The sequence below is a fragment of the Chryseobacterium koreense CCUG 49689 genome (assembly GCF_001045435.1).
Taxonomy (GTDB): Bacteria; Bacteroidota; Bacteroidia; order Flavobacteriales; family Weeksellaceae; genus Kaistella; species Kaistella koreensis.
This window is the reverse complement of sequence record NZ_LFNG01000002.1, coordinates 1-57,671: the sequence shown is the minus strand read 5'-3', so window position 1 is coordinate 57,671 and position 57,671 is coordinate 1. Positions and strand designations below refer to the sequence as shown.

Annotated in this window: 54 protein-coding genes and 2 pseudogenes (1 of these 56 running past the window's edge); 25 read left to right on the top strand and 31 right to left on the bottom strand. The window is 41.4% G+C overall.

Features of this window, described 5'->3' with window-relative positions; translation table 11 throughout:
• The 8 genes from ACM44_RS01490 to ACM44_RS01455 all read left to right on the top strand — a co-directional run.
• A protein-coding gene (locus ACM44_RS01490) for a DUF58 domain-containing protein (protein ID WP_048498350.1) crosses the window boundary here: on the top strand, positions 1 to 223 show its final stretch. The gene continues 641 nt to the left of window position 1, outside the view; the window shows 223 of its 864 coding nt (coding positions 642-864); its start codon lies beyond the left edge, outside the window; it ends in the stop codon at positions 221 to 223.
• Positions 224 to 1,123, top strand: a complete 900-nt coding sequence (locus ACM44_RS01485; RefSeq protein WP_048498349.1) for a BatD family protein — start codon at positions 224 to 226, stop codon at positions 1,121 to 1,123.
• A 3-nt stretch (positions 1,124 to 1,126) separates the two neighbouring features.
• Positions 1,127 to 2,131, top strand: a complete 1,005-nt coding sequence (locus ACM44_RS01480; RefSeq protein WP_152669279.1) for a vWA domain-containing protein — start codon at positions 1,127 to 1,129, stop codon at positions 2,129 to 2,131.
• 95 nt (positions 2,132 to 2,226) lie between these two features.
• On the top strand, positions 2,227 to 3,234 hold the full coding sequence (locus tag ACM44_RS01475; RefSeq protein ID WP_048498347.1) for a vWA domain-containing protein: 1,008 nt from the start codon (positions 2,227 to 2,229) through the stop codon (positions 3,232 to 3,234).
• Positions 3,235 to 3,324: 90 nt separating this feature from the next.
• The gene (locus ACM44_RS01470; RefSeq protein ID WP_048498346.1) at positions 3,325 to 4,068 is read left to right on the top strand and encodes a tetratricopeptide repeat protein; all 744 of its coding nucleotides are present in this window, start codon (positions 3,325 to 3,327) and stop codon (positions 4,066 to 4,068) included.
• Positions 4,068 to 5,810, top strand: a complete 1,743-nt coding sequence (locus tag ACM44_RS01465; protein WP_048498345.1) for a BatD family protein — start codon at positions 4,068 to 4,070, stop codon at positions 5,808 to 5,810. The genes ACM44_RS01470 and ACM44_RS01465 overlap by 1 nt, the downstream gene beginning before the upstream one ends.
• 43 nt (positions 5,811 to 5,853) lie before the next feature.
• Positions 5,854 to 6,450 (top strand): MarC family protein, encoded by a 597-nt coding sequence (locus ACM44_RS01460; protein ID WP_048498344.1) that lies wholly within the window; start codon positions 5,854 to 5,856, stop codon positions 6,448 to 6,450.
• Between the two features lie 12 nt (positions 6,451 to 6,462).
• Entirely contained in the window at positions 6,463 to 6,654 is a 192-nt protein-coding gene (locus tag ACM44_RS01455) for a hypothetical protein (protein WP_048498343.1), read from the top strand.
• Between the two features lie 262 nt (positions 6,655 to 6,916).
• Here the strand turns inward: ACM44_RS01455 and ACM44_RS01445 are convergent, their stop codons facing one another.
• The 8 genes from ACM44_RS01445 to ACM44_RS01410 form a co-directional block, all read right to left on the bottom strand.
• A complete protein-coding gene (locus ACM44_RS01445; RefSeq protein ID WP_048498341.1) occupies positions 6,917 to 7,972 on the bottom strand; it encodes a diphosphomevalonate/mevalonate 3,5-bisphosphate decarboxylase family protein in 1,056 nt (351 codons plus the stop codon).
• 120 nt (positions 7,973 to 8,092) lie between these two features.
• On the bottom strand, positions 8,093 to 9,853 hold the full coding sequence (locus ACM44_RS01440) for an AMP-dependent synthetase/ligase (protein WP_048498340.1): 1,761 nt from the start codon (positions 9,851 to 9,853) through the stop codon (positions 8,093 to 8,095).
• Positions 9,854 to 9,900: 47 nt separating this feature from the next.
• Entirely contained in the window at positions 9,901 to 10,908 is a 1,008-nt protein-coding gene (locus ACM44_RS01435; protein WP_048498339.1) for an NAD-dependent epimerase/dehydratase family protein, read from the bottom strand.
• A 55-nt stretch (positions 10,909 to 10,963) separates the two neighbouring features.
• Entirely contained in the window at positions 10,964 to 11,752 is a 789-nt protein-coding gene (locus tag ACM44_RS01430; protein WP_048498338.1) for an alpha/beta fold hydrolase, read from the bottom strand.
• 33 nt (positions 11,753 to 11,785) lie between these two features.
• Complete coding sequence (locus ACM44_RS01425; RefSeq protein WP_048498337.1) at positions 11,786 to 11,995, bottom strand: nucleotidyl transferase AbiEii/AbiGii toxin family protein; 210 nt, start codon at positions 11,993 to 11,995, stop codon at positions 11,786 to 11,788.
• A gap of 8 nt (positions 11,996 to 12,003) precedes the next feature.
• On the bottom strand, positions 12,004 to 12,309 hold the full coding sequence (locus ACM44_RS01420) for a DUF6922 domain-containing protein (protein ID WP_048498336.1): 306 nt from the start codon (positions 12,307 to 12,309) through the stop codon (positions 12,004 to 12,006).
• A 20-nt stretch (positions 12,310 to 12,329) separates the two neighbouring features.
• Complete coding sequence (locus tag ACM44_RS01415) at positions 12,330 to 13,049, bottom strand: pyridoxine 5'-phosphate synthase (protein WP_048498335.1); 720 nt, start codon at positions 13,047 to 13,049, stop codon at positions 12,330 to 12,332.
• 117 nt (positions 13,050 to 13,166) lie between these two features.
• A complete protein-coding gene (locus ACM44_RS01410; RefSeq protein ID WP_048498334.1) occupies positions 13,167 to 14,426 on the bottom strand; it encodes a mechanosensitive ion channel family protein in 1,260 nt (419 codons plus the stop codon).
• 66 nt (positions 14,427 to 14,492) lie between these two features.
• Here ACM44_RS01410 and ACM44_RS01405 point away from each other — a divergent pair, with 66 nt between their 5' ends.
• Positions 14,493 to 14,978: a DUF456 domain-containing protein gene (locus tag ACM44_RS01405; RefSeq protein ID WP_048498333.1), complete on the top strand. Its 486-nt coding sequence runs from the start codon at positions 14,493 to 14,495 to the stop codon at positions 14,976 to 14,978.
• Between the two features lie 8 nt (positions 14,979 to 14,986).
• Complete coding sequence (locus tag ACM44_RS14820; protein WP_053215422.1) at positions 14,987 to 15,679, top strand: hypothetical protein; 693 nt, start codon at positions 14,987 to 14,989, stop codon at positions 15,677 to 15,679.
• Here ACM44_RS14820 and ACM44_RS01395 read toward each other — a convergent pair.
• Complete coding sequence (locus ACM44_RS01395) at positions 15,666 to 16,307, bottom strand: uracil-DNA glycosylase (RefSeq protein ID WP_048498332.1); 642 nt, start codon at positions 16,305 to 16,307, stop codon at positions 15,666 to 15,668. The genes ACM44_RS14820 and ACM44_RS01395 overlap by 14 nt on opposite strands.
• Positions 16,308 to 16,501: 194 nt before the next feature.
• Between ACM44_RS01395 and ACM44_RS01390 the strand changes: the two genes are divergently transcribed.
• Positions 16,502 to 18,652 carry an endonuclease MutS2 gene (locus ACM44_RS01390; protein ID WP_048498331.1) on the top strand — a complete coding sequence of 717 codons (2,151 nt, stop codon included), beginning with the start codon at positions 16,502 to 16,504 and terminating at the stop codon, positions 18,650 to 18,652.
• 68 nt (positions 18,653 to 18,720) lie between these two features.
• Here ACM44_RS01390 and rny read toward each other — a convergent pair whose 3' ends face one another.
• The 6 genes from rny to ACM44_RS01360 form a co-directional block, all read right to left on the bottom strand.
• Complete coding sequence (gene rny / locus ACM44_RS01385; protein ID WP_048498330.1) at positions 18,721 to 20,292, bottom strand: ribonuclease Y; 1,572 nt, start codon at positions 20,290 to 20,292, stop codon at positions 18,721 to 18,723.
• Between the two features lie 224 nt (positions 20,293 to 20,516).
• A complete protein-coding gene (locus ACM44_RS01380; RefSeq protein ID WP_048498329.1) occupies positions 20,517 to 20,804 on the bottom strand; it encodes a cell division protein ZapA in 288 nt (95 codons plus the stop codon).
• Positions 20,804 to 21,106 carry a hypothetical protein gene (locus ACM44_RS01375; protein ID WP_048498328.1) on the bottom strand — a complete coding sequence of 101 codons (303 nt, stop codon included), beginning with the start codon at positions 21,104 to 21,106 and terminating at the stop codon, positions 20,804 to 20,806. The genes ACM44_RS01380 and ACM44_RS01375 overlap by 1 nt, the downstream gene beginning before the upstream one ends.
• Positions 21,107 to 21,242: 136 nt before the next feature.
• Entirely contained in the window at positions 21,243 to 22,028 is a 786-nt protein-coding gene (porT, locus tag ACM44_RS01370) for a type IX secretion/gliding motility protein PorT/SprT (RefSeq protein WP_048498327.1), read from the bottom strand.
• A 1-nt stretch (position 22,029) separates the two neighbouring features.
• Positions 22,030 to 22,749, bottom strand: a complete 720-nt coding sequence (gene ubiE, locus ACM44_RS01365) for a bifunctional demethylmenaquinone methyltransferase/2-methoxy-6-polyprenyl-1,4-benzoquinol methylase UbiE (protein WP_407637840.1) — start codon at positions 22,747 to 22,749, stop codon at positions 22,030 to 22,032.
• A gap of 10 nt (positions 22,750 to 22,759) precedes the next feature.
• Positions 22,760 to 23,329, bottom strand: coding sequence for a hypothetical protein (locus ACM44_RS01360; RefSeq protein ID WP_048498325.1), 570 nt, complete (start codon positions 23,327 to 23,329; stop codon positions 22,760 to 22,762).
• Positions 23,330 to 23,543: 214 nt separating this feature from the next.
• On the opposite strand from ACM44_RS01360, the gene ACM44_RS01355 reads away from it, so the two are divergent.
• The 4 genes from ACM44_RS01355 to ACM44_RS01340 all read left to right on the top strand — a co-directional run bounded on the left by ACM44_RS01355 (position 23,544) and on the right by ACM44_RS01340 (position 26,690).
• Positions 23,544 to 24,611, top strand: a complete 1,068-nt coding sequence (locus ACM44_RS01355) for a 3-oxoacyl-ACP synthase III family protein (protein WP_048498324.1) — start codon at positions 23,544 to 23,546, stop codon at positions 24,609 to 24,611.
• 43 nt (positions 24,612 to 24,654) lie between these two features.
• Complete coding sequence (locus tag ACM44_RS01350; protein ID WP_048498323.1) at positions 24,655 to 25,860, top strand: metallophosphoesterase; 1,206 nt, start codon at positions 24,655 to 24,657, stop codon at positions 25,858 to 25,860.
• Positions 25,861 to 25,874: 14 nt separating this feature from the next.
• A complete protein-coding gene (locus tag ACM44_RS01345; RefSeq protein WP_048498322.1) occupies positions 25,875 to 26,369 on the top strand; it encodes a GNAT family N-acetyltransferase in 495 nt (164 codons plus the stop codon).
• 81 nt (positions 26,370 to 26,450) lie between these two features.
• A complete protein-coding gene (locus ACM44_RS01340) occupies positions 26,451 to 26,690 on the top strand; it encodes a hypothetical protein (RefSeq protein WP_048498321.1) in 240 nt (79 codons plus the stop codon).
• Between the two features lie 158 nt (positions 26,691 to 26,848).
• Here the strand turns inward: ACM44_RS01340 and alaS are convergent, their stop codons facing one another.
• Both alaS and ACM44_RS01330 read right to left on the bottom strand, forming a co-directional pair.
• Positions 26,849 to 29,506 (bottom strand): alanine--tRNA ligase, encoded by a 2,658-nt coding sequence (alaS, locus tag ACM44_RS01335; protein ID WP_048498320.1) that lies wholly within the window; start codon positions 29,504 to 29,506, stop codon positions 26,849 to 26,851.
• 159 nt (positions 29,507 to 29,665) lie between these two features.
• A complete protein-coding gene (locus ACM44_RS01330) occupies positions 29,666 to 30,325 on the bottom strand; it encodes a YceI family protein (protein WP_048498319.1) in 660 nt (219 codons plus the stop codon).
• Between the two features lie 77 nt (positions 30,326 to 30,402).
• On the opposite strand from ACM44_RS01330, the gene ACM44_RS01325 reads away from it, so the two are divergent.
• From ACM44_RS01325 to ACM44_RS01310, 3 genes are all read left to right on the top strand, one after another.
• Entirely contained in the window at positions 30,403 to 31,335 is a 933-nt protein-coding gene (locus ACM44_RS01325) for a sulfate/molybdate ABC transporter ATP-binding protein (protein WP_048498318.1), read from the top strand.
• 491 nt (positions 31,336 to 31,826) lie between these two features.
• Positions 31,827 to 34,724: a proprotein convertase P-domain-containing protein gene (locus tag ACM44_RS01315; RefSeq protein WP_048498316.1), complete on the top strand. Its 2,898-nt coding sequence runs from the start codon at positions 31,827 to 31,829 to the stop codon at positions 34,722 to 34,724.
• A gap of 65 nt (positions 34,725 to 34,789) precedes the next feature.
• Complete coding sequence (locus ACM44_RS01310) at positions 34,790 to 35,089, top strand: hypothetical protein (RefSeq protein WP_152669277.1); 300 nt, start codon at positions 34,790 to 34,792, stop codon at positions 35,087 to 35,089.
• Between the two features lie 268 nt (positions 35,090 to 35,357).
• On the opposite strand, the gene upp is transcribed toward ACM44_RS01310, so the two are convergent.
• The 7 genes from upp to ACM44_RS01275 all read right to left on the bottom strand — a co-directional run bounded on the left by upp (position 35,358) and on the right by ACM44_RS01275 (position 41,238).
• A complete protein-coding gene (gene upp / locus ACM44_RS01305) occupies positions 35,358 to 36,008 on the bottom strand; it encodes a uracil phosphoribosyltransferase (protein ID WP_048498314.1) in 651 nt (216 codons plus the stop codon).
• A gap of 92 nt (positions 36,009 to 36,100) precedes the next feature.
• Complete coding sequence (locus ACM44_RS01300; protein WP_048498313.1) at positions 36,101 to 36,457, bottom strand: four helix bundle protein; 357 nt, start codon at positions 36,455 to 36,457, stop codon at positions 36,101 to 36,103.
• Between the two features lie 104 nt (positions 36,458 to 36,561).
• The gene (gene der / locus ACM44_RS01295; RefSeq protein WP_048498312.1) at positions 36,562 to 37,869 is read right to left on the bottom strand and encodes a ribosome biogenesis GTPase Der; all 1,308 of its coding nucleotides are present in this window, start codon (positions 37,867 to 37,869) and stop codon (positions 36,562 to 36,564) included.
• 218 nt (positions 37,870 to 38,087) lie between these two features.
• Positions 38,088 to 39,395 (bottom strand): UDP-N-acetylglucosamine 1-carboxyvinyltransferase, encoded by a 1,308-nt coding sequence (gene murA / locus ACM44_RS01290; protein ID WP_048498311.1) that lies wholly within the window; start codon positions 39,393 to 39,395, stop codon positions 38,088 to 38,090.
• Between the two features lie 2 nt (positions 39,396 to 39,397).
• Positions 39,398 to 40,036: a DUF4290 domain-containing protein gene (locus ACM44_RS01285; RefSeq protein ID WP_048498310.1), complete on the bottom strand. Its 639-nt coding sequence runs from the start codon at positions 40,034 to 40,036 to the stop codon at positions 39,398 to 39,400.
• Between the two features lie 198 nt (positions 40,037 to 40,234).
• On the bottom strand, positions 40,235 to 40,645 hold the full coding sequence (locus ACM44_RS01280; RefSeq protein WP_048498309.1) for a thiol-disulfide oxidoreductase DCC family protein: 411 nt from the start codon (positions 40,643 to 40,645) through the stop codon (positions 40,235 to 40,237).
• A gap of 110 nt (positions 40,646 to 40,755) precedes the next feature.
• Complete coding sequence (locus tag ACM44_RS01275; RefSeq protein ID WP_048498308.1) at positions 40,756 to 41,238, bottom strand: heme-binding domain-containing protein; 483 nt, start codon at positions 41,236 to 41,238, stop codon at positions 40,756 to 40,758.
• 255 nt (positions 41,239 to 41,493) lie between these two features.
• Here ACM44_RS01275 and ACM44_RS01270 point away from each other — a divergent pair, with 255 nt between their 5' ends.
• From ACM44_RS01270 to ACM44_RS01260, 3 genes are all read left to right on the top strand, one after another.
• Positions 41,494 to 42,132 carry a peroxiredoxin gene (locus ACM44_RS01270; protein WP_048498307.1) on the top strand — a complete coding sequence of 213 codons (639 nt, stop codon included), beginning with the start codon at positions 41,494 to 41,496 and terminating at the stop codon, positions 42,130 to 42,132.
• Between the two features lie 108 nt (positions 42,133 to 42,240).
• Positions 42,241 to 42,552, top strand: a complete 312-nt coding sequence (locus ACM44_RS01265) for a thioredoxin family protein (RefSeq protein ID WP_048498306.1) — start codon at positions 42,241 to 42,243, stop codon at positions 42,550 to 42,552.
• Positions 42,549 to 42,800 (top strand): DUF6952 family protein, encoded by a 252-nt coding sequence (locus tag ACM44_RS01260; protein ID WP_048498305.1) that lies wholly within the window; start codon positions 42,549 to 42,551, stop codon positions 42,798 to 42,800. Before ACM44_RS01265 ends, ACM44_RS01260 begins: the two co-directional genes overlap by 4 nt.
• Before the next feature lie 109 nt (positions 42,801 to 42,909).
• Here ACM44_RS01260 and ACM44_RS15910 read toward each other — a convergent pair.
• The 3 genes and pseudogenes from ACM44_RS15910 to ACM44_RS01245 all read right to left on the bottom strand — a co-directional run.
• Positions 42,910 to 43,101 (bottom strand): annotated as a pseudogene (locus ACM44_RS15910) (hypothetical protein); the annotation flags it as partial.
• Positions 43,102 to 43,718: 617 nt separating this feature from the next.
• Positions 43,719 to 44,216: a GNAT family N-acetyltransferase gene (locus ACM44_RS01250; RefSeq protein WP_048498303.1), complete on the bottom strand. Its 498-nt coding sequence runs from the start codon at positions 44,214 to 44,216 to the stop codon at positions 43,719 to 43,721.
• A gap of 128 nt (positions 44,217 to 44,344) precedes the next feature.
• Positions 44,345 to 44,860: a DUF421 domain-containing protein gene (locus tag ACM44_RS01245; RefSeq protein ID WP_048498302.1), complete on the bottom strand. Its 516-nt coding sequence runs from the start codon at positions 44,858 to 44,860 to the stop codon at positions 44,345 to 44,347.
• A gap of 146 nt (positions 44,861 to 45,006) precedes the next feature.
• Between ACM44_RS01245 and ACM44_RS01240 the strand changes: the two genes are divergently transcribed.
• Entirely contained in the window at positions 45,007 to 47,370 is a 2,364-nt protein-coding gene (locus tag ACM44_RS01240) for a patatin-like phospholipase family protein (protein WP_053215421.1), read from the top strand.
• Positions 47,371 to 47,432: 62 nt separating this feature from the next.
• On the opposite strand, the gene ACM44_RS01235 is transcribed toward ACM44_RS01240, so the two are convergent.
• On the bottom strand, positions 47,433 to 47,831 hold the full coding sequence (locus tag ACM44_RS01235; protein WP_048498301.1) for a hypothetical protein: 399 nt from the start codon (positions 47,829 to 47,831) through the stop codon (positions 47,433 to 47,435).
• Positions 47,832 to 48,181: 350 nt separating this feature from the next.
• Positions 48,182 to 51,055 (bottom strand): excinuclease ABC subunit UvrA, encoded by a 2,874-nt coding sequence (uvrA, locus tag ACM44_RS01230; protein ID WP_048498300.1) that lies wholly within the window; start codon positions 51,053 to 51,055, stop codon positions 48,182 to 48,184.
• A 457-nt stretch (positions 51,056 to 51,512) separates the two neighbouring features.
• Between uvrA and ACM44_RS01225 the strand changes: the two genes are divergently transcribed.
• The gene (locus tag ACM44_RS01225; protein ID WP_048498299.1) at positions 51,513 to 53,189 is read left to right on the top strand and encodes a formate--tetrahydrofolate ligase; all 1,677 of its coding nucleotides are present in this window, start codon (positions 51,513 to 51,515) and stop codon (positions 53,187 to 53,189) included.
• A gap of 152 nt (positions 53,190 to 53,341) precedes the next feature.
• Here the strand turns inward: ACM44_RS01225 and ACM44_RS01220 are convergent, their stop codons facing one another.
• The gene (locus ACM44_RS01220) at positions 53,342 to 55,987 is read right to left on the bottom strand and encodes a cation-translocating P-type ATPase (protein WP_048498298.1); all 2,646 of its coding nucleotides are present in this window, start codon (positions 55,985 to 55,987) and stop codon (positions 53,342 to 53,344) included.
• Between the two features lie 125 nt (positions 55,988 to 56,112).
• Between ACM44_RS01220 and ACM44_RS15650 the strand changes: the two genes are divergently transcribed.
• Both ACM44_RS15650 and ACM44_RS01210 read left to right on the top strand, forming a co-directional pair.
• On the top strand, positions 56,113 to 56,334 hold the full coding sequence (locus ACM44_RS15650; RefSeq protein WP_316932544.1) for a hydroxyisourate hydrolase: 222 nt from the start codon (positions 56,113 to 56,115) through the stop codon (positions 56,332 to 56,334).
• A gap of 386 nt (positions 56,335 to 56,720) precedes the next feature.
• Positions 56,721 to 57,233: a tetratricopeptide repeat protein gene (locus tag ACM44_RS01210; RefSeq protein WP_048498296.1), complete on the top strand. Its 513-nt coding sequence runs from the start codon at positions 56,721 to 56,723 to the stop codon at positions 57,231 to 57,233.
• Positions 57,234 to 57,458: 225 nt separating this feature from the next.
• On the opposite strand, the pseudogene ACM44_RS15905 reads toward ACM44_RS01210, so the two are convergent.
• Positions 57,459 to 57,671 (bottom strand): annotated as a pseudogene (locus tag ACM44_RS15905) (hypothetical protein); the annotation flags it as partial.

The following is a 57,671-nucleotide window of genomic DNA, read 5'->3' as shown; positions in this document are numbered from 1 at the left end:
GATTCCGGATATCGGCTATGCCCTGTTTCGGGATGCAGAAACCGGCAGACAAGTTTGGGCCAATACCTCCGCCGCAAGATGGCGTTATCATTTTGCGGAAAATCAAAAACAGAAAATTAAAAAAATTACCGAAGATTTCGAGAACTCCTCGGCGACCTTTATGAATGTGAAGACCGCGGATGATTACTCCAGATATCTTTACGAATATTTTAGAAAAAGATAGATGTTCAAAAAAACATTTTTAATCCTATTAACTGTTCTCAGCATTTTCGGGCAATCGCAAATACTGGGTTCCAGACTCGACAAAAAAACCTTGGCGTTGGGAGAAGTCGGCGTTTTTAAAATCAACATCTCCAATCTTCAGGGGAAAGATGTGGTTTCCGCACCGAAGAACGAATTGCTTCCGTTCCATTTCGAAGAGGTGAAAGACAGCATCAGCAAACAGCAGGATTTCTACGAAAGAATCATCGAATTTCAAGTTTTCGAGGAGGGAAAGTTCAGTATTCCCGCGCTGGATTTCAAAATCGGCGGACAAGTTTACCACACCATTCCTTATGAGGTGGAAGTCATCAACACTGCGCAAAAAGGCGACCAGATCAATGACATCATGAAAAACAAAGAGGTAAAACTCCAAGTGCAGGATTATTGGGAACTCTACAAATGGTACATTCTGGGAGTTTTAGCGCTTATTGCCTTGATTTTCATTATTTGGCAAATCTTGAAATTCGCGAAACGAAGAAAAAATTCGCCGGTCATCATGACCAATCAAACCTTGCGAGAATTGGAGGGTTTGAAAAAGAAAAAATATATAGAATCCGGAAATTACCGCTCGTTTTATGTGGAACTGATCGATATCTCCAGAAACTTTATCACCAAACAATACAGAATCCCGGCAGATGTTTTGCTCACCGACGACCTCATTGATGTTTTGAAAACGAACAATACCATTTCCAGAGAAAACGAGGAAATCGTGGAAGACGTCTTTCTGCGAAGCGACTTGGTGAAATTCGCAAAAACATTTCCGGATCAGGCCACCATGTCAAAAGATTTAGAAGATATCCGTGCTTTTGTAAAACGGTCCTCAAAAGATCTGGAAGCTGAACATTTAAGAACAGGAATATAAATGATGGAAACGATTTTTCCCAATTTCGAGTTTTACAGTCCATGGTTGCTGCTGCTGTTTTTGGCGTTTATTCCGCTTTTGATTTTAGACGTAAAGAAGAAGAAACGAACCGGAATCAAAGTACCTTCCACCAAAAACATGGAAGAAAACAAAGGGATCCTTTTTGTTTTATTTCTGCTAAAAATTTCGAAATACTTGATTCTATCGGCATTGATCATCGCGATTGCACGTCCGAGAACATTCACTATCTCCCAAAACAATGACGACTCAAAGGGAATCGACATCATGCTCTCTGTGGATGTTTCCCTCAGTATGTTGGCTAAAGATCTGGAACCGGACCGATTGACCGCATTAAAAAAAATCGCAAAAAATTTCGTGTTGCAAAGACCTGCAGACCGAATTGGACTGGTGACTTATTCCGGCGAGGCTTTTACAAAAGTTCCCGTAACTTCCGATCATGCCGTTATTTTAGATGAATTGGACAATCTGAACACTTTGGAACTGCAACCCGGAACCGCGATTGGCGAAGGACTTTCCGTAGCGGTAAGCCATTTGAAAAACTCCAAGGCAAAATCAAAAATCATCATTTTGATGACAGACGGCGTAAACACCATCGAAAATGCGATGCCGCCGCAAGTGGGCGCACAACTCGCCAAAGCCAACGGAATAAAGGTTTACTCCATCGGGATTGGCACCAACGGATATGCTTTAATGCCTACAAATATTGATATTTTCGGAGATTTGGTGTTCAATGAAGTGGAAGTTAAAATTGATGAACCCGTTCTGAGGGAAATTGCGCAAACTACCGGCGGAAAATACTTTAGAGCAACTTCAGTTCAAAGCCTGGAAGAAGTTTACAATGAGATCAACCAGCTAGAAAAATCAGAACTGAAAACTTCAAAACTGTATAATTATCAGGAATATTTTAGAACGTTTTTGTGGATTGCACTCGGTGTTTTGTTGCTGGATGCAATTTTGAGGTGGGTATTTTACAGGTTTCTGAGCTGAAAGATAGTGATCGGGTTTTTAAGTTTTAAGTCAAAAATGAAAATCAAATCTCTCCCAGCAACCTCAAACAAATTCAAACTTTAAACAAAATTTTTGTGAATTGGTATTTAGGAAATAATTGGTATCTATTGCTGCTGCTGCTTTTGCCGCTGCTGGGATTCATCATGTTCGCTTATTTAAAATGGAAAAGCAAGCGGAAAAACATTTTTGCCGAGTCCAGATTCCAGGAGCAACTTTTCGAGAAAAAATCCGGATTTTCCAAAGTTTTACCGGTGCTCTATTTAATCGCGACATTCTTTCTGATTCTCTCCATCGTAGATGTTCTGAGTGGATCCGAAGAAATACAGTCCAAACAAAAAATGAATAATGTGATTTTCCTGCTCGATGTTTCCAACTCCATGAATGCGCAAGACATCAATCCAAACCGATTGGACATGGCGAAAAACATCATGGTTCAAACAATGTCGAAGATGAAGAACGATAAAGTCGGAATTGTGGTTTTCGCGGGAGAAGCATCTTCAATCATGCCATTGACGACTGACTACTCAGCAGCAGAAACTTACATTGGCGGAATTGAAACCAACGTGATGAAAATTCAGGGAACCGATTTCTTAAACGGAATGAAAGTCGCGGCAGAGAAATTCAAAAACGTGGCAAAAGGTTCGAGAAAAGTCGTTTTATTGAGCGACGGCGAAGATAATGAAGGAAATGAAAAAGCGGCGATTCGTCTGGCGAAGAAAGAAGGAATTTCGGTGGTGAGCGTTGGAATTGGAACCGAGGAAGGCGCACCGATTCCGGAATATGTTTTCGGTCAGTTGATGGGCTACAAAACCGATCGGAACGAACAAACTGTGATTTCAAAAAGACAAATCAACGCATTGCAAAATATCGCCCAGGAAACCGGCGGAACTTATGTGGACGGAAATAATTTGGACAATGCAACCTCCGAAATCATTGACGGATTACATAAAACTTCCACTTCTTCTGAAAGTTTGGTGAAGTCTCAGAACGCAATTCATTATTACCAATATTTTCTGGCGGTTTCGCTATTTTTCTTTCTGTTCATTTTTCTGGTGAATCCGAAGAGGGAATTTAACCTTTAAGTGCAAATCAAAGTATTAAAGCCACATTTTAACCGAAATTTAACAATTCCTCATTACCTCGTTAACAATTAAAGGAATAATTTTGCAGTAATGTACACAAATGTTATTTTTTCGGCAATTCTTGCAATTACAGGTTTTATTTTTACTTCAGCTCAAGAAAATTACAACACCCTTATTTTTAAGGGAAACCAGCAGTTTGATCAGAAAAACTATGAATCTGCATCCTCTAAATTTATGGAAGCCGCAAAATTGAACGACAGGGATTTTGCCGCACATTATAACTTAGGAAATGCCCTGTACAAAAGCGGCAAATTTGAAGAAGCAAAAGCAGAGTTCGAAAAAGCCGAAAAACTTTCAACCACTATTCCGGACAAGAAAGCAGCCCTCTATAATTTGGGGAATGCCTATATGCAAAAAAACGACTCCAAAAAAGCAGCCGAACTATACAAACAGGCATTGAAGCAAGATCCATACAACGAAACCATCCGAAAAAATTACGAAATCGCTATGCTGAAAGAAAAAGAAAAACAGCAGCAAAAAGACCAGAAAAACAATTCCGGCGGAGGTGGCGGAAAGGACCAAAATAAAGACCAAAACCAAGGAAATGAAAAGGGAAACACCCCAAAACAGGAACAGGGAAATGGTCAGCAAAATAAAGGAAGCGGCACCGGAAAAGATCCTAACCAAAACCAGCCGAACAACAATAACCAAATGCCGAAAGACCTGGAAAACTCCATCATGAACCGGGTTGAAAACAAAGAAAGAGAAACCGCAAAACGGATCCTCAACAAAAACTCCTATTCTATGCCGCAAAGCAACGAAAAGGATTGGTGATGAAAAAGAAAATTCCATACATACTGTCTTTGTTCTCCGCGCTTTTTGCTTACGGACAAGTTACCTTGGCGGTTTCTGACGTGAAAGAAGCAAAACTAAACCAACGCTTCAAACTCACCGTTTTATTGGAAATCAGCGGTGAAAACATGATGCAGGAAACTCCGCTGAGAATGCCCGACTTGTCAAAATTTGACATTATCGGGACCGCTTCAGAGCAAAATACCATCGTTCTGGATGCGAAAAAAGGCGATGCGGTAAATCAAATGGTTTACCAACTCGTCCTAAGTCCGAAACAGGCAGGAAAGATAAAATTCGGTTCCGTTTTGGTGACGGTCAACGGAAAAATATACAAAACCGAACCTTTCGACATCAATGTGCGAGATCAGGAGAAAAAATCATCGGTCGCTGTAAACACAGATGAAGACAATATTTACCTAAATCTTGAAATTCAGGATCGCGAAGTTTACAAAAACGAATCCACGATTGCAGTGTTGCGAGCTTACAGCAAAGATTACGGAAGTTTCAGAAGGGTTGGAAACATCCAGATTCCTAAGCAACGAAACGCTAATTTCAGAACCGTTAGTTTTGCAAAATCAGAAATCGAAACCTCTGCGGGAATGAATTCGCAAGTGATCGCGGTGTTCATCGTTTTCCCATCGGAATCCGGAAATGTAGAAATCAATCCAATTGCAGCATCAATTTCGAATGCCGACAAAGTGGAGAAAATCAAATCCAATCCTGTGCGGCTGAATGTAAAAAAACTTCCGGATGGAATGCCTGCGAACTACAAAAATGCCGTCGGGAATTTTGAGATTTCGGTAATCCACAAGAATGCTTCAGAACATGCTGAAATTGAAAAACCCGTCACGGTTTCGGTCAAAGTTTCCGGCGTGGGCAATTTCGAATCTCTCCATTTGCCGAAAATCGTGGAATCCAGCGACTATATTTCTTACGCTCCCAAAATCACCAACAAAACCGTGGCCAGCCGAAATGGATTAAGCGGAGCGATCACGGCAGATTATATTGTGGTTCCCAAAAAAGCCGGTCCACTTTCGATTACTTTTGAAGACTTTTCTTTTTTTGATCCCAATGAAGGAAAATATGTCGATTTAGGGGCAAAATCGATCGCATTGAACGTGAAAACCCCGCAAGAAATAGCGAACGAGAAATCTACGTTGGAAAAAGTGAACGATTACACCAATATTGTTTTGGAAACGGTGAACACGCCGGTTCTCCAAACCAACAACCTGATCATCAAAGACACCGAAAAAAACCAAATCAACTGGAATATTGTTTTTGGAAATTTGGCGTTGCTTTTTGGTTTTGTATCCCTACTTTTCGTGGTGCTTAAAAAAAGAGGGAAACGAAAGCCGCAACTTCAAAAAGCCGACAAAAACTTTGTCTCCATTGCAGAAACTGAAGAGCTGATCAGACAAGATTTAGGGAACCGTTTCGAAGAAAATATCGAATATCTAAAAAAATTAAAAGAAAATAAAGAATTTCAAAAGTTCTTCGCTGCTTATGAAGACCTGAAGAATGAAACCAAAAAAGCGAATTCCCTCACTTCTGAATCAGAATTCAACCAGTTCATCGAACAATCGAAAGGACAATTATTGGCCGAAAAATACAGGGCACTTTCTGAGCAAATCCAGTTTGAAAAATACGCACCCGTTCCTTCTGAAGAAAGTCTGGATGACCTTCTAAATACCATTATTACGGTTTATTCAGAGATTAACAAATAATCAATTATTTTTTATATTTTTGCCAAATTATTAATTTGAAGGAATGTTTGAATTTTTCTCCATTAAAGAAACACTTACCACCGCAATGGTTTTGTTTGCGGTGATTGACATCGTGGGATCACTTCCGGTAATCGTCGGTTTAAAACAAAAATTTGGAAAAATCGAGTCTGAAAGAGCGGCGATCGTTGCGGGTGCATTGATGCTTGCATTTCTTTTCATCGGAAACAAAATCCTGAAATTCATCGGAGTCGATGTATACTCGTTTGCCATTGCAGGTGCTTTGGTCATCTTCATTATTGCATTGGAAATGATTTTAGGAATTGAAATCCACAAACACACCGAGGCGAAAGCAGCATCCATCGTTCCGATCGCATTTCCACTCGTTGCAGGTGCCGGGACTTTGACCACGTTACTTTCCCTTCGTGCAAACTATCACGACATCAATATTATTTCGGCTATTCTTTTAAATACGCTATTTGTCTATCTGGTTTTAAAATCGGCAAACTGGCTCGAAAGAATATTGGGTCCCACGACGCTTCAGATTTTGCAAAAAGTTTTCGGAATTGTGCTTTTGGCGATTGCCATTAAATTATTTACCGCTAACTTTGCACAGTTATTTTCAACATACGTGAAATTCTAAACCAGGCCAAAAATGCAGCGATTCTATAAAATATTCTTAGCACTTTTCATTATTTTTATCGGTTTCAATCTCTATGTGATCGAGTGGGATCTTGGATTTTGGCATGAAGAAAACGCCAAATTCATCCTTTCTCTCTCTGCCGGAATTTTGGGAGTTGTACTGGTCTTAGTGCTGCATTACATGAGCAGATTGGTGAGAAAGTAGGCTTAATTTTTTGAGATTTAAGCTCAATCTATCGTCAACTTTCAACACCCACAGAAAATCTTTTGTTCAGGAAACCTTCTCGCTTCCTTCGATTGTTCGATTTTTTAAATAAAAAATCGCAAGTATGGAAAAAAACGCAATGGGAAATAAATACTGACCATTTTCCCTAAACGTTTTTCTTAAGGGAATCTCATCACCAAATCCAAAATTTTGAAAGCGCCGTTTTGCAATTCTCAACTTTATTTCTTGATGAAATTTCATTTCAAAACCTCATCTCATCCTTCACCACTCCGCCATTTTGGGTATGTTGCAACAATTCCTTTACGACAAATTCCCTGATTTTGTCAGCCTCGGCATTTTCTGGAAAAAGCAAGTGGACATTCGCTCCTGCATCTAAAGTAAAGAACAAATGGAGTCCGGTCTCTTTTCGGAAATTCCAGATTTTGTGGATGACTTCCAAAGTACCGGTTTTCATTAAAATAAATGCCGGTTCGCTCATCATCATCATCGCGTGAAGCGTCAAAGCCTCATGTTCTACCAGTTGCATAAATCGCGAGATGTCGCCGGTTTTTAAAATTTCTTTTAACAATGAAAAATTCTCATGAGCTTCCTTGAATCTTCGTTCCGCATAGGGATTGGTTTTCATCAAACCATGTCCAACCGTGGAACTCACCGATTTTTCACCTTCATGAATCAATAAAACCCAATCATTGAAACTCTTGAAAACCGAATGAATTTCATCATTTGGATAGGGAACCGCGAAAAGATCCGAACTCGTGGGAACTTCTTTGGTTTCGCCCCAAACAACAAGTCCGTCATACAAACTTCTGCACGCACTTCCACTTCCCAATCGGGCGATGAAACTGGCTTTCCTGAGTTTAAAATCCGCATCCATTTTCCCGGAAAATTCTTCATCCAAATCCATCAGACATTTGGCAATGGCACCAAAACCCGAAGCGGAACTGGCAATTCCCGAACTGTGCGGAAAGGTATTTTCGGTTTTAATAATGTATTTCCCTTTTAAGATCCAAGGCAAAAATGGCTCAATGTCTTTAAAATATTTCTCGATTTTTTCGGCGAATTTTTTTTCTTCATTTCCGGCGAGAAAAGTCTTGACAGAAAATTTTTCATCTGCCAAAAATTCCATTGAGGTATTGGTTTTACAGTGATTTAAGGTATAACTGATACTTGGGTTTGCCGGAATCTGGTTTTCGTATTTCCCCCAATATTTGATGAGGGCGATGTTTGAAGGACAACTCGCTGAAACGGTTTGCGATGAAATATTGAAATTTGGATTTCCTAAAAATTCGTTTGTCATAATTATTATTTAACACAAAGAAAAAAGAGTTTCACAATGTTTAAGTGTTCAGTTCTAAAATTAATGGGAACAAACTGCGATTTGATTGACTTTGAAAATCGGACCATTTACGATTTGTCCTTAAGAATACATTTTGTCAATCAAATCAACATATTTCGCCAAAACCACATTTCGTTTCACTTTCAAAGTTGGGGTGATTTCACCGGTGGTGATTTCAAATTCCGCCGGCATCAAAACAAATTTTTTCACTTTTTCAAAACCGGAAAGCTGCTTTTGGATTTCGTCCAGTTTTTGATGGTAAAAATCCTTAATTTTATCTGTATTCACAATCTCTTCCCAGCTGGTGAATGGAATATTCAGTTTGGGCAACAGTTCTTTTAAGGCCTCAAAATTGGGAATAATCAAAGCGGTGACAAAAGGTTTTCCCTCTGCAATCACCATGGCTTGAGTGATGAAATTATTATTGGACAAAAGGTTTTCAATCGGTTGTGGCGCGACATATTTCCCATTCGAAGTCTTCATCAAATCCTTGATTCTATCGGTAATCACGAGATTTCCTTTTTCGTCGAATTTACCGGCATCACCGGTTTTGAACCAACCGTCATTGGTGAAAACCTCGGCAGTTTCAGCGGGCTTTTTGTAATAACCTTTCATGATTCCGCTTCCTTTGGCCTGAATCTCATCATTTTCGCCAATTCGGATTTTGGTGTCGCCCAAAGTAATTCCCGCGGTGCCGTACTCGTAATTTTGAAACGGAAAAGCGGTCAAAGTCGCGGTAGTTTCCGTCAATCCATAACCCACGGTAATGTGGATTCCCATGGCGTCGAAAAATTGGGTCACCTCCGCAGAAATGGAAGCTCCTCCACACGGCATGAACCAGAGATTTCCACCCATTTTGTGCTTTATCTTTTTGAAAACTAAAGTATTGGCGATATAATTTTTCAATTTTAATGAGAACGAAACGGATTTCCCGGTCCGCTTTAACTCAGCGACTTCTGCACCCACTTTCATTGCCCAATTAAAAATCTTCTTTTTCGATTCAGTACTTTCCGAAACCATTTCCTGGATTCCTGCATAGATTTTTTGGTAGAATCTGGGAACGGAGCACATCATGGTAGGCTTCACTTCCGTTAAAGTACTGGCAATAAGTTTGGTGTTTTCCAGAAAAGTTACTTTGGCACCGCCATAAAGACAAAGCAAAGTCCAGCTTCTTTCAAAAACGTGAGTCAGTGGTAAAAACGCAAGAGAATGTTCATTTTCAAAGTTTTTAAATTTAAAGAAATCAAAATGTGCATCGAAACATTTGTAAAAATTCCCGTGAGTGAGCATCACGCCTTTCGGAACGCCGGTGGTTCCGGAAGTGTAAATGATTGTGGCTAAATCTTCATCATCCTTTTCCACTATCTCAAAGTGTTCATCGCATTTTTTGATGAAATCTTCCAGATATTGTGATTTTTCCTTTTGGATCCAAACGGACTTTTTGGACACAATGATCTGCTGCAGCACTTGATTTTTATTCAGTATTTCAACAGCGGCGTCATATTGATCCTGATTTCCGACCAAAATGATCTTTGCTTCGGAATCAGCGAGAATATATTCCGCCTGTTCCAGATTATTGGTGGAATAGATTGGAACCGTGACCGCACCAAGCGAAAGTACTGCCAAATCGAAAATAATCCATTCTGCTGAATTGTCCGAATAAATCGCAACCCTATCATTTTCAACGATTCCGGCAGTTTTCAGCGCGTTCGCCGTCTTGAAAACCATCCTCCGGAAATTTGCCCAGCTCAGTTCCTTCCATTCCTCTTTTTTCTTATAACCGATGGCGGATTTTAATGGAAATTTTTGGGTGTTACTATTGAGAAAATGAGTGACATTCATAATAAGTTGGGAAGATGTAAGTGAAAAACCTAAAGAAAAATAGGGCGCTATTTCGTGCTTTGGTCATTTAAATAATTATTCAGATGGAACTCGAGGCTTTCTTCGACGGGGATGAATTCAAACCCGAGTTTTTTCTTTATTTTCTGATTTGATATTTGATGGAAGCTCGTCACCGCTTCGATATTTACCGTATTGGCCATTCTTAAAGGTGAAATCAGCCATCCTAAAAAAAGATTTAAAACCTGGCTGACTCGCAATACTGATTTTGAAATCACTTTCGGTTCGGATTTCCCCAGTTTCTTTCGGACGAAGGCGGTCATTTCGCGATATCTTTTGTTTTCGGAAATCAAGATAAATCTTTCGCCAAAAATATTTTTATCCATCAAATCGGCTGAAATTTTCGCCACATCGCGCACATCCACATAGGAAGTTCCGCCCGAAAAAGTGAGCGGTTTAGAAAAATTCTCGAAAATCAATCCGCTGCTTTCCTTCCAGTTTCCACTGCCGATGATGATTCCCGGATTGACGATGACCACTTTTAAACCTTCGGCTGCAGCGCGCCAAACTTCCATTTCAGAAAAATGTTTAGAAACCGCGTATGCAGAATGGTTCAGTTTCGGATTGTAGTCGGAGTTTTCATCCATTTCCCCTTTTTCATTAAGTCCGTCCAAAACCGCGATGGAACTCACGAAACAGAATTTTTCTACGGAAGAATTCTCACACGCATACAAAAGGTTTTTAGTTCCTTCAATATTGGTGTGGTACATTTTCTTGCTGTCTTTGGGATGGAAACTGACTTTCGCAGCACAATGATAAACTTCTCCCACTCCATTCAAAACCATTTTCAAGGAATCGATATCCTCAAAATCCACATCTACCCATTCGATTCGGTTGAAAATTTCATCTGGATCTTCCGTATAAAATTTTAAAGAATTCCTGACTTCCTCAAGGTTGCTGAACTTTCGTTTCGAAGCGCGAACGGATTTTCCCCGTTTGAGCAGTTCCAAAACGATGACTCTTCCGAGGATTCCTGTGGCGCCAGTTACTAAGACCATGGGTATTGAGTAATAATTTACAAAAATACACTTTAATTGTGCGTTTTCAAAAATCTCAACTCACGAATTTATGCTCTATAAAATCCTTGACCACCCCATTAAAATCTTTCGGATTTTCCGCCTGGACCCAATGTCCCGCATTTTCGATCTTCACGATGGAGGAATTTGGGAATTGCTGCCTAATTTGAAACTCGTCTTGGGGAAGAATATAATTTGATTTTGCGCCTGCAATAAATAAAGTTTCGCCGGCAAAAACCCCGTATTTTATGGCATTCGACACAAACTCGCTGTATTTTTCGGACAAAGTTTTCAGATTGAATCTCCAATCCAATTTTTTGTCGTCTTTCCAATAAAGGTTTTTTGTGAGAAACTGAATGACGGATTTTTCGGGAATGAACTGGTGCAGCACTTCCTCCACTTCCTGCCGGGAATTTACTTTTTCGAAATCCACGCTTTCCAGCGCCTTCATTATTCCCTGATGATGCGGCGGGTACGCTTTCGGACCGATATCTACCACGATAAGTTTTTCAACTTTCATCGGATATTTTATGGCGAACTGCATCACTGCTTTTCCACCGAGAGAATGGCCGAGCAAATTCGCTTTCTCGATCCCGTGATGCGCCATGTAATGCGTGATATCATGCGCCAAATCATCGTGCGACATTTCTTCGGAATGGAAACTTTTGCCATGGTTCCTTAAATCAATGAGATGAACCGGAAAAAACTCACCCATTTCCTTACCGAAACTTCCCCAGTTGTCGAGCATTCCGAAAAGTCCATGAAAAACCAGAAGCGGGGTCCCCGATTTTTCCTGCCCGTATATTTTTGAGTGGAGGATTTGCATTAAATTTATTTTAGATTTTACTTTTTTTACAAGTCAAGATTTATTGACAGATAAAATAAGGACATTTCTTGATTTTTGAATGGTTTGAACTTTTCCAAATTGCTTAAGTTCCTCAATAAAAGCATCAGGTTCGATGGTAACTTTTCCAAATAGATCCAAATCTATTGAATTTCGATGTCCCAACTGAAGTGCCAAAGCAGTTCCACCAACTAAAATAAAATCAGAAAAAACTTCTGATTTCATGATAAAGTTTAAGAGTTCCAGACATTCTGAACTAACTGTCTCTGTTCGAAGCATTTGAATTCTTTTTTGTCAATTTTGAAAATAGTCGATACAAACGAAAGCGTTACCGGATCTAAACTTTTCAGATTAAGCGCAACTTCTTTGATGGTCTGTAAACCATAATATTTTTTCAGCAAATTCCAATCTTCGATTTGACCATATTCCAGAACTTTTTGAATCATTTGTTCTTTATGTTTCTCCAAGTCAAAACCATTCAAATCCACATCCCAAAAAAGATGTTTAGAAAAATCGTTTACTGTAATTTCGGAATTCATTCTTCAAATTTAGAGAATTTCTACCATTTCGCCAGTCTTTTCAAATACGCCTGAACTGTATTTTCCAGTCCCATATACAACGCTTCGGAAATCAGGGCGTGTCCTATGGAAACTTCCAGCAAATTGGGAATATGGTCTGCGAAATATTTCAGGTTATCCAGGCTCAAATCGTGGCCCGCGTTAATTCCCAAACCGAATTTCGTGGCTTCCAAAGCGGTTTCGTAATACGGTTTGATGGCTGATTCTTTGTCGATCGGGTAATTTTTCGCAAACGCTTCGGTATACAGTTCGATTCGGTCCGTTCCGGTTTCTGCGGCAAATTTTACCATCTCCGGATTGGGGTCAAGGAAAATGGAAGTCCTTATACCTGCATTCTTCAATTCAGCGATGACCAATTTCAGAAAATCCAGATTTTTTTCACAATCCCAACCCGCATTGGAAGTAATCGCGTCATCTGCATCGGGAACCAAAGTCACCTGTTCCGGCTTGATTTCCAGCACCATATCAAGAAACGGACGGTGTGGATTTCCTTCAATATTAAACTCGGTGGTAATCAAAGGCTTCAAATCATAGACATCTTTTCTGGTAATATGTCTTTCGTCGGGACGAGGATGAACTGTAATTCCTTGAGCGCCAAAATCCTGCAGTTTTATCGCTGCTTCGGTCACACTTGGAAGTTCGCCGCCTCTTGCATTTCTGATGGTGGCTATTTTGTTGATATTTACACTGAGTTTGGTCATTCTTATTTGTTTGAGGTTTGAAGTTTGAAGTTTGAGGCCTGTCTGCCGACAGGTAGATTTGAGGTTAATTTACTCGAAAAAATTCACGCGAGGCAATTTCATTTTTTAAGGCATTTTTTACGCACGATTCACCTGCATCACCTGCAGATCGAATTCTTTGGAGGCCACCAAAAGATGGTCAAAAATATCCGCGAGAATATCCTCATAATTCGCCCAAACCGAACTGTTGGTGAAACAGTAAATTTCGAGCGGCATACCTTGCGGCGTATTCTCCAGCTGTCTCACGATGATGGTTCCCTGCTGTTCGATGAATTCATTGTTTTTCAAATAATTAAAGACATATTCACGGAAAACTCCGATATTGGTCAGTTGCCGCCCATTGATCAAAAGTTCAGGGTTTGGAATTGAGGATCTGTTTTTGATCACTTCATCTCTTTTGGTTTCAATATAATCGCTGATCAAATTGATTTTTGCGAGTTTATCTAGATTTTCGCCGTCCAGAAATTTAAAAGAATTGATATTAAAAATAATGGAACGCTTGATTCTTCTGGTATTGCTTTCCGTCATTACCTGTAGATTCTTGACTTCTGTGGTCAAAAGATCGTAAGTAGGAATCGTGGAGAGGGTCTTGTCGAAATTCTGAATCTTGGTAGTCAAGAGATTGAGGTCTATGATATTTCCTTCCAGATTATACTTCGGAATCCCAATCCAGTCACCGACTTTCAAATTCTTAGAAGTTGCCACGTGAAGTCCGGTTACAAATCCCAAAATCATATCCCGAAAAATCAACACCAAAACGGCAGTGATCGCACCCAAACTTCCCACAATAGCAGAACCGCTGATTCCGAATATCACACAAATAGCCACCACCGCGGAAATAAAAATCCCAAAAATCCGCACAGTCTGCGAAACCGCATTCAGCGCAATGATTCTATAGTGGTTCTTCATGATGATGTAATAGTTTCGAAATGCCGCCAATCCGCGATAAAGCATTCCCGCAACTACAAATACGATGATCAGTCCGATCATCCTTTCCAAAAGTGTGAAACTTTTAGGATGCCGGTAAAAAATGGAAAACAGCGCATAGCTCCCAAACAGAAGCGCCATCAGATTGGCGAAAGAATTGGTAATCCGCGATTGGTAAATGGATTTTAGAACGGGATATTTATCTTTAAAAAAAAACACCCGGAAAATCCCATTCACCAACATTTTCACTAAGAAACCGACCAGAAAAATAACCAGAAAAAGAAATAAAAGTTTCAGCACGATTTGCCAAAAGAGAACCCAACTGTCGGGTAAGTTGCCTCTTACCCAATAATGAATGGAATCGCTAATGGTCTGCAGAAAATCTTTAGTGTCTTTCAGTTCGGAGTTCATCAGTACAAAATTAAGAAAACTGTTTGTTATTCGCTGATTAATAATTATTTTTAACAAAAAAAAGAAATGGAGAACAGTTTAATTTACCTTGTGGTGCTGATCTTAATGATATTGGGGATTGTAGGAACCATTATTCCAGTTTTGCCAGGACTCCTCCTAAGTTTATGTGGATTGTTGATCTATAAATTTGGGACAGATGCTCCACTTTCAATGATTTATATCTGGATCTTCGTGGTATTAACCGGAATATCCGTCGTTCTGAATTATGTAATTCCCGCGCGAACGAACCGCAGATACGGTGGAACCCGATGGGGAAGCGTGGGTTCAGTAGTCGGAACTTTTGCAGGGATGTACTTCATTCCAATTCCGTTTGGATTCTTGATTGGGATGTTTTTGGGTGTTTTTATCGGGGAATTATTGCACGATGCACATGACAAAAAAAAAGCATGGAATTCCACAAAAGGCGCCCTGATAGGCTTTATATATGGAACCGGATTTAATTTCATCGTTGCTTTGGCAATGTTTTTGGTGGTAATAATTGACCTCTTTTAAAAATAAAAATGATGTATCAACCAATCATAATTACCGCATTTGGATTGCTCACATTGGCGACCTGTGCAAATCCTGACGCAAAGAACGAAAACACCAGCAAAGAAACGTCTGTGAACGCTACTACCACTTCCACAGTGGCAGAACATTCCACGACCAGCGCAAATGCAACAAATGACAAAGTCAATCCTTCAATAAATACCACCATGCAGGACCAAACATCATCCCCCAAAAAAGGTGAACCGGAAATGGCACCAGGATTACCACCCGACAAAGAAGCATTGGATCAGGCAAAAAAAGAGGCCGCTCTGCGTTCTGCAAAATCCGACAAAGGTGGCGTCATCTATCTAAAAGAAGGTGAAAATCGATTTTTGAAAGAATATGAAATGAATGTCACCTTCAAGAAAATGCTTGAAGACAGCCGTTGTCCGCAAGGTGTAGATTGCATTTGGGCCGGAAACGCTACTGCCGAAATTGAACTGATGGGAACTTATACCCGTCCGATGACTTTTCAACTGAGCACCACAAATGACGCCAGAAGAGGAACCACAACCACAGGAAATTTCAATGGTTACAGTATTTCCCTGGTTGAAGTTTATCCTCAAACTACTGCGGAAAAAGGATTTAAAGCACGACAAGGGAATTATAAAATCGGGTTAAAATTCTCTAAAAGCTCAAACGGCGACGGAGTTACCACAAAATAACCCCCAATTTTTTTGATGCTAAATAGTCATTGATTTTAGAAAATGGCTTGCTGCCGTAAAATCCTCGATAAACCGAAAAAGGTGAAGGGTGAGCCGATTTAATAATAAAATGCTTAGAGGAATCGATGAGTTCCTCCTTTTTTTGTGCAAAAGCGCCCCACAAAACGAACACCACATTTTCTTTCTTATCCGAAATTTCGCGGATTACAAAATCTGTAAATTTTCCCCAACCAAGATCTTTATGCGAATTTGGAACATGTGCTTTCACCGACAATGTAGTATTCAAAAGCAATACGCCTTGTTTCGCCCAGTCGTCGAGTTCGGTTTTAGTCCGCACAATCCCTAAATCGTTTTTCAGTTCGGTGAAAATATTTTTTAAAGAAGGAGGCGCAGAAACTTCTTCAGAAACAGAAAAACAAAGCCCATTCGCTTGAAAATCATTATGGTAAGGATCCTGCCCAATGATCACCACTTTCACCTCATCAAACGGAGTCAGTTCCAAAGCACGGAAAATTTGGTTTTCCGGCGGGAAACATTTTCCGGAAGCATATTCAGCCCTTACTTTTTGCCAAAGGTCTTTAAAATAATCGGAGTTTCTTACAGGTGCTAAAATTTCGGACCAATTCATAAATGGGAAGCGGGGAATGATTTCCACAAAAATAAGACATTTCCAGAATTATCATTTCCAACCTTCTTCTACATGAACAGTTTGGATCAACATCACATCATCACATCATCACATCATCACATCATCACATCACCACATCACCACATCACCACATCATCATATCATCACATCAACAAATTGATTATTTTTGCAAAGTGCATATACAACAAGAAGATTTAGACGAATTAGAATTTCCCGAACTTTTGTCGGAAATAGCTCCATTTGCATTTTCACCCAAAATTGCGGAGAAAATCCTGGCAATCAGCCCGATGAAGATCGAAGAAGCCGAACTTTCCCTAAAAAAAGTGGCGGAGTTTCTATCGAGTTTTGAAAGCGAAAACGCCATTCCATTTCATGAATATGAAGATATTGAGCAGGAACTAAAACTGATGATGATCGAAAATTTCCGGTTAGAGAATTCAGCCTTTATCAAAATAAAAAGTTTGACTGAGCAAATCGGAAAACTTCAAAAATTCTTCCCGCCATTCGAAGAATTATTCCTGAACCTTAATAATGATGTCAAAGAATTAGAATTTAGAAAGGAAATCATCGACAAAATAGACAAGGTTTTCAATCGTTTCGGTGAAGTGAAAAGCGAAGCTTCCCAACTCCTGAAAACGCTTCGAACCGAAATCCAGCACGCCAGAAAAGCCATTCAGGAAAACTTTAACCGGACTTTAAGCTCGTTCTCAACAACCGATTTTTTAGACGACATCAAGGAAAGCATCATTGATGACCAAAGGGTTTTGGCGGTGAAATCGGGATACAAAAAAAGAGTTTCCGGAAGAGTTTTGGGGGTTTCAAAGACAGGGTCAATTACCTATATTCAACCCGAATCCGTAGTAAAACACCAGTTTAAACTTCGTGAAAATCTGGAGGAAGAAAAAAAAGAAGTCGATAAAATCTTAAGGAAACTCACAGCAGAAATCTCCGAATTTCAGCCAGACCTTTCAGATTATCAAAGCTATATTTTCGATTTGGATTTGACCAGAGCCAAAGCAAAATTCGCTGAAAAAATCGGCGGCGTTTTACCTAAGATCAACCGGCATAAGACTTTGCGCCTTGTCAATGCATTCCATCCACTTTTGCTCATCAGCAACCGGGAAGCGAAGAAACAGATTTTTCCGCAAACTTTGACTTTAACGGAACATAACCGAATCATCTGTATTTCCGGACCCAATGCCGGTGGAAAATCCATCACTTTGAAAACGGTCGGGTTGCTTCAACTGATGATTCAGAGCGGAATATTGGTTCCGGTTCACCCAAAATCGGAAATGTTTTTCTTTAAGAAATTAATGACCGATATCGGGGACAATCAGTCGATTGAAAACCATCTTTCCACGTATTCTTCCCGATTAAAAAAGATGTCGAAGATCATCCGAGAAGCCAATTCCGATACCCTTTTGTTGATCGACGAATTCGGGACCGGTTCTGATCCGGAATTGGGAGGTGCTTTGGCGGAGAGTTTTCTGGAATTCTTTTATGATAAGAAATCTTTCGCCATCATCACCACGCATTACACCAATATTAAACTGGTGATCGAGCAACTTCCCAACGCGCAAAATGCAGCGATGCTTTTCGACGAAAATTCTTTGGAACCACTTTACAAACTGGAAGTCGGACAAGCCGGAAGCTCCTTCACCTTCGAAGTGGCAGAGAAAAACAAAATTCCAAAATTCATCATTAATTCTGCAAAGAAAAAGGTGGAACACGACATCGTGAATCTTGACAAGACCATCGTGAAATTGCAGCAGGAAAAATTTGAGGTCGAAAAACTGAAATCCAATTTGACCGAACAGAAAGAATCTACCCAAAACAAGCGTGAAAATCTGGAAAAACTCAATGAACAGCTTCAGCAAAAACTTTTCAATTTTCAAAAACTTTACGAAGACGAACACCGGAAATTGCAGTTCGGAAATAAGATTGAGGGTTTCATCGATTCTTATGTGAAAGGAAAATCCAGGAAAGATGTGGTGAGGGATTTCGTGAAAATTCTGGAACAGGAAAAATTCCGAAAACTCGGCTCAGACAAAGATGAGTCCAAAAAACTCCAGGTCATCAAAAGGAAAATCACGCAGCAACTCAAGAAGGAAAACGTTCAGGAAAAAATCGCGGAAACCCATGAGAAATTAGAAGACCGAAAAAAGAAAGAGCGCGCAGTCTGGCTGAAAGTTGGGCAGCGTGTGAGAATTTCGGGTTCCACTTCTGTGGGAACCATTGAGAAAATCGACAAAAACCAAAAGGTGACCGTGAATTACGGAACGTTTAAAACCCAGATTTCGGGGGATGAGTTGGAAAGGATTTAAGGCTTAAACAAAAAGTCCCTTCATTTGCTGAAGGGACTTTTTAAAAAGATTTTTTTCCGAAAGGATTGTTACCTTGCGATATTCACTGCTCTGGTTTCGCGAATCACGGTGATTCTGACCTGCCCCGGATAAGTGAGTTCATTTTGGATTTTTTCTGAAATATCATAAGAAAGCTGTGCACTCTGCTCATCGTTCACCTTTCCGCTTTCCACCATTACACGGAGCTCACGACCCGCCTGGATTGCATAAGCACTGGAAACCCCGTCAAAACTCAATGCGGCAGCTTCCAAATCTTTCAATCTTTGGATATAAGATTCCAAAACCTGTCTTCTAGCACCTGGTCTTGCTCCGGAAATTCCGTCGGCAACTTGGATGATCGGCGAAAGTAGCGAAGTCATTTCAACCTCGTCATGGTGTGCTCCAATTGCGTTGACCACTTCTGGATTTTCTCCGAATTTTTCTGCCCACTGCATTCCTAGAAGCGCGTGCGGAAGTTCAGATTCCTGTTCCGGAACTTTTCCGATATCGTGCAGCAAACCGGCTCTTTTCGCCAATTTCACGTTGAGTCCCAGTTCTGCGGCCATCGTAGCTGCGATATTTGCAACTTCTCTGGAGTGCTGCAAAAGGTTTTGTCCATAAGAGGAACGGTATTTCATTCGTCCCACGATTTTCACCAATTCCGGATGAAGTCCGTGGATTCCCAAATCGATGATGGTTCTTTTACCAACTTCGATGATTTCTTCCTCGATATGTTTTCTGGTTTTTTCAACCACTTCCTCGATTCTTGCAGGGTGAATTCTTCCGTCGGTCACCAAACGGTGCAGCGATAATCTGGCGATTTCTCTTCTGACCGGATCGAAGCAGGAAAGCAGGATCGCTTCCGGAGTATCATCCACGATGATTTCAACACCGGTTGCCGCTTCCAAAGCACGGATATTTCTACCTTCTCTACCGATGATTCTTCCTTTCACTTCATCTGATTCAATATTGAACACAGAAACCGAGTTTTCAATTGCCTGCTCTGTTCCGATTCTTTGAATGGTTTGGATGACGATTTTTTTGGCTTCTTGTTTTGCATTGAGGTTGGCTTCTTCCATGATGCTTTGCACGTGAGCTTGCGCTTTTGTTTTCGCTTCGGCTTTCATGGCTTCCACCAGTTCTCTCTTGGCATCTTCGGCGGAATAACCAGAAATCTTTTCAAGAATTTCCACTTTCTGGGCAGTGATTGTATCCAGTTCCTGTTGTTTTCTTTCCAGGATTTCGTGCTTTTTGCCGTAGTCTGCGATTTGCCTGTCCAAATCTTTTTCCAGTTTTCCGGTTTTGCTCAATTCGTCATTGAGTTTGTGCTCTTTGTCTTTGATGCGTTTCTCGGCTTCCTGCATTTTCTTTTCTCTCTGCTGAATATCGGCATCGTGCTGCGACTTGAGTTCCAGGAATTTTTCCTTGGCCTGCAGATGTTTTTCCTTCTTCACGGCTTCTGCTTGCACCGTGGCTTTTTCTATAAGGTTTTCGGCGTTTTTCTTGGCATCATTAATGATGAATTTTGCCTTTGAATTCAGTGAGCTTTTGGAAAAGACAAATCCTAAAACTGCACCGATTCCCAGACAAACCATGCCGATGATAATTGTTATTAAGTCCATGTATATCTATGTTTATTTTTGTTCTAGTTCATAAAAAAAGCCCACAATAATTCCGGATTAGAGTAAACTCCTAATCTACACGATTTGAACTGATTTTCATTTTCTGTAATCCGAGCAAGTCGGCGCGCCATCAAATGAACTTTCGTCCGGTAATTGTTTAGCGTTGAGTTTACCTTTAATGTGTTAGAACTATTGTAGGCAGTCATTTCCCGGAAAAGAAAAATCTACTTTTCCAGCGCTTCCAAAATCCGGTTGATCTGCATCAACCTTTCATTGGAGGCATTAATATTCTTTTCGTTCGTGATTTGCGATACTTCTGCATTGGTTCCCATTTTCAGGGCACACATCGCTAAAGCATCCTGTTTGTCTCTCACGTCAAAATTTTGTTCAAAATCTTTAATCATGGCTTCAATCTGTTTCCCTACTTTTCGAAGTGTTTCTTCTTCTGCGGCGGGCACATTTAGCGGATAATTCCTTCCGGCAATGGTGATGGTAATTCTTCTCACTTCCATTACAATCCGTTGTTTTGAAGTTCTGCAATACAGTGATCCACTTCTTTGATCAGTCGGTTGATGTGCGTTTTCATCAGCCGGTTGTGGTCTGGATTTCCAGATATTGCTGAGTAAAGCTTTATATTTTTTTGTTCTTCTGCTAATACCTGACTTTTTCTTCTTTCCTCGTCATATTTCGCCTTCAGTTCTTCGTGTTCTCGACTTAGTTCCAAATATTTTTCGCTTAAGCTCTGATAATCTTTTCTGAAGTTCAGAACCTTTTTCTCCAAAAGCGAAAAATTATTCTCTAAGTCTCGAAGCATTTTCAGGTGTTGTTATTCTAACTATTGTACAAAAATATAAAAATTTAAATTGAATTGCGGATTTCTTGAAGATTTATTTGCATAAAAAAAGAGAAGGCGTGATCAACCTTCTCTTCATGAAATATTTAAATATATTTTATTCGAATTTCAGCACAAACATAAAAGCTCTGGTTTTTGCGGTAGAAATTGCCGAAGTCCAATATGGAGGCGTTTCAGCATTATCTGCCACCATTTCGTCATTGATCATGAAAGTTCCACGGAAACCCGGAGTCAGTTTGAATCTGCTGAAATAGAACTGAATTCCAATTTCTGCAGTCCAGGCAAAATTACTGGTCGTGGTGCGGAAAATTCCGTTGGCATTGTCGTCTGCCGATTTGCTGTTGGATTGCAAATTCATCATCCAGTTGACACCGGCAGCGGCGTAAGGTCTTGAATTGTACCATCTGTCGCCATGGACTTCAAGTAGCAATGGTACATCCACATAGGTGGATTTCACTGTTCGCAACTTGTCTGCTTCGGTTAATGCTCTGGGTGTGAATGGCGCATTGGCAGCGGTTCCACCCGCATATTGGTCGTTTGATTGGGTATTAAAGATGATTTCTCTGGACATGAACTGAAGTCCCGGTTCCAGCCTTAAATCAAAATTGTCGTCGAGACGCATTTTTCCGATTAATCCGGCTCCAAAACTGTAGGATGATTTGGTCTGGACAAGATTTCTCTGCCCATCCATCCCAAACATTGGATGCAGAACCAGTCTGTAGTCAAAATTATTTGCTGCAAGATAAAAACCGTAGCTGAATTTTTGGTTATCAAATCCTTCCAGACGGTCTTGTCTGTCTTTGGTTCTGAAAAGCTGTGCATTGAAAAGTCCCGAGATGAAAATTGCTGCGAGTACCTTGATGTTCAGTGTATTATTCCACATATTATTTGGTTGCCTTGTAAATAGTTGCAATTCCCAGACTTAGTTTTTTGTATTCTACTTTCTGGAATCCTGTCTTCAACAGTATATTTTTCATTTTCTCGCCAAACGGAAATGCGTTGACGGAATCCGGAAGATAAGTATAAGCTCTGTTATCTTTGGAAACCAATTTCCCGATTTGAGGCAGAATATTTTTAAAATAAAACATATAGAAAGGGGCCAAAAATCCTTCCACTTTAGAAAATTCAAGGATGTAAACGCTTGCATTTTCCTTCACTACCCTTCTGAGCTCCGATAAACCTTTCTCCAGATCCTCAAAATTTCTCACTCCAAAAGCAACGGAAACCGCATCAAATTTATTGTTTTCAAACGGAAGGTTTTCGGCATCACCTTTTTCCATAGAAATTTCGGCATCTAATTTAAGTTTTTTTATTTTATCGACACCTACATTCAACATTTGTTGCGAAAGGTCTAAACCAACCACTTTCGCACCGGTTCCTTTCTGCACGGCTATTGCCAGATCACCGGTTCCGGTCGCCACATCCAGCACCAATTTTGGGTGATCTTTGTTCATCCACTTCACCAAAGTGTTTCGCCAAAGCACATCAATCTTCATAGAAAGCACGTGGTTCAGCAAATCGTATTTCGGGGCGATATTGTCAAACATATCTTCAACTTCCTTCTTTTTCCCGGCTTCTGTATTGTATGGCGTAACTTGGCTCACAATCTTTAATTTAAAATTTGTAATATTCTTTGTAATAGTTCAGGAAATCCTCTTTTCTGAAAATCTTTGTTCTGGATTCCACTTTTTGGATGTTTTTCACCACCTGGTCATAGTTTTCGTCCAAATTATAGTAAAAATCATCGGTGTATAATTTATTGAAACGGATCGGTTTGTTCAGGTAATTTTTTCCGTCGATTTCGGTGGCTCCTCTTGCAGCGATCAGCGAATCTTTATTCAGTCCATATCCGTAAAACTGCTCGTTGATGTAATAATCCTGATGCGAAATATTCAGCAAACCGCGGTCTTTCTTCACGGTAAAGGAAGAATCGTACAAAAGTTTCCTTTGATCGTCATAGACCTCAATCTTATTTTTTCCCTTATTCAAATCTACCCTGAAATTTTGACCGGATGAAATAATCTTTTCCGCACCGTTATTGATCTTAAAGAAATAAGTGTTTTGTGAGGGGTTATCAACCAAATAATAATTTCTCTTAGCCAGAAAGACAAAATAGATCCCAAAAGCCCCAATGACAGCAAAAACCGAAATGAGCAAACCTTTGGCGGACGGACTTAATTTCATAATGATTGGCGTAAAAAACTTTGCAAATTTAGGGATTATTTTTTTTGTCGGGAATGATTTATTGATAGATGATTTAAAGGAAATACGATTAATCTAAACATCTATTTGTATAAAGCCTCCCTCAGCTGTAGCAAAAGCAGTTAATTTCAAAATTAATTTCCTTTCCTATATTTTTGGATTATTTCTTAACTTTGCCTAAATTTTCCAGAAATATATGCCCAATACAATTATTATAGGATCAGGAAGTTACATTCCCTCCAAAGTCATCGGTAAAGAACACTTCATGGATTCGGTTTTTTTCACCGATGAAGGTGACAGAATCAATAAACCAAACGAGGAAATCTTCCAGAAATTCGTAGAAATCACAGAAATCGAAGAAAGAAGATATCTGGAAGACGACGAATTCAATTCGGACCTCGGTTATCATGCCGCAAAAGAAGCCATCTACGATGCGGAAATTGACCAGGAAGAATTAGACTATATTATTTACGCCAGTAATTTTGGAGAAGTTGACCAAAATGGGATGACCAATTTCATGCCCTCCATGTCTGCAAGAGTTAAAAACAAACTCGGGATCAAAAACAGAAAATGCATCAATTACGACATGATTTTCGGTTGTCCGGGTTGGGTAGAAGCGATGATTTTGGCAGACACTTTAATTAAAGCCAAAAAAGCAAAACTAATTTTGGTGGTGGGTTCCGAGACTTTAAGTAGAGTGACCGATCCTTTTGACAGAAACAAAATGATTTTTGCTGACGGAGCCGGCGCAGTAGTGGTAAAAGCGACCGATGAAGAAAACGTAGGTATCATCGCTGATTCCACAATTTGTGACAATGGCATGGAACTAAACTACCTGGAAAACTCGCCTTCGCTGAATCAAGATGTGGAACAAAAAACCCTCTATATCAGAATGAGTGGCAGAAAAATCTACGAATATGCTTTAAAAAATGTTCCCATCGCCATTAAGGAAACAATTGACCAAGCAGGTTTGACCATTGATGATATCGACAAAATTCTGATCCATCAAGCCAATGCAAAAATGGATTACGCCATGATTTCCAGACTTCACAAACTATATGGAAAGACCGATTACAGCCACGATATCGCTCCGATGACCATTCAGCAATTCGGGAATTCATCAGTTGCTACGATTCCCACCATGTTTGACCTCATCATCAAAGGCGAAATGAAAGGTCAGAAATTCAAGGAAAAAGGAAATATCGTTTTCGCTTCCGTGGGCGCCGGAATGAACATCAACGCTATAGTTTACCGTTTTCCGTAAATACCAAAAAGTCCTTCCAGCAGAAGGATTTTCTTTTTAAAAAATGCAGAAAAACATTCTCATCTTCACGGGAATTATTTTTGTTCTCGAATTTTACGTGTACCAAGCGTTCAAAACCGTTGCTACAAACCAATGGTTAAGGCTTGCTTATTGGCTAGTCACCATTCTGGTCTATGGATTTTTCATCTATGAACTTTTGGGATTTTCGCGCAGTGAAAGGGATCATCACAGAATTCAGACCATCGCGTCGATATTTTTGATTTTTCTAATTCCAAAACTCTTCATTGTCTTCTTCCTGATTTTGGAAGATATTGGCAGGTTTTACAGATATCTCTTTACATTCTATGCGAAACCGGATCCCTATTTCCCTGAGCGACGAAGGTTTATCAGTCTGCTCGGATTGGGAATTGCGGGAATTTTTTCCACTTTGATAGTAGATGGAATTATCTTTGGTAAATACAGGCATTGGGTGAGGAAAGTAAAGCTGAAAATCACAGGATTGCCCAATAGTTTTAAAGGCTACAAAATCGTTCAAATCTCTGATGTTCACGCCGGAAGTTTTTTTCATCCCGAAAAATTGCAGCACGCAGTGAATCTCATTAACGAACAAAATCCGGATTTGGTTCTCTTTACCGGAGATATGGTGAACAATTTCGCGAGTGAGTTTGAGCCTTTCGTTCAGCTGTTCTCGACCATTAAATCAAAAGACGGAAAATTTTCAATTCTCGGAAACCACGATTATGGTGATTATGCAGATTGGAATTCACCTGCGGAAAAAGCCCAAAACATCCCAAATCTGATCGAACTTCAAAAGAAGGCCGGTTTTGAAATGCTAAGAAATGAACACCGCATCATCGAAAAAAATGGTGAGAAACTTTATATTTTAGGTGTTGAAAACTGGGGTGAAAAACCCTTCCCGCAATATGGTGATCTGGACAAAGCAGCAATCGGAGTTCCTGCAGAAGCCGCAAAAATCCTGATGAGCCACGATCCATCGCATTTCGACGCCAAGGTGAAAAAGCATCCTTCCAATGTGCAGCTTACGCTATCCGGACACACCCACGGAATGCAGTTCGGCATCGATCTGAAGAACATCCGCTGGAGTCCGGCGCAATACCGCTACAAAAAATGGGCAGATCTGTATGAAAGTGAAGGAAAATTCCTTTATGTGAACCGAGGTTTCGGAGTGATCGGTTATCCGGGACGAGTCGGAATTGAGCCCGAGATTACCTTGATTGAACTATCTTAACTTTAATAGTACAAATGATCACTTTTAAAAAAGCAACCGAAAACGACATCGAACTGATTCGTGATTTGGCGAAAAAATCCTGGAATTCCGCATATGCCGAGATTCTCACCCAGGATCAAATCAATTATATGCTGGGCGAAATGTATTCGTCAGAAGAAATTACGAGCCACCTGAAAAATCCTGATTTTCCGTACTACATCATTTGGGATGACGAAAATGCTGCAGGATTTGTCGGCTTTGAATTTAACTATGAAAAAGACACCACCAAACTGCACCGGATTTACTTGTTGGCGGAAACGCGTGGAAAAGGAATAGGAAAAGCAGCCCTTGATTTAGTGAAAAATCAGGTGAAAAAATTTGGGAACAAACGAATCATTCTGAATGTCAACAAGACCAACCCCGCAAAAAAAATCTATGAATCACAAGGTTTCAGGGTGTATGACGATGGCGTTTTCGATATTGGAAATGGTTTTGTGATGGATGATTTTTTAATGGAATTTTTATTTTAGTACCGTTTGAATGTTCTGATCAGTATTTTTTTTGGTATAATTTTAGATTTGCAAAGAATATAACACCAAAAAAATATTATTATGACACGCGCTAATTTAACTTCAAAAATTCAGCTGTTCGTTTTGGCATTGATCGCCAATCTTGCAACACTTATTGTAAAAGCACAGGAAAAAGCACCCGATCTGAAAGTGGACGTGGACGTAAACAAAGGCGGAAACGCAATGAGCGGTGATTGGATGAGCAATCCACTGGTTTGGGTAATCGGTGCTTTGGTCGTCATTTTACTGATCGCATTGGTTGCAAGAGGCGGAAGCAAATAATGGATTTCATCCGATACTCAACAAAAAATCCCGAGTCGGTCGATTCGGGATTTTTGTTTGATCAAGTTCTTTGGTTTAAACCGAAATTCTCAAAAAACAAATAATTAATGAGAACACCAATTGAATTTGTTTAAAGCCATTCAAGAATCCGGGGAATTCTAAACGGTGCCTGCTTTTTCCACCGCCGCATCAATTCCGGCGAGATTCTTTCCGCCCGCAGTTGCAAACCCGGGATTTCCTCCGCCTCCACCTTGGATTTCTTTGGCCAATTCTTTCACAATATTTCCAGCGTGGTATTTCGATTCTAAGTCAGCGGAAACGCCCACGGTAATCATCGGCTTTTGGTCAGCATCAGAAATGATGATGGTAATGGAATTTGGGATTTCCTTTTTCAGTTGGAACACGATGTCTTTTACAGTTGCCGCATCCATCGAAACTTTTTTCACCAGCAGTTTTTTGTCGCCGCTTTCGGTGAATTCATTTTTCCAGTTTGCGGTTTGGGATTTTGCTTTTTCGGCTTTTAAGGATTCCACTTCTGATCTCAAGTTGGAATTTTCTTCCAACAATTTCTCTATGGTTTTTACCAAATCTTTCGATTTCAATAAGGAAGAAATCTCCTTCAGCTGATTTTCCAGATTCGCAAAATATTTGGAGGACTGTTCGCCGGAAATGGCCTCTATTCTTCGGATTCCGGCAGCAGTTGAGCTTTCATTCTGAATCTTGAAATGACCGATTTCTCCCGTAGATTTCACGTGGGTTCCGCCGCATAATTCTCGGGAACTTCCGAACTGAATCATTCGGACTTTGTCACCATATTTTTCGCCAAACAATGCCATCGCTCCTTTTTCCATGGCCTCCGCAATCGGGATTTCGCGGAATTCCTGCAAAGCGATATTCTGTTGAATTTTCGCATTAACCTTATCTTCAATGAGTTTCAACTCGTCTTCGGTCATTTTTGCGAAATGCGAGAAGTCGAAACGCAGATACTCCGGTCCCACAAACGAACCTTTCTGCTCTACATGTGTCCCCAAAACTTCTCTCAAAGCTTCATGCAGCAAGTGGGTCACAGAGTGGTTTGCCTGGGTATTTTTTCGGTCGGCATGATTCACGATTGCAAAGAAAACGGCTCCCGCATCTTTCGGAAGATCCTTGACCAAAGAAATAATGAGGTTGTTTTCTTTTTTCGTGTCTAAAATTTCAATAATATCCCGACAGTCCGTTATATCAAAAACGCTTGGATTGGAAATCTCAAAACCTTCGGCATAACTCGGAATCAGGATTCCTTTGTCGCCGATTTGTCCACCTCCTTCTGGATAAAATGGCGTCTTCGACAAAACGATTTGGTAAAACTCGCCGTCTTTATTTTCAATTTTTCTATATCTTGTAATGTAGGTTTCCACCTCAGTTTGGTCATAACCCACGAAAATCTCAGGCTTTTCTTCCAAAATCACCCAATCGTGAACTTTCTGTGCTGAAGATTTTTTGGAACGCTGTTTCTGTTTTTCCATTTCTTCGTCGAAACCTTTTTCATCCACGGTCAGCTGTTTTTCTTCGGCAATGATTCTGGACAAATCCGCCGGGAAACCATAGGTGTCATAGAGTTCGAACACTTCAGTTCCCGGAAGTGTTTTTTCTCCTTTCGCAATGGTTTCGCTGATGATCAGGTCGATTCTTTTCAAACCGTGTTCAATGGTTTTCAAGAATGACGATTCTTCTTCCCTGATTACTTCTGTGACAAGTTTTTCTTGCTTGACGAGTTCCGGAAAAAACGAACCCATATCGTTTTTCAAAACAGCAACAAGTTGGTAAAGAAACGGTTCTTTCATTCCTAAAAATCGATAGGAATAAGAAATCGCACGCCTCAAAATTCTTCGAATTACATAACCCGCTCCTCCGTTGGCCGGAAGTTGGCCGTCTGCAATTGCAAAAGCCACCGCACGAATATGATCTACCACGACTCGAATGGCGATATCTTTTTCGTTTTCTAAAATTCCTTCATATTTTTTTCCGGAAAGTTGTTCCACTTTTGAAATCAGGGGCGTGAAAACATCGGTATCGTAGTTTGATTTTTTTCCTTGCAAAGCCATACACAAACGCTCGAAACCCATACCGGTGTCCACATGTTGTTTTGGCAATTTTTCCAGACTTCCGTCCGCTTTTCTGTTGAATTCCATGAAGACCAGATTCCAGATTTCCACTACTTGCGGATGGTCGTTGTTCACCAAATCCAATCCGGAAATTTTGGCTTTTTCCTCATCACTTCTTAAATCCACATGAATCTCCGAACATGGTCCGCATGGTCCGCTTTCGCCCATTTCCCAGAAATTGTCTTTTTTGTTTCCGTTGATGATCCGGTCTTCTGCAATATGGGATTTCCAGAAATTGTAGGCGTCGGTATCTCTTACCAGATTTTCGGAAGCATCACCTTCAAATATCGTCACATAAAGGTTTTCTTTTGGGATCTGATAAACCTCGGTCAAGAGTTGCCATGCAAATTCAATTGCTTCTTTTTTAAAATAATCCCCAAAAGACCAGTTCCCCAACATTTCAAACATGGTGTGGTGATAGGTGTCGCGACCAACATCATCCAAATCATTGTGTTTACCGGAAACCCGCAAACATTTTTGGGTGTCCGCAATCCTTAAACTTGTTGGCACTTTATAACCCAGAAAATAATCCTTAAACTGTGTCATTCCCGAGTTAGAGAACATCAGTGTGGGATCATCTTTCAGAACGATCGGTGCGGAAGGCACGATTTGGTGACCTTTTGATTTGAAATAATCTAAAAATTGCTGGCGGATTTGTTGTGAAGTCATAATTGGCTTTTGGCGAATAGCGATTGGCTACCGGCGATTATTAAGAATGCAAATTTAGGGATTTTTGGGTGATTTTGAAACCTACTATTCACCTTAAAAAATAAAAAATCCACTCCAGAAAACCGGAATGGATGCTAACCACGTGCTATAAAACTAAAATTATTTCTTCTCTAATGCCTTGATCAAAATCTGGAGATTCACCTCATCTTTAATCACCCCATTTGCCACCGGAAGCTGGAATCTTACACTGAAATCTTCCCTTTTGACGTCCGTAGGTTCTGTGGCAATGCTCACTTCGCCGTCTTTCACAGAAACATTGGCGTTGAACTTTGTAGGTTTGCTAATCCCTTTGATGGTAAGGTTTCCTTCTAATGTGGTATTATAATCACCACTTTCGTTGTGGATGACTTTTGTAATTTCGTACGATGCGGTGGGAAATTTTTCCACTGCGAAGAAATCTGCGCTTTTCAGGTGGGATTCCAGTTTGGCTTTTTGTTCCAAATCGTCTTTCAAATCCACATTCTCCAGTGTTCCCATATCTGCCACGAATTTACCGCCCACAATTTCCCCATTTTGTACGGAAACATCACCACTTTCGAATTTGATGGTTCCAAAATGGCTGAAATTGTCTGACTTAAAAATTTTATAGCCTTTCCATTCAATTCTACTGTTCAGCGTGTCCACTTCGAATATTGTTCCACCTTTAGCGGCAACAGTCTCTGCGGATTCGCCGATGAAAGGTTTGTCTTTCCCGCAAGAAATGGCCAAAAAGCCGAAAACAAAAATTGAAATAAGTGAGGCAATGGTAATGTTCTTCATGGAAAATTTGCGTTTTTAATATTGACGCTAAAATAATAAAAAAATTGCATTAAAGGCAAAAATCTTATTTTTGCAATATGCTTTTAGAAATCAACCACTTATTTTTTTCTTATACTCCAGAAAAAAAACTATTTAACAACTTAAACTTGAAGGTGGCTCCAGGAAAAATCATCGCACTTGCTGGAGAGAGCGGATGTGGAAAATCCACGCTGATCAACTTGATTTATGGACTTCTGGACTGGGAAGATGGTGAAATCATTTTTAATGGAAAAACGCTTTTCGGCCCAAAAAACAATATCGTTCCCGGAGAAAATGAAATGAAACTCGTGGCACAGAACTATGACCTGATGCCTTATGCGACGGTTTCTGAAAATGTGGGAAAGTTCATCTCCAATATCAATCTAAAAGAAAAAAAGGAAAAAGTCAATGAGCTTTTGGAAGTAGTCGGACTTTTGGAATACGCCCACATTTTGCCAAAATATTTGAGCGGCGGTCAACAACAGAGGGTTGCGATTGCCCGCGCTCTTTCGGTGATGCCGAAATTATTATTGCTGGATGAACCTTTCAGCAATATCGACTTTTCAAGGAAAGTGGAACTTCGTTCGAGGCTTTTTAACTATGTTAAAGAAAAAAATATTTCGCTGATTATTTCCACCCACGAAATTCAAGAAATAATGCCCTGGCTGGACCAAATCATCGTGCTGCAGGAAGGAAGGCTGATCCAAAATGACGGTCCGGAAGAAACCTATAGAAATCCCTATAATGAATATGTGGCCAAACTTTTCAGCGAAGTGAACGTATTTTCTGATGAAGAATTAATCAGATTTAATCTTTCAAAAAAACTTTGGTATCCGAATGAAATCAGGATTTCCGAAAACGGCATAGAAGCCGTGGTGCTGGAAAGCAGATTCGCCGGAAACCATTACTGGAATAGAGTAAGCTTGGAAAATAAAGAATTGATTGTCTTTACCTCAGAAAAAATTTCTGGAAAAATTAATTTGGAGTTCTAAGATATTAGGACTTCTTTTTTTGGTTGGAAATATCCCAAAGACGATGTTTTTTGAATGGACTAGGAACAATATTGTAGATTGGATTTGTATGACACTGCATTACAGGAAATCCTGAAAAATGACTGTTCAAAAATGCAGCAAGAGCGAAACAGATTTCGAAAAGTCTTCTGCACAGAAGGGAATTTACCTGTTACAGAAATTGGATGGAATCGCCATATTCTCCAAAAATTACTGGCAAATAATTTCACGATCACTCCAAAACGGATGCTGTCGAGCTTTTTCGGCAGCTTTTTTTTGTGGCTTGAAGGTCAAAATGCCATGTGATGGTTATATAATCACCAAAAGTATTATCATATTTTTATGAGAAAAGCCCTGTCTATTAGATTTCTTTACCGAATTAATGTTTTCGTAAAATTAAATTATTAAAATTTTCTTAAATATTTCACAATAATTAGTATTTTAGACGCAATATTTCCAAACTAAAATTTAAAATGAAATCAAAACTTTACCAATTACTTTCGGCAGCAATGTTATGCGTCGGCATCATGGTGGGCGCGCAAGAAGGAAAAGGACCGACCTTTATCGGACAAGCCGACAAAATGGTTGAAATGCCATCTTTGGCAAGCAGAACAAATCTGGAACCATTTGTAGACAAGGGCGGCGAAATGAAAGACCGCCGCTATTACAAACACAATATCCTGCCGGGGAAAGATCCTCAGAAAACAGACGATATTCATGTGCTGAATAGAAATCCGCTGGAACAGCTTATTCCGGGGAAGACACCGAGTCTGGTTTTTGATGCGGCAGCTTCTACCTCGCAACCAACTGACCCTGCTTTGGCAGTGGGACCGAATCATGTATTTGTGGTATTCAACACCGGATTCCGAATTTTTGACAAATCCGGAAATCCTTTAACAGGTCAATTGGCACCATCAAATATTTTCGGAACTAATGGCTGCTGCGACCTTACCGCATCTTATGACCACATCGCGAACAGATGGGTTGTGACGCTTTTGGGAAGCGGCGCTTATGTGGCGGTTTCTAAAACTGCAGATCCTGTGACTTCCGGCTGGAATGTTTACACCTATTCATCTGTCACTGACTATCAGAAACTTTCAGTTTGGAGTGATGGGTATTATATGACTGATAACACTTCTTCTACCAACAAAGTTTATGCTTTTGAAAGAGAAAAAATGTTGGCAGGTGACCCTTCTGCAAAAATATTGGCATTTCCGCTTCCGGGACTTGTGACTTCAGGTTTTTACAGCCCGCAATTTTTCACCCTTTCGGATCCAAATGCACCAGCTGCTGGTAATGTCCCAATCGTTTACATGCAGGATGATGCATGGAGCGGCGTTTCTCAGGACCACCTCAAATTGTGGAACCTCACTGTGAATTGGGCAAATCCAAGTGCCTCTGTAATGTCGCAACCAGTACAGCTCAACACCCAACCTTTCGTAGGTGTTTTTGACGGGGGAAGTTTTTATAATTTACCTCAGCCAAATGGAGGTGCCACCATTGACGCATTGCAGGCTACCATTATGAACCAGGCACAGTTTAGAAAATTTGGGGATCACAATTCCGCGGTTTTCAATTTCGTGGTCAACACTGCCGCCACAGGAAAACTAGCGGGAATTCGTTGGTTTGAGCTTCGTCAACCAGCTGATGGGCAACCCTGGACGATTTATCAGGAGGGAACCTATACAGCAGCCAATGGAAAACACGCATGGAACGCCAGTTTGATCATGGACGTGCAAGGAAATATCGGGATGGGATACACTGCCATGGGCGGTCCGGGAAATAAATACGTAGGTTCCTACTATACCGGCCGAAAAGCGGTAGATCCACTTGGAACAATGACTGTTGCAGAAACCATCATCAAAGAAGGGAACGCAAACATTCCTGGTGGAAGATACGGGGATTATTCAAAAATCGATATCGACCCGGCTGACTACAAAACAATGTGGTACGATACAGAATATATGAACAGCGGCAGAAAAAATGTAGTGGGAGTTTTCAAAATTGCACCCAATTTCTTGAAAGATGTTGGGGTGGTCAGCATTGACACACCTGTTTCCGGAGCTTTGAGCAATGCAGAAACAGTAAAAGTAAAAGTTTACAATTACGGTACTGATGCACAAAGCAATATCCCAGTTTTGTTTAAAGTAAATGGAACCACTATTGCCACCGAAACTTTTGCAGGACCTTTAGCATCAGGTGCCACGGCAGATTACACGTTTACTGCGAAAGCGAACTTGGGAACTGAAGGTCAGACTTACGCCATTTATGCGGGAACATCCCTAAGTGGCGATGAAGACACAACAAACGACGGCATTACCAAAAATGTAGATCACGTATTTCAGTGGGATGCTGCAATGGATGACATCACCGATCCAAACTCCGGCGGTTACTTGAATTCCCAACCGATCAAGGTGAAGATTTCAAATAAGGGAACCCAAACCATTACCAATCTTCCGGTTGCCTATAATGTAGATGGTGGAGCATTCGTAAACGAAACTGTGACTACCCCAATTCCGGCTGGAACTTCATTGAATTATACTTTTACCACACCGTATAATTTCAACACCATTAAGACCTATAATCTTACTGCCAAAACCATGCTGGCCAATGACGCGGTCCCTGCAAACGATGTGGTCACCAAAACAATCGTCAACTCAGCGTGCATCGCTAAAACCAACAATACGCAATATCCGATTGGACCAAACAGTGGCACAGTGACCACTTCAATCGTGAACTATCCAAACGGAGGCGCAGTAACCAAAGTGAAAGTAAGAATCAATCTGCTCCACTCTTGGGATGGCGACATGGTAATCAAATTGGTTGCTCCAGATAACACTGAAGTCATCTTGTCCAACCGAAGAGGAGGTTCTGGCGACAATTACACCAATACCGTTTTTGATGATGATGCTACTACAGCTATTTCTGCAGGTACTGCCCCATTCACAGGAACATTCAAACCGGAATCACCACTTTCTGCATTTAATGGCAAATTGATGACAGGTGACTGGAAACTGGTCATTACAGATATGTCAAACCTAGACGGCGGAACACTTCTAGATTGGACACTGGATGTTTGCACCAACGATAATCTAGCAGTTTCAAATGTGGAAATGGACAGCAACAACGTGTTGGTTGCCAATACCGGAAACAACAAATTCAAAGTGATTTTGAATGACAAGGAAATGAACAAAATGGTGGACATGGATCTGTATAATGCAGCCGGACAGGAAGTACTTAAAAAACGTCTTTTCAGAGCTGGCACAGGATATGAAACAGAATTCGATATGTCTTACGCACCGAAAGGACTTTACATGGTGAAAATTTCAGATGGCACAAAAACCTACTCGAAAAAATTACTGGTGAAGTAAATAATCATTAATTTGAAAACCGAAAGCTGCTGAGAAATTCAGCAGCTTTTTTTAATACCAATCTTATGAAAAGTTTAATTTTAACAATAATGGTATTCCCAATTTCCTGCATGATGACCAATACCGCCAAATCCGATACAGATGCTGCACCCGATAGATTCACGGAAATGACCGCCCTGAAATCTGAAAAATGCAACTACCTACTGCAAGACAAAAATGGTACAAATTACGAAGTAACAGAGATTGCCACAAAAATCCCGAACTTGTCACAGGGAAAAAAAGTTTGGATAACCTATCATCCGTTGAGGCGAATGTCTGTTTGCGGAGCCCAACCTATTGAAGTGAAAGAAGTTTACAAGAAATAAGTGCGGGGAAAAATAGAAATCAATGATTTTCAAACCATCACTTTCTTGACAAAAATCACCACAAAAAAAAATCAAAACTGGTATTTATTTAAAAGAATTTCTTAACTTTACTGTTCCCAAATAAGGAAATTTTTGGTTAATTCTCTTTCTGCCTTTAAGACCAAATTAGCTGATGTACTCGGCAATCAAGTCTTTGAAATGGAACCCTGTCCAAATCTTTCCTTTTTTTTGCGCCTAAACTTTTGGTGAATTCAAGTTGTTGATCTGGTTACCTTTGCAATTTTTCGCCATAAGACAAATCTCCCGCATCGCCCAAACCTGGTGTGATATAACCTTTTGAAGTCAGGTTTTCATCCAGTGCCCCGATCCATATATTTGCTTCCGGATATGCTCTTTCAAGGGTCTCCATTCCCTGTCTTGATGCGATGGCGGCCACAATATGAAGCTGGGTCGGTTTCCCGTGATTCAGCAAATCTTTCAAGGCCTCGATCAAACTTGCACCGGTTGCCAACATGGGATCGGCCACAATTAACGGTCGCCCGTCAATATTCGGACAAGTCAGATAATCTTGTTTGATGGAAAAATAATCGTTGGCATCGTGTTTTCTGTAAGCGGCCACAAATCCGCAATCCGCTTTATCAAAATAATTCAAAATTCCCTGAAATAAAGGAACTCCGGCTCGCAAAATAGTCGTAATTACCGGCTGCACTGCAATTTCTTTAACTTTAATTTTATCTAATGGGGTTTGGATTTCCATTTCTTTTTGTTCCAAACCTTTTGAAATTTCAAATGCCGCTATTTCACCGATCCGTTCCATATTTCTGCGGAACTTCATACGATCAAGCTGAACTTCGGTGTTTCTTAAATCATTGATCCAAGAATTGACAAGGGAAAATCGGTCGGAGAGAATTGTTACCATTTTGATGTGTTGATTTGTCGATGTGACGATGTGTTGATTTGTTGATTTGTCGATGTGTTGTTGCGTTGATGGTTGATTTGAATTTCCGTCAACTAATTCGATTTATTGTTTATTTTTGAAGAAGAAATTATTTTGGAGAGTAATTTTTGGATACTCAACAACTTTGATTTTAATTCTGGATTGAATGGATATGATGGCGCTAGTTCGCACAGCAATAACCAAAACTCGGCTTCTTTTGATTCCTTATCCGATATTTTCAATTTATGGATAAAATCAGCTCTGCTTTCCGCAGATTGAGCTTCGAAAATATTTGCTCCAATCGATGTTCCGGCTTTCATCAGTTGATTTGCAATGACAAATTTGCGCTGATTTTCTAATAATTCTGTGAATTCAATAATTTGCAATGCGAATTCAATTCCCAGGTCTAAGATTTCATTTTTTCTTTCCATGATAAATAATTTTATCAAAAATACCAAAATCTACAAACTCAATCCAAATCGCCAAATCACCACATCACCACATCATCACATCACCACATCATCACATCACCACATCACTTCTGTCTAAAATACACCTCAATTGGAACTCCCGTAAAACCAAACTGCTTCCGAAGCTGATTCTCTGTAAACCTTTTATACGGCTCCTTCACATATTGCGGAAGGTTGCAGAAAAACACAAATTGCGGACTCGGTGTGGGAAGCTGAACGCAATATTTGATTTTAACATATTTCCCTTTGATTGCAGGCGGCGGAGTTTGTTCAAAAACCGGAAGCATCACTTCATTCAATTTTGAGGTTTTGATCTTTTTTGCCCTGTTTTGGTAAACTTCCATCGCCACATCCACCGCTTTCAGGATTCTTTGCTTGGTTAAAGCCGAAATAAAAAGGATCGGAATATCGGTAAACTGACCGATTTTTGCTTTGATGGCGTTCTCGAAATCACGCATCGTATTGGTTTCCTTTTCCACCAAATCCCACTTGTTGACCAGGATCACGATTCCTTTCCTGTTCTTTTGGGCCAAACCAAAAATGTTCATGTCTTGGCTTTCCCAACCCAGAGTAGCATCCACCATGATGATCACCACATCTGAATACTCGATCGAGCGAACCGATCGCATCACAGAATAAAATTCCAAATCCTCCTTCACTTTTGCTTTTCTGCGCATTCCCGCAGTATCGACAAGCACGAATTCGTGCCCGAATTTATTGTAAAGCGTCTGGATGGAATCCCGGGTGGTCCCGGCAATATCGGTCACGATGTTTCTTTCAGCATCCAATAAAGCGTTGGTTAAGGTAGATTTTCCTACATTCGGTCTTCCTGCGATGGTAATTTTCGGCAATCCTTCAAATGGATCCTTGTATTCGGTGGTCGGGAAATCTTTGACAATATCATCCAGCAATTCTCCTGTTCCGGAACCGGTTGCGGAAGATAAAGTGTAGTATTTATCAATACCTAATTGGTAAAATTCAGTGGCCGCCAACTCTTCTTTTGCAGAATCTACTTTGTTGACCACGATATAAGTCGGTTTGTTGGAACGGCGGAGCATTTCGAAAATCTCCTGATCCGTATCGGTCAAGCCTTCTTCCACATTCAGCATAAAGATGATGGAAGTGGCTTCATCAATGGCCAACTGAACCTGTTTGGAGATTTCTTCCTGGAAAACATCTTCCGTATTTACTTCGTAACCACCGGTATCAATTACGGTGAACTCTACCCCATTCCAATCGGATTTTCCATAATGGCGGTCACGGGTGACGCCGGCTGTAGAATCTACGATGGCCTCTCTTCTTTCAAGTAAACGGTTAAACAGGGTGGATTTTCCTACGTTGGGTCGTCCAACGATTGCGACAATATTGCTCATAAATTTTCTCTTCAACTTCGCGCAGCGTGCTAAAACACAACTAATCTGGCGAAATCATTTTTAGTTAAGAATGGGTTACTTCAACTTTTGAAGCCCAAAAAATTTTTGCAAAGATAAAAAAAGTTGGGAGACCTGGGTTTTTAGTTAAGACAAAATCAATAAGATATATTTAGATATAAAAAGGAGTCCCTACATTTAAACCACTTCACCACTTCAGTCTAAATCCGCTCAATATCCGCTCCCAACGCTTTCAATCTTCCGTCGATATTCTCATAACCGCGGTCTATTTGCTCTATATTGTGGATGATGGATTTCCCTTCGGCTGAAAGCGCCGCAATCAACAATGCGTTTCCGGCCCTGATGTCGGGTGAAGTCATCGTGGTTCCGCGAAGGGGCGACTCGTGGTTCAAACCGACCACTGTGGCGCGGTGCGGATCGCAGAGAATGATTTGTGCTCCCATGTCAATGAGTTTGTCCACAAAGAATAATCTGGATTCGAACATTTTTTGGTGAATGAGCACCGTTCCTTGCGCCTGGGTCGCAACAACTAATATAATTGACAATAAGTCGGGGGTGAATCCCGGCCAAGGTGCATCTGAAATTGTCAGAATCGACCCGTCTATAAATTTGTGGATTTTGTAGTTTTCCTGTGACGGGATGTAGATATCGTCTCCTCTTTGCTCCAGTTGGATTCCTAATTTTCTGAAGGTATTCGGAATGACGCCAAGTTGGTTCCAGTTCACGTTTTTGATCGTGATTTCGGATTTGGTCATCGCAGCCAGACCAATCCAAGAACCGATTTCCACCATATCCGGAAGCATCGTGTGTTCGGTTCCTCGAAGATGGGAAACGCCTTCAATCGTCAAAAGGTTGGAACCGATTCCCGAAATATTGGCGCCCATTCTGTTGAGCATCTTGCAGAGTTGCTGCAAGTAAGGTTCGCAAGCGGCGTTGTAGATTCTGGTTTTTCCTTTGGCCAAAACCGCTGCCATTAAAATATTTGCAGTTCCGGTGACGGAGGCTTCTTCCAACAAAATAAATTTTCCGTTGAGCTCTTTTGCCTTTAATGAATAATAATATTCCTGTTCGTCATAGTGAAATTCTGCTCCCAATTCCACCAAGCCCTGGAAATGCGTATCCAAACGTCTTCTCCCGATTTTGTCGCCACCCGGAGTCGGCATATATGCTTCCCCGTATTTTGCGAGCATCGGACCTAAAAGCATGATCGAACCACGAAGTTTTGCACCGTCTTTTTTGAATTCGTTGGATTTGATGTAGTCAAAATTCACGGAATCCGCTTTGAAAGTATAGTCGCCGCGACCGTTTTTGGTGATCTTCACCCCGAAATCGCCCAGGATTTCTATGAGCCGGTTCACATCGTGGATGTCGGGAATGTTTTTGACTCTTACTTCTTCGTCAGTCAAAAGGACTGCGCACAAAATTTGTAAGGCCTCATTTTTAGCACCTTGCGGAGTGATTTCGCCATGCAACCTTTTGCCGCCTCTGATTTGAAATGTTCCGCTCATTCTTATTTTCGATTTTTATTGTTGTGGTAATTTCGTCTTCTGTTTTGGTTGTTTTGACTGCCTTTCTGGTTTTTGTTGCTTCTGTTTGAAGCATAGTAGATTTTGCTTTTATCCAATGAATCAATTCCAGTCAAATCCAAACGGTCTTCTGAAAGATCTTTTAAATGTCTGAAAATCACCTCATCCTGAACATGTTCTTTATTGTAAACATTGTAGGATTTTTTCATATTGTTAGCAATCACCTGAATCAGCGCGTCTTTTTCTTCACCCGGTTCCAACTCGATTGCTTTCTCGATCAGCTGCAATATACTTTTTCCATAGAACTTAAATTCGCCCTGCAAAACCGGATATTCCATTCTTTTAGGTTTAGCCTGGGTTTCCTCCCGCGTTGGGAACGGATACGGCGAATCCACGTCCAGATCATAATCTGCAAGAATATAGAGATGTCCCCAAAGTTTGTGCTTATAATTTTCTTCATCCCGAAGCTGGGGATTTCTCTGGCCCATAAAATCTACAATCGCCGTGGCAAGTTCATTCCTTTCCTCTTTGGTTGGGAGTTCTTTGCAGCGTTCCACGAGTTGCTGAATGATTCTGCCGTATTCCGGCATGTGAAGATGGGTTCGTTGGGTGTTGTATTCCATAGGTGCAAAGATAGCGAAGTTTGAGATTATTTGGAGTAGTTTAAAGTTGTTTGAAGTTTGGGGCCTGTCTGCCGACAGGAAGATTTGAAGCCTGTCTGCCGATAGGTAGGTTTGAGGTTTGGAATTTTTTCAAGTATTTGAAGGAAGGTTGTGGAAAAGCCAAAATTGATCCGTACTGTTCTTCACCTTTAGAAATCATTATTCCACCCGCTCCACAAACTTTCCCCTTTCCTTTTCATCCGGAACCAAACATTTCTGCGAAGCCAGTTTCATCCGGTTTTCCGAGACTTTGTCGTAAATGAAATCAGTGAGGATTCTTGGCAAGAAGTTCATATTCCCAAAAACAGCATTCACACCGCCCAAAATTCTGCCCACTGCAAAAATCGCCTGAGATTTGGTCAGATAAAACGCCCCAGGTTTCCACAGATAAATGGTTTTCAGGTCATGGGTGGCGAGATTTCTGTCCTTCAAGAAACTTTGTCCAAAATCGGATTGAAGCGGCGAGAAGAGAAACCGGTCCTTTTTATCATTTTTCAAAATCCACTTCACCCAGTAGTTGCAGAAACCGCAATCACCGTCATAGAAAATGTAATATTTGGAAGAATCCATTATTTATACCTTTTTTGCAAATTGCCATACTTCATGAAGCGTGGCACAACAGATTATTAAATTTCATTTTGGTGATCAAATAGTTTCATCCGCGCTATTGGGATCAGATATCATTCTTTCTCGGCTTCCGCCGGAAGGTTGTTTAAAATCCTGGTATCATTCGCGATGAACTTAAAATATTTGATGAGTTCCTGCTTTTGTGCATCATTCATTTTTGCTTCGGAATGGATGATGACATAAGAATCCATCGGCATTTCTCCTTTCTCAACCATTTCTGCGGCTTCATCTAATTTATGGGCCTGTTTCTTTGGCTGATAATTCGCGAAAGTAGAGAAGTTCAGTTTTTGCCGGCCTTCGTCGATATGGTTTTTAAGGAACCAACCAACCGGCTGTATGTTGGCATACCAAAGATATTTGGTTTCATTGCTGTGGCAGTCGTAGCAACTGCTTCTAATGAGTTTGGCGGTGGATTCGGGAGTCTTTTTAATGTTCAGGAAATCCAGCTGCGGTGTGGGAGCCGGATTGGTTTTGTCTATCTGAAAGAACTGGATCAGTACAAAAGCCACGAGCAAAATGACGAGAATCTTTTTCATAGTGATTTTTTTATTGACGTGAATTTAAACAATAATTTTCAAAGTGGATCCAACACCTTTAAAATAACTTTAAAAAAAACCACTTTTCCACCTTAAACTTTAAAAATCAGATCACTAAAGCAGGCTTAAAAATAAATTCATGCCAATTTTCCAAACTCAACTTTCTTTTGACGCAATAGATGATATAAATCAGCACCTATTTTATCATTGATGAAATCTTCATATCTTTGCACCATAATATTTAAAACAAATCATATGTCATTAGTTGGAAAAAAATTCCCGAATATTTCAATTGACGCAATGTCTGAAATGGGAGACGATCTGAAAATCAACATTCTGGAAGAGGCTACAAAAAACCAGCAAAAAGTACTTTTGTTCTGGTATCCGAAAGATTTCACTTTCGTGTGCCCTACAGAATTGCATGCTTTCCAGGAGGCTTTACCTGAATTTGAAAAAAGAAACACCAAAGTGATCGGTGCATCTTGCGACACCAATGAAGTGCATTTTGCATGGTTGAATACCGCAAGAGACAACGGCGGAATCGAGGGCGTAACTTACCCAATCCTTGCAGATACGCACAGACAACTGGCAAACATTTTAGGGATCGTGGATCAGGAGTTCGAGTTTGACGAAGAGGGAAATGAGTTTTTCACCGGTTCTAACGTTACTTACAGAGCAACTTATCTGGTGGATGAAACCGGAAAAATCTTCCACGAATCCGTAAACGATATGCCGCTCGGAAGAAACGTGAAAGAATATTTGAGACTGATCGACGCTTACACGCACGTGCAAAAATTCGGTGAAGTTTGTCCTGCAAACTGGGAAGAAGGAAAAGATGCGATGAAAGCCGACAGACAGTCAACCGCAGAATATTTGGCTGCCCACAAGAATTAAGGGTCCAAAGCTCCTGACGGGAATCGGGATAGCTTTCGGGATCATCGAAAATTTAAAGGTTTTAAATGAGTAGATTGCCACATTGGTAAATTTTAAAAATCAGAAAAAATGTACACAGAATTAGCAGAAGATAATTTGCAGCAAATCGTTGCAGACAATGAAAAAGTGGTCGTTCAGTACGGAGCGTCATGGTGCGGAAACTGCCGGATCATGAAACCGAAATTCAAAAAACTGGCTTCTGAAAACGAAGCAATTCCTTTCCTTTATGTGGATGCGGAAAAGCTTCCGGAAAGCAGGAAGTTGGCAAAAGTAGATAACCTGCCCACCTTCGCAGTTTTCAAAAACGGAAGTTTGGTGAACCAGGTTCAGACGAACCAACAGGAAATTTTGTTGAACCTTTTTAAAGAGCTGAATCCATGAAACTCCCAATAATCAGACAGTTTTATCAAAACCAAACTCCTGAAAACCTGGAAACGGCTTTGGAGGTTTTGGAATCGTTTTCAGAATTCCGGGGCACCACCGAAGAAGACCTGAATGTAGTGGGAGAAATGATTACCGACATTTGCGGGGCGCTGGAAGTACACCAAAACGTGAAAAACGGAATGAGCGAAAGAGATGCGCTGAATGGTTTTGCACAAAAGGTGATCGGCAGCATAGACAAAAGCTAGCAATGCCAAGTTCGTACCTGGCCACCATCGGGTCGAAATTATAAATTTGTGAATTAGTTAACTCACATGTTGTTTTTAAAGAGAAAGCGGGAATTTCATCCCGCTTTTTTTAGTCATCTTGGTCACCTTGGTGGTTTTCGTGTTTCTTGTAATTTTTGTTATACGCCCGGTTTCGCTTTTCCTGCTCTTTCTGCCATTTTTTGTCGTATTGCCATTGGTTATTTCGTTTCTTAACCTGTCCCGGAGCATAATCTTTGGCTTCGCCACCGTAGATTTTTTTCGCCTGTCCCGGAGGAAGTCTTCTCGCGTTACTGTTCGGATAATAAACCGTGTTGTTACCATTTCTTCCCAAGATTCCGGGTTGTCCGTAAACATCACCGGTTTGGATCACTCTACCGTTTTGATAGACATTTCCGTTTCGATCCCGGTAAACATCGCCCTGTCTGTACACAGCTCCATCTGGTGCCCTGAAAACAGGACCATTGCCTGGATAAGTAGCAGGATAGTTATTCGGATAACTAGTGGCGTAAGGATCATTAGTCGCCGCACATGATGCCAATGTAAACGTCAAACCTGCCACTGCCATTATTTTTAGTATATTTTTCATTTCATTTAATTTTAAAACTTAACATAATAGTTTCAATCTTAATGCCAAACGAAAATATTGACTAAAAAAAAGGAGAATGAATATGGGATAATCTAGTGCAATGTTCCATAATTAACCCAATACAGAATAGGCATTCATGTCGATAAAGTTCGCATAATCAGCGTCCTATCCAATTGATTTACCGAAATCCAATGTTTCTTTTGCTGCTATGCATTTTTCGAAAATGGATTTTCCGGATTTCGGGCGATTTTATCTATAATGATTTGATTTTCCGAAGCGCAACCGGAAACTACACTTGAAAATGAAAAAAATTAAACGCCCACCAACCTACTTCTTCTTTCCATGAAAACAATATCCCGCCAAACGCCGTTCATTTTTCCGATCTTCTCGCGGATTCCCACAATCCTGAACCCCTGTTTTTGGTGAACGGCTATGCTCGATTCATTTTCCGGGAAAATTCCGGATTGCAAAGTCCAGAATCCATGATCCTCACTGTCAAGGATTAATTTCTTCAGCAGCATGGAACCCAAACCTTTACCCTGAAATGCATGGTCCAGATAAATGCTCACTTCTGCCACTCCCTTGAAACAATCGCGGTTACTCACCGGTTTCAGGGCACACCATCCCACGACTCGATCGTTTTCATCCTCCAAAACAAATCGGGACATCTTGAAATGATCCGTATCCCACGCTTCCCAAACAGGAACATGGTCGTCAAAAGTAGCATTGCCACCATCAATTCCCTGCTGGAATATTTCTAAAACGCTCGCGCCATCTTCGGGACGCATCGGCCGTATTTCGTAATTCATAAGATTTATTCAGATGCTATTTTCTTGCGTATTCTATCTAATGACTACCCCATGTCTTTTCGGATTTTGTCTGAGATCGAACCCTCCAGCGGAAGGAATTTCGCCATCACGACCATTGGGGATTTCCGTCAAATCCGGTGTGCCTTTCTGGGAAATTTTCTTTTATGCCTTGAAAAATTCGTCTGGTTATTCTGGTCTATGGAAATCACGCTCACATTTCCATCTACTTCCAGTACGGCGAGTTTCACATGCTTCAAATCTTCCACGCCATGTTCCCGAATCGTTTCCAAAAGTTCATCTGTGGTGATTTCGGCGTGTTTCAGTTTCACCAGATCCACAATTCCATCGCGAACCAAAATTTCGGGTTCGTCTTCAACGAGATGTTGCAAACTTTTACTTCTGAACATCAACTTCTTTAAGCCAAAATTGGCCAAAAATAAAACGGTAGCCGCCACCAATCCACCTTGCAGAGAAGTATCGGGACCAACCATCGCATTTTGGACGGCATTCGAAATCAATAATAATAAGATGACATCTCCCGCGTTCAACTGGGAGAGCTGGTTTTTGCCAAAAATCCTCAATCCCAAAATCATGAAGAGATAAACGGCAAGCGAACGAAGCGATACGTCCAAAAAAGGATTCATAATATTGAATTTAAAGCATTAAAAAAGGATTTCAACCACTTTGACCAGAACAATCTAAGACAGTTCACGTTTTTCAAGGATATAAAAATAGGAAAATCGCCCCAAAAACAATAAAAAAAAGTATTTTAGCGGCTTACATATTGCCCATGAAAATAAAAATCTACCTTGTTTTTCTCTTTTCCATTACATTTTTCAATCATTATTCCGCACAAGACACCCTTAAAACCAACCATCAGAAAAAATACGGACTCGCTTTAAGCGGAGGCGGCGCAAAAGGTTTCGCCCATATAGGACTTTTAAATGCCATCGATTCTTTGCAGATTAAAATCGACTATATCACCGGGACCAGTATGGGAGGAATTCTCGGCGGACTTTATGCGATGGGCTACACGGGCAAAGATTTAAAATCCACGATTTATGAGATGAACTGGGACCGGATCTTGAGCAACAAAATCCCTTACCAGAAAGTGAATATCGAAGAAAAAGACGAATACGACAAATATGTCATTGAGTTTCCGATTGTGAGGGGAATTCCTACCCTGCCCAGTTCGCTTATTGAAGGGCAATATATGGGCGAAGTACTGAACTCGCTTACTTTTTCCGCCAAACACATCAACGATTTCAGCAAACTCCAAATTCCTGTGGAACTGACCTCTTCCGATATCGTAAACGGTGGTCTGATCATGCAGAAAAAAGGTTCGCTTCCGCTGGCGATTCGTTCTACTTTAGCGATTCCTGCAGCGTTTTCCCCAGTTTATATTGATGGAAAACTACTTGTTGACGGCGGACTTGACCGGAATTTTCCGGTGAAGGAAGTGAAAGACATGGGTGCCGATTTCGTAATTGGGGGGTACACGGGATTCCGCCTGTTTACCAAGGAAGAAATCGAGAATCCCTTGAAAATGATTTATCAGACACACGCCATCCGATCGGTGGAAGATTTCAAGGTTCAAGGGAAAGACACGGATGTACTCGTGAATTTTGTGACGCCATTGGAAGATATCACCACAAAAGATTTTAAGAAATACAAAAAAATAATCAAGATCGGTGAAGAGGAAACCAAAAAAATACTTCCCGAACTGGTAAAAGTTGCGGAAGAACAAAGAAGACTTGGTGTGGTTTACGACCACAAAATGCTGCAGGAAGTGAAGAAACCCACCGTGGAAATCAGATATTTTAATGAAGACGGAACAGCGATCGCCTCTGAACAGGAAATAGAATCGATCAAAAATTTGATGAATCTGGAAACCGGGACCTATCATGACGCGAAAACCGTGAACCAAAGCATAGACTATGTTTTCGGAACAAGGCTTTATGACAAGGTTTATTACACCTACACCAATTCAGATTCGGGATTGATCATGAATGTATTTGTAAAAAAGGCAAAAGCCGGCCGGTTCAAACTCGCACCGCACTATGACAATGAACAATCCGTGGGAATCATCGTGAACTATACCTATCGTGACCTATTGTTCACCAAGTCCAGATTGGTGGCAACCATAGATATCGCCGAAAAGTTTAAGGCAAGATTAAACCTGCAAAAATTCATCGACCGAAAAAACCGTGTTTTCATTTCCGCAGAAACAAAATATACCAGTACGAACAGCAACGACATCTTTTTCCGGCTGATTGGTGAAACCGCACAGGGAAATGCGGTGATTTTCCCGGACTATAAATATTCCAATTTCATGGGCGGTATCGGGATCAATTACAAGATCAGTTCTGGTTCAGCAATTGGGATCGGCGCCGAACACAATTCCGAACTGCTCAAAAACTCCTTAAACGATATCGCCAAAAGCCTTCTGGAAGATTATGACCCGAAATTGTTCAGCCACAGCAATCAATTTCTTTATCTGAAATACATCCAGAACAGCTTGAACACCCGATATTATTCCAAAAGCGGAAACCACCTCCACATCGGTGTGAGGACTTATTTCAATAACCATTACAACACTTACGACCTGAACAAAACACAACCCGGACTGGATTTATACCTTAATCCGGAACATGACTTTTATACGATGCCGGAAGCATTGACCGCCATCTTTATCAATGAAAATTTTGCATGGCCTGTTTCAAAACAGCTCTCGCTGAAGTTTAATGGATATCTGGGCCGCCATTTCAGCAGCAACAAAATCCCCGATGAAAACATACCTTACATTTTTCTGAACCAAAAATTCTACACCGGCGGAAGCGAATTTAATGACGACGGGATGAATCCGGAATTTGAAGGCTTCAGACAAAAAGAATTGCCCGTGAACTCTATCGCAAAATTAGGTTTTGCCGCGCAATACAATCCTTTCGGTAAATTTTACCTTACGCCATCACTCAGCTATGGAAGGATTTCTGCAGAATTGAGCGGTTTTGATGATGGCAATTCCCAAAACGTTTTTGGATATGGAATAAACCTCGGTTACTTTTCAGTTGCGGGACCCATCAACTTCAGTGTTTCAAAAAATAACCTGATCGATATTTGGAGGTATTATTTCAGCATTGGGTTTAAGTTTTAGGAATTCTTTTCCATGAAAAAGCCGGACATTGCGTCCGGCTTCCCTACGGAGATTTTGATCAATTATTTACTGTTTACATTCACACTTACCGGCATGATAAATGTGGATGCCATTAAGTTTTTGTTCAATTTGTTCACATCGACTTTATAGAGCAGGCTTTTCATCACATGTTCCAGTTCTTCGGAAACATATTTGCAGCCGCCTTTTGCGTGCACATTGGTGATTTTCCCGTCTTCTGCCACACTGAATTCAAGGACCGAATTGGTGGTTCCTTCCGTTAAATTCGGGTTGGTAAAATCAAAATTACTCACCACCAATTGACGCAATTCACCAAACAATCCTTTAGAATTGATGGTAACTTCCTCTATGTTATTGCTGCTTTGAGCCTTAATTTGAGAGGAAACACTCATTGCGATGCCCAATGCTAAAATCGCTACTGCTTTTGTTAATATCTTTTTCATTTTCTTGTATGATTAATGGATTGGTTAATAATTAGTTGAACATTAATGATACAAATATAGAAAATGGGATTCACACTGAGTTTACATTCTGTTAACATTAGGTTAACATTGAAATTGACAAAATGATAACCAACTGAAATTCAATTAGCTATAATTTTATATAAAACCAGAAGTATTTAATAAATTTCAGTTTTAAGGATAAAAATCATAAAAAGACGCAGCTATCCTCCCGAAAACCAACCGAGAAACGAAAATGGATGGGATGATGACAAACAGCAATTAATGGATAAGGTCAAATGGACGCCGCCAAATCTTCGATTTCACAATAAAGCGAATTCACCGGGAGAAATTTATTCCAATTCTCTTTTCAGGAACTTTGCCGTTAATGATTTTTTGCTCTTCACGATTTCTTCCGGAATCCCTTCGGCAATGATCTTTCCGCCATGTTTTCCGCCTTCCGGACCAATGTCTATGATGTGGTCTGCCAATTTGATGACATCCATATTGTGTTCGATGATGATGAAGGAATTCCCCAAATTCACGAGTTTATTCACAGCCTCCATCAAAACTTTCACATCTTCGAAATGAAGACCTGTAGTGGGTTCATCAAGGATGTATAATGTATTTCCGGTTTGCCTTTTGGCGAGTTCTGTAGCGAGCTTGATGCGTTGCGCCTCTCCGCCGGAAAGCGTGGTGGATTGCTGCCCCAAAGTGATATAGCCCAATCCAACATCCTGCAATGTTTTCACTTTGTTGAAGATTTTCGGAATCGGCGCGAAGAAATCCACCGCTTCATCGATCGTCATTTCCAGTACATCTGAAATTGATTTTCCTTTGTAGCGGACTTCCAGGGTTTCTCGGTTGAAACGTTTTCCGTTGCAGGTTTCGCAATGCACGTACACATCCGGAAGGAAATTCATTTCAATGACTTTCAATCCTCCTCCTTGACAGGTTTCGCATCTTCCGCCCTTCACGTTGAACGAGAACCGTCCCGCTTTGTAGCCGCGGATTTTTGATTCCGGATGTTCGGCAAAGAGATTTCTGATATCGGTAAACATCCCGGTATAAGTGGCGGGATTCGAACGCGGCGTCCTTCCAATGGGAGTTTGGTCCACATCCACGATTTTGTCTATGTGTTCAATTCCCTCAAAACTTTTGTAAGGAAGTGGTTCCTGAACGGCTCTGTAAAAGTGTTTGTTGAGAATGGGATAAAGAGTTCCATTGATCAAAGACGATTTGCCACTGCCTGAAATTCCGGTCACCACCACGAGTTTTCCGAGTGGGATTTCTAAATTTACATTCTTTAAATTATTTCCGGTAGCTCCTTTCAGAACCAAGGATTTCCCATTTCCTTTTCTTCTTTCCTTAGGAACTTCAATTTTCTTTTTGCCCGAAATATAATCCGCCGTCAAAGTATCGGCTTTCAGCAAATCTTTCGGGTTTCCCTGCCAAAGGATCTCCCCACCGAATTTTCCGGCACGCGGACCGATATCCAAAATATCATCTGCTTCCAAAATCATGTCCTTGTCATGTTCCACCACGATCACGGAATTTCCGATGTCCCTTAAATGTTTCAGGGATTTGATCAGCCTTTCATTGTCTCTCTGGTGAAGCCCGATAGAGGGTTCATCCAAAATATAGAGCACATTCACCAGTTGAGAACCAATCTGCGTTGCCAAACGGATCCGCTGCGATTCACCTCCCGAAAGGGTCCGCGAACTCCTGCTCAAACTCAGGTAATCCAGTCCCACATCCAGAAGAAACTGCAGTCTGGTCTTAATTTCCTTTAAGATTTCATGAGCGATGATCTTGTTTTTTTCGCTGAAATGGTCTTCCACTTCATGCAGCCAGTCCATTAAATCGCCCAAACTCAAGGCGTTGATTTCAGCAATATTTTTTCCGTCGATTTTAAAACTCAGACTTGACGGCTGAAGCCGGGTTCCTTTGCAATCCGGACAAACCTCTTCGTTGGTGAAATGCCTTTCGAGCAATATCGCGTCATAACTTTCTTTGTCTTCAATCAAATCCTCAATGATCGACACCAAACCATCGAAATTGACTTTAATTTTCTTGGTGATTCCCGCATGTTTCAATTCCTTGGCTACTTCCTTGTGTGCCCCGAAATAGATCAGCTCCAATGCCTCTTTAGGTATATCTTTAAAAGGGGTGGACAAATCTTTGTCAAAAACTTCAAGGATATTTTTGATCTGGCCGAGAATCCATTTGTTGGACTTAATGTCTTCCAAAGGAAGCAAACCACCTTGGTTAATGGAAAGTTTAGGGTTCTCTACAAAATAATCAGTATTCACTTTTTTGATGGTTCCCAAACCTTTGCAATACGGACAGCTGCCTTTCGGTGAATTGAAAGAAAACGTGTTGGGTTCCGGCAATGCGAGTGAGTCACCGGTTTCGTCGTCCATCAGGTTTTTTGAGAAATAGTGGACTTCATTTTCGTTTAGTTTTTGCAGCCCGATCGTTCCCTCTCCCATTTCCATGGCAGTTCGCAGGGAATTCTCCATCCGGTTTTCGGTGGCTTTTTCACCTACAATCCATCGGTCGATCACGATATCAATGTCGTGGGTTTTGTAGCGGTCCAGTTTCAAATTATATTCTATATCCACCAACTCGCCGTCAATTCTAGCCTGTCCGTAACCTTTCTTCAGTTTTTGCAGAAAAAGCTCGTGGTAATGACCTTTTCGCGAACGGACAACCGGTGCCATCAGGATCACTTTCTCGCCCTTATAATTTTCTTTAATGGTTTCCAGGATTTGCTCGGTGGTGTAACTCACTAGTTTTTTGCCGGAAGTCATCGAATACGCATCAGAAACCCTTGCGAAAAGCAGCCTAAGGAAATCGTATAATTCGGTCACGGTTCCCACCGTGGAACGGGGATTCTTGTTCGTGGTTTTCTGTTCGATGGCGATCACCGGGGAAAGTCCGTCGATTTTATCCACATCCGGTCTTTCCAAACCGCCAAGAAACTGTCTTGCATAAGCGGAAAACGTCTCGATATAACGTCTCTGTCCTTCCGCAAAAATGGTATCGAAAGCCAGCGAAGATTTTCCACTCCCCGAAAGTCCGGTAATCACCACGAGTTCGTTTCTCGGGATTTTCACCGAAATGTTTTTCAGGTTGTGTTCGCGGGCTCCGTAAACTTCTATATATTCTTTGCCATCGCCGGTTGCAATTTGATGGTCATCGGAATGGCTGCTGGATTTTTGCATTTTGGGCTCTCATTTTTTCCCAATACTTATTCAAAACTGGGAATCTGCAAATTTACGGATTTTTATTGTGGGTGAAAATTGTGCAGGATCAATATTTTTAGCCGCGATTGCACAAATCAACATTATTACGCAATTGCAAATCTTTTCTTAACATTAAGGAAATTAAGTAGTTAAGGACAAAATGGCTTCTGAATGGTTAAGGTTTAACTTCGTTAAATAAAGTGCGCCGCTTAATTTAACGAAGTTAAATCTTAACAAATATGCGGTGCATCGGTCTTAACCCCTTACTCCCTTAATGTTTAAAATAATACCATCCATATTTACACCAAACTCACTTTTGAAGAGTAGCAATCTTTAGCATTAACCTTGAAAATTCTAAAAACTGACATAAGACATTTCAAAAGATTTCGTGGGAATCTTTCGTTTGGCTAAATTTGATTGTTTAAAAATTTACACTATGAGTTTCCCAACCGACCTCGAAATTGCAGAGTCCGCTCAGATCCAGCACATCAAAAATATCGCCGACAAAATCGGTATCCACCATGACGATCTGGAATACTATGGAAAATACAAAGCAAAAATCCCCTTAAAATATATCGACGAGGAAAAGATCAAAAAAGCAAAACTGATCCTGGTCACGGCAATCAACCCCACTCCCGCCGGTGAAGGAAAAACAACCGTTTCTGTCGGCTTGAATGACGGCCTGAACAAAATCGGCAAGAAATCCATCGCCGTTTTGCGCGAACCATCACTCGGTCCGGTTTTCGGGGTGAAAGGCGGCGCTGCCGGAGGTGGTTACGCACAGGTGATTCCCATGGTGGACATCAACCTGCACTTTACCGGAGATTTTGCAGCAATCGAGAAAGCCAACAACCTGCTTTCGGCACTCATCGACAATAATCTCCAAAACAAAAAACACTCCCTAAACATCGATCCGCGAACCATCGTCTGGAAAAGGGTGATGGACATGAACGACCGCTCACTGCGGCAAATCGTAATCGGTTTGGGAGGATCCAACAACGGGATTACCCGCGAAGAAGGATTCAACATCACTCCGGCAAGTGAAGTGATGGCGATTCTTTGTCTAAGCCAGGATTTCGAAGATTTAAAGACCAGACTCGGAAATATCTTCGTGGGCTATACTTTCGACAAAAAACCAATTTTTGCACGGGACCTGAAAGCAGAAAACGCAATGGCAATTTTACTTAAAGACGCCATTAAACCTAACCTCGTGCAAAGTCTGGAGGGAAATCCAGCGATCCTTCACGGAGGTCCTTTCGCAAATATTGCACAGGGAACAAATACCATCATCGCCACTAAAACAGGGCTTTCGCTCGCCGACTATGTGGTCACAGAAGCAGGTTTCGGAGGAGATTTGGGCGCCGAGAAATTCCTCCACATCAAATGCCATTACGGAAAAATGAAACCCGATGCGGTCGTGATAGTCGCCACGATCCGTGCTTTGCGGTACCACGGCGGCGCGAAGAAAGGCGAATATGAAGTTCCAAACCTTCCTTTCGTGAAAAATGGGATTGCGAACCTCATGAAGCATATTGAAAACAGTTTCAAATTTGGTTTGAGGCCGATTGTGGCCATCAACCGTTTCGCCACCGATTCCGACGAAGAAATCAAATACATCCAGGAAGAATGTAAAAAACTCGGCGTGAGAGCCATCCTCGCCGAAGAATTCACCAAAGGCGGTGCGGGAATGACCGAACTTGCCGAAGAAGTGGCGTTCTGTGCCTCCAATTGCGGAAATGATTTCAAACCCCTCTACAAAGTGGATGATTCGGTAGAATATAAAATCGAGACCATCGCCAAAGAAGTTTATGGCGCGGATTCAGTGGTCTTTTCCCAGAAGGCAAAAAACCAGCTGAAAACCATCTACGATCTAGGTTTCGACAAAGTGCCGATTTGCATGGCGAAAACCCCGAAATCCCTTACCGACGACGAAACCAAAATCGGCCGTCCTTCCAACTTTAAAATCACCGTGCGCGAATTTGAATTTGCAGCCGGCGCAGGATTCATCATCCCAATCCTAGGCGACATGATGCGGATGCCGGGATTACCGAATGTTCCCGCAGCAGAAGGAATGAGCATTGACAAGTTTGGAAAGATTTCCGGTTTGAGCTGATGTTGGAGTCGGAGTGTTTTTGAATTCGGTATTTTCAAGGAAAAGCGCCGAAGCTTTGGTATTATGAGTTAGACCTAAAAATCAGGCACCCATCATTTTCAGCGACCTCAAAAAAAATAGCGGAAAATCAATTCGGTTAGCTGTTGGGAAGATTACCGCAATATCCTCTTAAACAGCTTGTGCACCTCGCTGAAAACCAGTGGAACCAATCCCAGTCCACAGGCGGTGAGCCAACCTTTGGCATCGGGAAAATGAAGTTGGAACGCATCCTGAAGGAAAGGCACGAACAACACCAACAGTTGTAAAACCACTCCCAAAACTAGGGCACCAATCAGATAGGGATTGCTGAAAATACCGATGGTGAACAACGATTTCGTGCGGTGGCGAAGCGCCAAAGAATAAAACAGTTGGGCAAATACCAAGATCAGAAACGCAAGTGTCCGTGCATTTTTAAGCACCTCATCCGGAATATCCTGATCCATTGGCGAAAATCCAAATTCGTAAAATCCATACCAATAGCCGAAAACCGTTATTGCACCAATCAGCAAACCGCCCAAAACCACCTGCAGCGTTCCACCGTGGGAAAAGAAACTTTCCTGGGAAGGTCTCGGTCGCTCATTCATTACGTCAGAATCACCCGGATCCATACCTAAAGCGATGGCCGGAAGCGAATCCGTAATGAGGTTGATCCAAAGCAACTGCGTCGCCAGCAACGGAGCCGGCCAACCAATCAGCAGCGCGACCACCATGGAAATCACTTCGCCGAGATTACAACTCAGCAGAAAAATGACTGCTTTGCGGATATTTTGGTAAATATTTCTGCCATGTTCCACCGCTTTCACAATGGTGGAAAAATTATCATCGGTGAGGATCATATCTGCGGCACTCTTCGCAACATCGGTTCCGGTAATTCCCATGGCAACGCCAATGTCGGCAGCATTCAGGGAAGGCGCATCATTCACGCCATCACCGGTCATGGAAACAATATTCCCTCCGCCTTTCAGCGCACGGATGATTTTCACCTTGTGTTCTGGAGAAACTCTGGCAAATATCCGGTAATTTCCTATTGACTCCATCAGCTGGTCTTCCCCGATTTCATCCAGTTCCTTGCCGGTGATAACTTCATTTTCAGAAACCGCAATCCCCAGTTCTTTGCCGATGGCAAAAGCAGTGTGCGCGTGATCGCCGGTAATCATGAGAGTCGTTATGCCTGCTTTTCTGGCTTTTTCTATGGCGGGTTTCGCCTCATCACGCGGCGAGTCGATCATCCCGGCAACGCCCACCAAGATCAGGTCCTGCTCCATTTCTGTTCGCGAAGGCACAGTGGCAACTTCCCGGTAAGCGAGCGCCAAAGTGCGCAATGCCTCATCGGACATTTCTTCCGCCACTTTCCTGATTTCGCTCCTCAGCATATCGCTTAAGGGAATGGCGGTTCCGTCTTTCAAAATCTTTGTGGATTTTTCCAGAATGTTTCCCAAAGCACCTTTAGCAAAAACCGACAGTTCATTTCCGTTTTTAATCAGCACAGACATCATCTTTCTGGCAGAATCAAACGCGTTTTCCGCGACACGTACAGTTTCCCTGGCAAGCTGAGCCCGGTCAATATTCAGATCGTCGCACATTTTCAACAGGGCAATTTCCGTTGGGTCACCCGTACTTTCTCCCTTTTCCAAAGTGGCATCGGAAGCCAATATCATCCCCTTAACGAATAGTTGCGCGGTTTCGCCCAGGTCAGCTTCATTACCGAACTGAAACAACCCATCGAAGGTCCAGAACTTGTCCACGGTCATTTTGTTTTGGGTCAAAGTCCCTGTTTTGTCCGTACAGATGATATTGACCGAACCCAAAGTCTCCACGGCGGGAAGCTCTTTGATGATCGCATTATTTTTCGACATCATCGTGACGCCCACGGAAAGCACTACCGCCACGATAGCGGCAAGACCTTCGGGAATGGATGCCACTGCGAGCGAAACCGAGATCAGGAACATTTCCGCAATATCGCGCCCCTGAAACCACGAAAGCACAAACAGGAGTACGCATACCGCCACGGCGGCCAAACCGAGTGTTTTTCCCAGTTGGTCCAAGCGCTGACCGAGCGGAGTTTTTTCATCTGGCTCACTTTGGATGATGCCTGCAATTTTACCGATTTCCGTTTCCATTCCCGTAGCGGTGACGATTCCCGTTCCCCTTCCTGCGGTCACAGTAGTGCTCATAAAAGCGAGATTCTTCCGGTCTCCCAGCGGTGCATTGGTCTCCTTGATAATCAATGCGGCATCTTTTTCCGAAGGTTCGGACTCGCCGGTTAGTGCCGCTTCCTCGATCTGCAGGTTCACACTTTCAACCAGCCGGAGATCCGCACCCACCATCCTGCCGGTTTCAAGCACCACCACATCACCTACCACCAATTGTCCGGAGTTTATTTCCTTCAATTTTCCTCCGCGCCTTACATAAGATTTTGGCGAACTGATTTTTTGCAGGGCTTCCACGGCATTCTCCGCTTTCCGCTGCTGGTAAACGCCCAAAAAGGCGTTGATCAGGATCACCACCGTGATAATTGCGGCATCCATAAATGCTCCCAAATAGATCGTGATCAACACTGCCGCGAAAAGCACATAAATCAACCAGTCCTTCAGCTGTTCCAGAAAAAGGAAAAGGACCGTTTTTTTAGGCGCTTTTTTTAGCCTATTCGGTCCGTTACGTTTCAGCCGCTCTTGAGCTTCCACATCCGAAAGTCCCTGTGAAAGGTCAGTTTTAAGCTCGGCAGCGGTTTGATCAATATTTTTGGTGAGGAAATCCATACGGTTTTTCCCGGGTTTTTAGAAGCATAAAGTTAGGGAAAATCTATCTTTCCTCCAGCGGAGTCACCATCCGGCTCCAACGCTATACCGACGCCACCTGACTGTGGAATTTGATGGACTAAAAAATAACAGATCAGAACGGCAGGATTACCGATTTTCTTCCGGGCAGCGCAAATTCCGAAATTTTTGAACTGACCTATTTTACAGCCAATTATTTTAAAAAAAGCAACACCAAAAGTTTTTATCCTTTTATCGAAGTTGTTTTTCAGATCAGCGATAAGCATTATTATCATGTTCCCATCACCCTTCAGCCTATGGTTATCCGATTTACCGGGGGAACCAGATGAAACATAGAACAATGGGGTGTCTGTAGCTACACTTTGATGCTCTAAATTTTTTTATGTAATTAAACAGGTCGAAGCATTATTTCATTTTGGCTTGATCGATTTTCAGCACCTCCAGTTTTTCTGGCTGACGCGCTGTGAGATGCGGGAGCCGCAGCGGGGAATAACTTTGCCAAAGTTCCAAACTTTGGCAAAGTTCTGTTTCGGATGCATTACCGTAGGCTGATCACAGACCGCATCACCGGTGTGCAGATCTCAATGATTCGAAACCGCCGAAATTTTCCGGGCATGACCGGGTACCTTTTCAAATAATAGGTTATCTTTATCCAATGACAGATCGGTAATTTTTTGAGGCTTTCACCTTGCCCACCACCCCTAAAATACAGCTCATGACACCGAAACAAATAGAACGCATTCAGATCAAGATCACAAAAATCAGAAAGGAGCTTGCCGCCGATAAAAAAAGGTGGGGAGGCTTTTACGACGACAGCCGCGGACTGCGGTATCTGCCTCCTGAACTGTACCTGAGGATACAGGATTATTCAGGTGCGCTCCGGTATTTTAACTGGTTCCATAAAAACTTTCCTGATGATTCAGGGTATCCTGTATTTTTATTCGAGTGGGCGATCACGCTCTTCAAAAAAGGCAAAATTAAAGAGGCAAAGGCCAAAACCATACAGACCGATCGTGCCAATTCCTGGATCATCCCTGCCTTTCTGCAGGTAGAAAACAGCCGTCCGCCCACTAAAATGTTTTCGAACTGGCAAACGGCGGAGGTCGCTGAAGAAATGGGTTATTCAAAGCATGATGCCGAGCTTGCAGATTTTGCCGAATGGCTCAGTGATTTCGTAAGCAGTGCAGAATTTACTGGGCTCCGCGGCGACCTTTTACAAAAAACCTAAAGAGCCGTGCGGCCATCACCTACACCCTATTGCACAGTTAGGAAAAAACAAAATGTATCATTAGTTTGGGGAGGTCATGCATCAAGATAGGCATAAACCAATGGAGATCCATGCTCTGGCTTGTGGCGCGTGTACCAATTTAATCCCGGCATGGTGAGCGAGAACTTTGCCAAAGTTTCAAACTTTGGCAAAGTTCTGTATTGGATATGCAGTTGAGCCGGCTGATTACAGACCGCATTGTCGCTGGTGAGTTCCCACGGTATCCATGTTTGCCGCTATAATCCGCACGCCGCTCCATTTTTTCTCCGAGTTTCTAAAAGTGAATGTTCGCTCCAAACTTACCGGTGCCCTGGATTGGAAAAAACGGTCAAATTGACCACCTGATTTCGGAGCAAAGTGACCAGTGAATTTCGGTTTAAATTGACCACCGAGATTCGG

Excerpts from the sequence above, each read along its gene's own strand:
- ACM44_RS01485 (WP_048498349.1), top strand. The coding sequence starts at position 224 with ATGTTCAAAAAAACATTTTTAATCCTATTAACTGTTCTCAGCATTTTC.
- ACM44_RS01480 (WP_152669279.1), top strand. The coding sequence starts at position 1,127 with ATGGAAACGATTTTTCCCAATTTCGAGTTTTACAGTCCATGGTTGCTG.
- ACM44_RS01470 (WP_048498346.1), top strand. The coding sequence starts at position 3,325 with ATGTACACAAATGTTATTTTTTCGGCAATTCTTGCAATTACAGGTTTT.
- ACM44_RS01465 (WP_048498345.1), top strand. The coding sequence starts at position 4,068 with ATGAAAAAGAAAATTCCATACATACTGTCTTTGTTCTCCGCGCTTTTT.
- ACM44_RS01460 (WP_048498344.1), top strand. The coding sequence starts at position 5,854 with ATGTTTGAATTTTTCTCCATTAAAGAAACACTTACCACCGCAATGGTT.
- ACM44_RS01455 (WP_048498343.1), top strand. The coding sequence starts at position 6,463 with ATGCAGCGATTCTATAAAATATTCTTAGCACTTTTCATTATTTTTATC.
- ACM44_RS01445 (WP_048498341.1), bottom strand. The coding sequence starts at position 7,972 with ATGACAAACGAATTTTTAGGAAATCCAAATTTCAATATTTCATCGCAA.
- ACM44_RS01440 (WP_048498340.1), bottom strand. The coding sequence starts at position 9,853 with ATGAATGTCACTCATTTTCTCAATAGTAACACCCAAAAATTTCCATTA.
- ACM44_RS01435 (WP_048498339.1), bottom strand. The coding sequence starts at position 10,908 with ATGGTCTTAGTAACTGGCGCCACAGGAATCCTCGGAAGAGTCATCGTT.
- ACM44_RS01430 (WP_048498338.1), bottom strand. The coding sequence starts at position 11,752 with ATGCAAATCCTCCACTCAAAAATATACGGGCAGGAAAAATCGGGGACC.
- ACM44_RS01425 (WP_048498337.1), bottom strand. The coding sequence starts at position 11,995 with ATGAAATCAGAAGTTTTTTCTGATTTTATTTTAGTTGGTGGAACTGCT.
- ACM44_RS01420 (WP_048498336.1), bottom strand. The coding sequence starts at position 12,309 with ATGAATTCCGAAATTACAGTAAACGATTTTTCTAAACATCTTTTTTGG.
- ACM44_RS01415 (WP_048498335.1), bottom strand. The coding sequence starts at position 13,049 with ATGACCAAACTCAGTGTAAATATCAACAAAATAGCCACCATCAGAAAT.
- ACM44_RS01410 (WP_048498334.1), bottom strand. The coding sequence starts at position 14,426 with ATGAACTCCGAACTGAAAGACACTAAAGATTTTCTGCAGACCATTAGC.
- ACM44_RS01405 (WP_048498333.1), top strand. The coding sequence starts at position 14,493 with ATGGAGAACAGTTTAATTTACCTTGTGGTGCTGATCTTAATGATATTG.
- ACM44_RS14820 (WP_053215422.1), top strand. The coding sequence starts at position 14,987 with ATGATGTATCAACCAATCATAATTACCGCATTTGGATTGCTCACATTG.
- ACM44_RS01395 (WP_048498332.1), bottom strand. The coding sequence starts at position 16,307 with ATGAATTGGTCCGAAATTTTAGCACCTGTAAGAAACTCCGATTATTTT.
- rny (WP_048498330.1), bottom strand. The coding sequence starts at position 20,292 with ATGGACTTAATAACAATTATCATCGGCATGGTTTGTCTGGGAATCGGT.
- ACM44_RS01380 (WP_048498329.1), bottom strand. The coding sequence starts at position 20,804 with ATGGAAGTGAGAAGAATTACCATCACCATTGCCGGAAGGAATTATCCG.
- ACM44_RS01375 (WP_048498328.1), bottom strand. The coding sequence starts at position 21,106 with ATGCTTCGAGACTTAGAGAATAATTTTTCGCTTTTGGAGAAAAAGGTT.
- porT (WP_048498327.1), bottom strand. The coding sequence starts at position 22,028 with ATGTGGAATAATACACTGAACATCAAGGTACTCGCAGCAATTTTCATC.
- ACM44_RS01360 (WP_048498325.1), bottom strand. The coding sequence starts at position 23,329 with ATGAAATTAAGTCCGTCCGCCAAAGGTTTGCTCATTTCGGTTTTTGCT.
- ACM44_RS01355 (WP_048498324.1), top strand. The coding sequence starts at position 23,544 with ATGCCCAATACAATTATTATAGGATCAGGAAGTTACATTCCCTCCAAA.
- ACM44_RS01350 (WP_048498323.1), top strand. The coding sequence starts at position 24,655 with ATGCAGAAAAACATTCTCATCTTCACGGGAATTATTTTTGTTCTCGAA.
- ACM44_RS01345 (WP_048498322.1), top strand. The coding sequence starts at position 25,875 with ATGATCACTTTTAAAAAAGCAACCGAAAACGACATCGAACTGATTCGT.
- ACM44_RS01340 (WP_048498321.1), top strand. The coding sequence starts at position 26,451 with ATGACACGCGCTAATTTAACTTCAAAAATTCAGCTGTTCGTTTTGGCA.
- alaS (WP_048498320.1), bottom strand. The coding sequence starts at position 29,506 with ATGACTTCACAACAAATCCGCCAGCAATTTTTAGATTATTTCAAATCA.
- ACM44_RS01330 (WP_048498319.1), bottom strand. The coding sequence starts at position 30,325 with ATGAAGAACATTACCATTGCCTCACTTATTTCAATTTTTGTTTTCGGC.
- ACM44_RS01325 (WP_048498318.1), top strand. The coding sequence starts at position 30,403 with ATGCTTTTAGAAATCAACCACTTATTTTTTTCTTATACTCCAGAAAAA.
- ACM44_RS01315 (WP_048498316.1), top strand. The coding sequence starts at position 31,827 with ATGAAATCAAAACTTTACCAATTACTTTCGGCAGCAATGTTATGCGTC.
- ACM44_RS01310 (WP_152669277.1), top strand. The coding sequence starts at position 34,790 with ATGAAAAGTTTAATTTTAACAATAATGGTATTCCCAATTTCCTGCATG.
- upp (WP_048498314.1), bottom strand. The coding sequence starts at position 36,008 with ATGGTAACAATTCTCTCCGACCGATTTTCCCTTGTCAATTCTTGGATC.
- ACM44_RS01300 (WP_048498313.1), bottom strand. The coding sequence starts at position 36,457 with ATGGAAAGAAAAAATGAAATCTTAGACCTGGGAATTGAATTCGCATTG.
- der (WP_048498312.1), bottom strand. The coding sequence starts at position 37,869 with ATGAGCAATATTGTCGCAATCGTTGGACGACCCAACGTAGGAAAATCC.
- murA (WP_048498311.1), bottom strand. The coding sequence starts at position 39,395 with ATGAGCGGAACATTTCAAATCAGAGGCGGCAAAAGGTTGCATGGCGAA.
- ACM44_RS01285 (WP_048498310.1), bottom strand. The coding sequence starts at position 40,036 with ATGGAATACAACACCCAACGAACCCATCTTCACATGCCGGAATACGGC.
- ACM44_RS01280 (WP_048498309.1), bottom strand. The coding sequence starts at position 40,645 with ATGGATTCTTCCAAATATTACATTTTCTATGACGGTGATTGCGGTTTC.
- ACM44_RS01275 (WP_048498308.1), bottom strand. The coding sequence starts at position 41,238 with ATGAAAAAGATTCTCGTCATTTTGCTCGTGGCTTTTGTACTGATCCAG.
- ACM44_RS01270 (WP_048498307.1), top strand. The coding sequence starts at position 41,494 with ATGTCATTAGTTGGAAAAAAATTCCCGAATATTTCAATTGACGCAATG.
- ACM44_RS01265 (WP_048498306.1), top strand. The coding sequence starts at position 42,241 with ATGTACACAGAATTAGCAGAAGATAATTTGCAGCAAATCGTTGCAGAC.
- ACM44_RS01260 (WP_048498305.1), top strand. The coding sequence starts at position 42,549 with ATGAAACTCCCAATAATCAGACAGTTTTATCAAAACCAAACTCCTGAA.
- ACM44_RS01250 (WP_048498303.1), bottom strand. The coding sequence starts at position 44,216 with ATGAATTACGAAATACGGCCGATGCGTCCCGAAGATGGCGCGAGCGTT.
- ACM44_RS01245 (WP_048498302.1), bottom strand. The coding sequence starts at position 44,860 with ATGAATCCTTTTTTGGACGTATCGCTTCGTTCGCTTGCCGTTTATCTC.
- ACM44_RS01240 (WP_053215421.1), top strand. The coding sequence starts at position 45,007 with ATGAAAATAAAAATCTACCTTGTTTTTCTCTTTTCCATTACATTTTTC.
- ACM44_RS01235 (WP_048498301.1), bottom strand. The coding sequence starts at position 47,831 with ATGAAAAAGATATTAACAAAAGCAGTAGCGATTTTAGCATTGGGCATC.
- uvrA (WP_048498300.1), bottom strand. The coding sequence starts at position 51,055 with ATGCAAAAATCCAGCAGCCATTCCGATGACCATCAAATTGCAACCGGC.
- ACM44_RS01225 (WP_048498299.1), top strand. The coding sequence starts at position 51,513 with ATGAGTTTCCCAACCGACCTCGAAATTGCAGAGTCCGCTCAGATCCAG.
- ACM44_RS01220 (WP_048498298.1), bottom strand. The coding sequence starts at position 55,987 with ATGGATTTCCTCACCAAAAATATTGATCAAACCGCTGCCGAGCTTAAA.
- ACM44_RS01210 (WP_048498296.1), top strand. The coding sequence starts at position 56,721 with ATGACACCGAAACAAATAGAACGCATTCAGATCAAGATCACAAAAATC.